Origin of the sequence: Bacillus stercoris (genome assembly GCF_029772985.1) — a bacterium.
Classification (GTDB): Bacteria; Bacillota; Bacilli; order Bacillales; family Bacillaceae; genus Bacillus; species Bacillus stercoris.
This window is the reverse complement of record NZ_CP121861.1, coordinates 2,409,109-2,464,772: the sequence shown is the minus strand read 5'-3', so window position 1 is coordinate 2,464,772 and position 55,664 is coordinate 2,409,109. Positions and strand designations below refer to the sequence as shown.

At 39.3% G+C, this 55,664-nt stretch carries 64 protein-coding genes and 6 pseudogenes (2 of these 70 only partly in view); 45 read left to right on the top strand and 25 right to left on the bottom strand.

All coding sequences use genetic code 11. The features are described from left to right. The 3 genes and pseudogenes from glnA to QA442_RS13125 form a co-directional block, all read left to right on the top strand. On the top strand, positions 1-1,221 hold the 3' portion of the coding sequence (gene glnA, locus QA442_RS13135; RefSeq protein ID WP_014664076.1) for a type I glutamate--ammonia ligase. It extends 114 nt beyond the left edge of the window; only the last 1,221 of its 1,335 coding nucleotides appear in the window; the start codon falls outside the window, past its left edge; the stop codon is at positions 1,219-1,221. Positions 1,222-1,351: 130 nt separating this feature from the next. Then, positions 1,352-1,554, top strand: a pseudogene (locus tag QA442_RS13130) (phage holin family protein); the annotation flags it as partial. Positions 1,555-1,597: 43 nt separating this feature from the next. Then, positions 1,598-2,313: pseudogene (locus QA442_RS13125) on the top strand (LysM peptidoglycan-binding domain-containing protein). Positions 2,314-3,034: 721 nt separating this feature from the next. Here the strand turns inward: QA442_RS13125 and QA442_RS13120 are convergent. Both QA442_RS13120 and QA442_RS13115 read right to left on the bottom strand, forming a co-directional pair. Beyond that, positions 3,035-3,492 (bottom strand): annotated as a pseudogene (locus tag QA442_RS13120) (SMI1/KNR4 family protein). A 14-nt stretch (positions 3,493-3,506) separates the two neighbouring features. Beyond that, positions 3,507-3,698 (bottom strand): annotated as a pseudogene (locus QA442_RS13115) (HNH/ENDO VII family nuclease); the annotation flags it as partial. Here QA442_RS13115 and QA442_RS13110 point away from each other — a divergent pair. Beyond that, a pseudogene (locus tag QA442_RS13110) lies at positions 3,697-3,939 on the top strand (UV damage repair protein UvrX); the annotation flags it as partial. The pseudogenes QA442_RS13115 and QA442_RS13110 sit on opposite strands and share 2 nt — an antisense overlap. A gap of 41 nt (positions 3,940-3,980) precedes the next feature. On the opposite strand, the gene QA442_RS13105 reads toward QA442_RS13110, so the two are convergent. Both QA442_RS13105 and QA442_RS13100 read right to left on the bottom strand, forming a co-directional pair. Further along, positions 3,981-4,157 carry a hypothetical protein gene (locus QA442_RS13105; RefSeq protein ID WP_040083082.1) on the bottom strand — a complete coding sequence of 59 codons (177 nt, stop codon included), beginning with the start codon at positions 4,155-4,157 and terminating at the stop codon, positions 3,981-3,983. Then, positions 4,147-5,283: a response regulator aspartate phosphatase gene (locus tag QA442_RS13100; protein WP_095432826.1), complete on the bottom strand. Its 1,137-nt coding sequence runs from the start codon at positions 5,281-5,283 to the stop codon at positions 4,147-4,149. Before QA442_RS13100 ends, QA442_RS13105 begins: the two co-directional genes overlap by 11 nt. Before the next feature lie 280 nt (positions 5,284-5,563). Between QA442_RS13100 and QA442_RS13095 the strand changes: the two genes are divergently transcribed. The 6 genes from QA442_RS13095 (at position 5,564) to xynB (ending at position 11,883) form a co-directional block, all read left to right on the top strand. After that, a complete protein-coding gene (locus QA442_RS13095; protein WP_095432827.1) occupies positions 5,564-6,076 on the top strand; it encodes a GNAT family N-acetyltransferase in 513 nt (170 codons plus the stop codon). A gap of 279 nt (positions 6,077-6,355) precedes the next feature. Further along, on the top strand, positions 6,356-6,997 hold the full coding sequence (locus tag QA442_RS13090) for a DUF3885 domain-containing protein (protein WP_071581929.1): 642 nt from the start codon (positions 6,356-6,358) through the stop codon (positions 6,995-6,997). A 273-nt stretch (positions 6,998-7,270) separates the two neighbouring features. Then, complete coding sequence (locus QA442_RS13085; RefSeq protein WP_003231681.1) at positions 7,271-7,435, top strand: hypothetical protein; 165 nt, start codon at positions 7,271-7,273, stop codon at positions 7,433-7,435. A 129-nt stretch (positions 7,436-7,564) separates the two neighbouring features. Beyond that, positions 7,565-8,035 (top strand): hypothetical protein, encoded by a 471-nt coding sequence (locus QA442_RS13080; protein ID WP_069149639.1) that lies wholly within the window; start codon positions 7,565-7,567, stop codon positions 8,033-8,035. A gap of 824 nt (positions 8,036-8,859) precedes the next feature. After that, positions 8,860-10,251 (top strand): MFS transporter, encoded by a 1,392-nt coding sequence (locus QA442_RS13075; protein WP_071581669.1) that lies wholly within the window; start codon positions 8,860-8,862, stop codon positions 10,249-10,251. A gap of 30 nt (positions 10,252-10,281) precedes the next feature. Further along, positions 10,282-11,883, top strand: a complete 1,602-nt coding sequence (gene xynB / locus QA442_RS13070; RefSeq protein WP_095432828.1) for a xylan 1,4-beta-xylosidase — start codon at positions 10,282-10,284, stop codon at positions 11,881-11,883. 108 nt (positions 11,884-11,991) lie between these two features. Here the strand turns inward: xynB and xylR are convergent, their stop codons facing one another. Next, positions 11,992-13,146, bottom strand: a complete 1,155-nt coding sequence (xylR, locus tag QA442_RS13065; protein WP_069149640.1) for a transcriptional repressor XylR — start codon at positions 13,144-13,146, stop codon at positions 11,992-11,994. Between the two features lie 240 nt (positions 13,147-13,386). Here xylR and xylA point away from each other — a divergent pair, with 240 nt between their 5' ends. The 3 genes from xylA (at position 13,387) to QA442_RS13050 (ending at position 17,264) form a co-directional block, all read left to right on the top strand. Beyond that, positions 13,387-14,724 carry a xylose isomerase gene (xylA, locus tag QA442_RS13060; RefSeq protein ID WP_095432829.1) on the top strand — a complete coding sequence of 446 codons (1,338 nt, stop codon included), beginning with the start codon at positions 13,387-13,389 and terminating at the stop codon, positions 14,722-14,724. A gap of 146 nt (positions 14,725-14,870) precedes the next feature. Next, on the top strand, positions 14,871-16,373 hold the full coding sequence (xylB, locus tag QA442_RS13055; RefSeq protein ID WP_095432830.1) for a xylulokinase: 1,503 nt from the start codon (positions 14,871-14,873) through the stop codon (positions 16,371-16,373). A gap of 192 nt (positions 16,374-16,565) precedes the next feature. Beyond that, positions 16,566-17,264: a glycoside hydrolase family 11 protein gene (locus QA442_RS13050; protein ID WP_095432831.1), complete on the top strand. Its 699-nt coding sequence runs from the start codon at positions 16,566-16,568 to the stop codon at positions 17,262-17,264. 212 nt (positions 17,265-17,476) lie between these two features. Here the strand turns inward: QA442_RS13050 and QA442_RS13045 are convergent, their stop codons facing one another. Beyond that, a complete protein-coding gene (locus tag QA442_RS13045; protein ID WP_095432832.1) occupies positions 17,477-18,088 on the bottom strand; it encodes a thermonuclease family protein in 612 nt (203 codons plus the stop codon). Between the two features lie 410 nt (positions 18,089-18,498). On the opposite strand from QA442_RS13045, the gene QA442_RS13040 reads away from it, so the two are divergent. After that, positions 18,499-19,914 (top strand): sugar porter family MFS transporter, encoded by a 1,416-nt coding sequence (locus tag QA442_RS13040; RefSeq protein ID WP_095432833.1) that lies wholly within the window; start codon positions 18,499-18,501, stop codon positions 19,912-19,914. A gap of 103 nt (positions 19,915-20,017) precedes the next feature. On the opposite strand, the gene alr is transcribed toward QA442_RS13040, so the two are convergent. Then, positions 20,018-21,202: an alanine racemase gene (alr, locus tag QA442_RS13035; RefSeq protein ID WP_095432834.1), complete on the bottom strand. Its 1,185-nt coding sequence runs from the start codon at positions 21,200-21,202 to the stop codon at positions 20,018-20,020. A 646-nt stretch (positions 21,203-21,848) separates the two neighbouring features. Between alr and QA442_RS13030 the strand changes: the two genes are divergently transcribed. Both QA442_RS13030 and dutA read left to right on the top strand, forming a co-directional pair. Further along, entirely contained in the window at positions 21,849-22,310 is a 462-nt protein-coding gene (locus QA442_RS13030) for a DUF2691 family protein (RefSeq protein WP_095432835.1), read from the top strand. A 34-nt stretch (positions 22,311-22,344) separates the two neighbouring features. After that, on the top strand, positions 22,345-22,773 hold the full coding sequence (gene dutA / locus QA442_RS13025; protein ID WP_095432836.1) for a dUTP diphosphatase DutA: 429 nt from the start codon (positions 22,345-22,347) through the stop codon (positions 22,771-22,773). 92 nt (positions 22,774-22,865) lie between these two features. On the opposite strand, the gene QA442_RS13020 is transcribed toward dutA, so the two are convergent. Then, positions 22,866-23,450 carry a VanZ family protein gene (locus QA442_RS13020; RefSeq protein WP_250628932.1) on the bottom strand — a complete coding sequence of 195 codons (585 nt, stop codon included), beginning with the start codon at positions 23,448-23,450 and terminating at the stop codon, positions 22,866-22,868. Between the two features lie 379 nt (positions 23,451-23,829). On the opposite strand from QA442_RS13020, the gene QA442_RS13015 reads away from it, so the two are divergent. Beyond that, the gene (locus QA442_RS13015; RefSeq protein WP_071581677.1) at positions 23,830-24,669 is read left to right on the top strand and encodes a thymidylate synthase; all 840 of its coding nucleotides are present in this window, start codon (positions 23,830-23,832) and stop codon (positions 24,667-24,669) included. Between the two features lie 86 nt (positions 24,670-24,755). On the opposite strand, the gene QA442_RS13010 is transcribed toward QA442_RS13015, so the two are convergent. The 5 genes from QA442_RS13010 to QA442_RS12990 form a co-directional block, all read right to left on the bottom strand. Next, entirely contained in the window at positions 24,756-25,043 is a 288-nt protein-coding gene (locus tag QA442_RS13010; protein WP_139236127.1) for a hypothetical protein, read from the bottom strand. Between the two features lie 41 nt (positions 25,044-25,084). Beyond that, positions 25,085-25,801, bottom strand: coding sequence for a YrpD family protein (locus QA442_RS13005; protein WP_071581678.1), 717 nt, complete (start codon positions 25,799-25,801; stop codon positions 25,085-25,087). A 163-nt stretch (positions 25,802-25,964) separates the two neighbouring features. Continuing rightward, the gene (locus tag QA442_RS13000) at positions 25,965-26,321 is read right to left on the bottom strand and encodes a YoqO family protein (protein WP_095432838.1); all 357 of its coding nucleotides are present in this window, start codon (positions 26,319-26,321) and stop codon (positions 25,965-25,967) included. A 250-nt stretch (positions 26,322-26,571) separates the two neighbouring features. After that, positions 26,572-26,817, bottom strand: coding sequence for a spore coat protein C (locus QA442_RS12995; RefSeq protein WP_095432839.1), 246 nt, complete (start codon positions 26,815-26,817; stop codon positions 26,572-26,574). 175 nt (positions 26,818-26,992) lie between these two features. Next, positions 26,993-27,181, bottom strand: coding sequence for a twin-arginine translocase TatA/TatE family subunit (locus QA442_RS12990; RefSeq protein ID WP_014664108.1), 189 nt, complete (start codon positions 27,179-27,181; stop codon positions 26,993-26,995). Positions 27,182-27,252: 71 nt separating this feature from the next. Here QA442_RS12990 and QA442_RS22235 point away from each other — a divergent pair. Together QA442_RS22235 and QA442_RS12985 are read left to right on the top strand one after the other, a co-directional pair. Continuing rightward, positions 27,253-27,327 (top strand): annotated as a pseudogene (locus QA442_RS22235) (hypothetical protein); the annotation flags it as partial. Positions 27,328-27,366: 39 nt separating this feature from the next. Then, positions 27,367-27,765 (top strand): hypothetical protein, encoded by a 399-nt coding sequence (locus tag QA442_RS12985; protein WP_095432840.1) that lies wholly within the window; start codon positions 27,367-27,369, stop codon positions 27,763-27,765. 67 nt (positions 27,766-27,832) lie between these two features. Here QA442_RS12985 and QA442_RS12980 read toward each other — a convergent pair whose 3' ends face one another. After that, positions 27,833-28,267 carry an SRPBCC family protein gene (locus QA442_RS12980; RefSeq protein ID WP_095432841.1) on the bottom strand — a complete coding sequence of 145 codons (435 nt, stop codon included), beginning with the start codon at positions 28,265-28,267 and terminating at the stop codon, positions 27,833-27,835. Between the two features lie 258 nt (positions 28,268-28,525). Here QA442_RS12980 and QA442_RS12975 point away from each other — a divergent pair, with 258 nt between their 5' ends. The 6 genes from QA442_RS12975 (at position 28,526) to pghL (ending at position 33,492) form a co-directional block, all read left to right on the top strand. Then, a complete protein-coding gene (locus tag QA442_RS12975; protein ID WP_095432842.1) occupies positions 28,526-28,714 on the top strand; it encodes a hypothetical protein in 189 nt (62 codons plus the stop codon). A gap of 336 nt (positions 28,715-29,050) precedes the next feature. Next, positions 29,051-29,857: a hypothetical protein gene (locus QA442_RS12970; RefSeq protein WP_071581683.1), complete on the top strand. Its 807-nt coding sequence runs from the start codon at positions 29,051-29,053 to the stop codon at positions 29,855-29,857. A 4-nt stretch (positions 29,858-29,861) separates the two neighbouring features. Then, positions 29,862-30,479, top strand: a complete 618-nt coding sequence (locus QA442_RS12965; RefSeq protein WP_071581684.1) for a DUF4166 domain-containing protein — start codon at positions 29,862-29,864, stop codon at positions 30,477-30,479. Further along, complete coding sequence (locus QA442_RS12960; RefSeq protein ID WP_095432843.1) at positions 30,476-32,116, top strand: YndJ family protein; 1,641 nt, start codon at positions 30,476-30,478, stop codon at positions 32,114-32,116. Before QA442_RS12965 ends, QA442_RS12960 begins: the two co-directional genes overlap by 4 nt. 77 nt (positions 32,117-32,193) lie before the next feature. Continuing rightward, on the top strand, positions 32,194-32,508 hold the full coding sequence (locus QA442_RS12955) for a hypothetical protein (RefSeq protein WP_040083045.1): 315 nt from the start codon (positions 32,194-32,196) through the stop codon (positions 32,506-32,508). Positions 32,509-32,733: 225 nt separating this feature from the next. After that, entirely contained in the window at positions 32,734-33,492 is a 759-nt protein-coding gene (gene pghL, locus QA442_RS12950; protein WP_095432844.1) for a gamma-polyglutamate hydrolase PghL, read from the top strand. 26 nt (positions 33,493-33,518) lie between these two features. Here pghL and QA442_RS12945 read toward each other — a convergent pair whose 3' ends face one another. After that, positions 33,519-33,968 carry a YndM family protein gene (locus QA442_RS12945; protein ID WP_014664120.1) on the bottom strand — a complete coding sequence of 150 codons (450 nt, stop codon included), beginning with the start codon at positions 33,966-33,968 and terminating at the stop codon, positions 33,519-33,521. A 215-nt stretch (positions 33,969-34,183) separates the two neighbouring features. On the opposite strand from QA442_RS12945, the gene fosM reads away from it, so the two are divergent. After that, entirely contained in the window at positions 34,184-34,618 is a 435-nt protein-coding gene (gene fosM / locus QA442_RS12940) for a FosM family fosfomycin resistance protein (RefSeq protein WP_095432846.1), read from the top strand. A 538-nt stretch (positions 34,619-35,156) separates the two neighbouring features. Here fosM and lexA read toward each other — a convergent pair. Further along, the gene (gene lexA / locus QA442_RS12935; protein ID WP_003238209.1) at positions 35,157-35,774 is read right to left on the bottom strand and encodes a transcriptional repressor LexA; all 618 of its coding nucleotides are present in this window, start codon (positions 35,772-35,774) and stop codon (positions 35,157-35,159) included. Between the two features lie 149 nt (positions 35,775-35,923). On the opposite strand from lexA, the gene yneA reads away from it, so the two are divergent. From yneA to QA442_RS12905, 6 genes are all read left to right on the top strand, one after another. Continuing rightward, the gene (gene yneA, locus QA442_RS12930; protein WP_080478226.1) at positions 35,924-36,241 is read left to right on the top strand and encodes a cell division suppressor protein YneA; all 318 of its coding nucleotides are present in this window, start codon (positions 35,924-35,926) and stop codon (positions 36,239-36,241) included. Positions 36,242-36,259: 18 nt separating this feature from the next. Continuing rightward, entirely contained in the window at positions 36,260-36,913 is a 654-nt protein-coding gene (locus tag QA442_RS12925; protein ID WP_095432847.1) for a YneB family resolvase-like protein, read from the top strand. Positions 36,914-36,980: 67 nt separating this feature from the next. Continuing rightward, complete coding sequence (locus QA442_RS12920; protein ID WP_014664125.1) at positions 36,981-37,214, top strand: DUF896 domain-containing protein; 234 nt, start codon at positions 36,981-36,983, stop codon at positions 37,212-37,214. Positions 37,215-37,382: 168 nt separating this feature from the next. Continuing rightward, on the top strand, positions 37,383-39,386 hold the full coding sequence (gene tkt / locus QA442_RS12915) for a transketolase (protein WP_168780959.1): 2,004 nt from the start codon (positions 37,383-37,385) through the stop codon (positions 39,384-39,386). 152 nt (positions 39,387-39,538) lie between these two features. Beyond that, entirely contained in the window at positions 39,539-39,985 is a 447-nt protein-coding gene (gene sirA / locus QA442_RS12910) for a sporulation inhibitor of replication protein SirA (RefSeq protein ID WP_003231591.1), read from the top strand. An 85-nt stretch (positions 39,986-40,070) separates the two neighbouring features. Beyond that, entirely contained in the window at positions 40,071-40,289 is a 219-nt protein-coding gene (locus tag QA442_RS12905) for a YneF family protein (protein WP_003221221.1), read from the top strand. A gap of 73 nt (positions 40,290-40,362) precedes the next feature. On the opposite strand, the gene ynzD is transcribed toward QA442_RS12905, so the two are convergent. Further along, positions 40,363-40,536 carry an aspartyl-phosphate phosphatase YnzD gene (gene ynzD, locus QA442_RS12900; RefSeq protein ID WP_024121579.1) on the bottom strand — a complete coding sequence of 58 codons (174 nt, stop codon included), beginning with the start codon at positions 40,534-40,536 and terminating at the stop codon, positions 40,363-40,365. Between the two features lie 219 nt (positions 40,537-40,755). Here ynzD and ccdA point away from each other — a divergent pair, with 219 nt between their 5' ends. From ccdA to QA442_RS12885, 3 genes are all read left to right on the top strand, one after another. Then, positions 40,756-41,463 carry a cytochrome c-type biogenesis protein CcdA gene (ccdA, locus tag QA442_RS12895; protein WP_040083037.1) on the top strand — a complete coding sequence of 236 codons (708 nt, stop codon included), beginning with the start codon at positions 40,756-40,758 and terminating at the stop codon, positions 41,461-41,463. Between the two features lie 88 nt (positions 41,464-41,551). Next, entirely contained in the window at positions 41,552-41,914 is a 363-nt protein-coding gene (locus tag QA442_RS12890; protein ID WP_014113939.1) for a response regulator, read from the top strand. Positions 41,915-41,992: 78 nt separating this feature from the next. Continuing rightward, positions 41,993-42,484, top strand: coding sequence for a CcdC family protein (locus QA442_RS12885; RefSeq protein WP_080478227.1), 492 nt, complete (start codon positions 41,993-41,995; stop codon positions 42,482-42,484). Positions 42,485-42,514: 30 nt separating this feature from the next. Here the strand turns inward: QA442_RS12885 and yneK are convergent, their stop codons facing one another. From yneK to sspO, 4 genes are all read right to left on the bottom strand, one after another. After that, entirely contained in the window at positions 42,515-42,943 is a 429-nt protein-coding gene (gene yneK, locus QA442_RS12880) for a DynA interaction protein YneK (RefSeq protein WP_147771948.1), read from the bottom strand. A gap of 233 nt (positions 42,944-43,176) precedes the next feature. After that, the gene (gene cotM, locus QA442_RS12875; RefSeq protein WP_014664130.1) at positions 43,177-43,569 is read right to left on the bottom strand and encodes an outer spore coat protein CotM; all 393 of its coding nucleotides are present in this window, start codon (positions 43,567-43,569) and stop codon (positions 43,177-43,179) included. Between the two features lie 80 nt (positions 43,570-43,649). Then, entirely contained in the window at positions 43,650-43,796 is a 147-nt protein-coding gene (locus tag QA442_RS12870) for a small acid-soluble spore protein P (RefSeq protein ID WP_003221237.1), read from the bottom strand. Positions 43,797-43,827: 31 nt separating this feature from the next. Beyond that, positions 43,828-43,974, bottom strand: coding sequence for a small acid-soluble spore protein SspO (sspO, locus tag QA442_RS12865; protein ID WP_003244839.1), 147 nt, complete (start codon positions 43,972-43,974; stop codon positions 43,828-43,830). A 226-nt stretch (positions 43,975-44,200) separates the two neighbouring features. Here sspO and acnA point away from each other — a divergent pair, with 226 nt between their 5' ends. The 7 genes from acnA to QA442_RS12830 all read left to right on the top strand — a co-directional run bounded on the left by acnA (position 44,201) and on the right by QA442_RS12830 (position 49,032). After that, positions 44,201-46,930, top strand: coding sequence for an aconitate hydratase AcnA (gene acnA / locus QA442_RS12860; RefSeq protein WP_071581689.1), 2,730 nt, complete (start codon positions 44,201-44,203; stop codon positions 46,928-46,930). Between the two features lie 71 nt (positions 46,931-47,001). Further along, positions 47,002-47,514 carry a redoxin domain-containing protein gene (locus QA442_RS12855; protein ID WP_071581690.1) on the top strand — a complete coding sequence of 171 codons (513 nt, stop codon included), beginning with the start codon at positions 47,002-47,004 and terminating at the stop codon, positions 47,512-47,514. 79 nt (positions 47,515-47,593) lie between these two features. Next, a complete protein-coding gene (locus QA442_RS12850) occupies positions 47,594-47,719 on the top strand; it encodes an FbpB family small basic protein (RefSeq protein WP_003244964.1) in 126 nt (41 codons plus the stop codon). A 64-nt stretch (positions 47,720-47,783) separates the two neighbouring features. Further along, positions 47,784-47,930 (top strand): acid-soluble spore protein SspN, encoded by a 147-nt coding sequence (gene sspN / locus QA442_RS12845; protein ID WP_003221249.1) that lies wholly within the window; start codon positions 47,784-47,786, stop codon positions 47,928-47,930. Positions 47,931-47,965: 35 nt separating this feature from the next. Then, complete coding sequence (gene tlp, locus QA442_RS12840) at positions 47,966-48,217, top strand: small acid-soluble spore protein Tlp (protein ID WP_014664135.1); 252 nt, start codon at positions 47,966-47,968, stop codon at positions 48,215-48,217. 83 nt (positions 48,218-48,300) lie between these two features. Further along, positions 48,301-48,717: a YbgC/FadM family acyl-CoA thioesterase gene (locus QA442_RS12835; protein ID WP_071579104.1), complete on the top strand. Its 417-nt coding sequence runs from the start codon at positions 48,301-48,303 to the stop codon at positions 48,715-48,717. A gap of 15 nt (positions 48,718-48,732) precedes the next feature. Beyond that, entirely contained in the window at positions 48,733-49,032 is a 300-nt protein-coding gene (locus QA442_RS12830; RefSeq protein WP_014664137.1) for a hypothetical protein, read from the top strand. Positions 49,033-49,062: 30 nt separating this feature from the next. On the opposite strand, the gene QA442_RS12825 is transcribed toward QA442_RS12830, so the two are convergent. Both QA442_RS12825 and plsY read right to left on the bottom strand, forming a co-directional pair. Next, entirely contained in the window at positions 49,063-49,350 is a 288-nt protein-coding gene (locus tag QA442_RS12825; RefSeq protein ID WP_014664138.1) for a HesB/YadR/YfhF family protein, read from the bottom strand. 87 nt (positions 49,351-49,437) lie between these two features. Beyond that, the gene (gene plsY, locus QA442_RS12820; RefSeq protein ID WP_279473105.1) at positions 49,438-50,019 is read right to left on the bottom strand and encodes a glycerol-3-phosphate 1-O-acyltransferase PlsY; all 582 of its coding nucleotides are present in this window, start codon (positions 50,017-50,019) and stop codon (positions 49,438-49,440) included. Between the two features lie 169 nt (positions 50,020-50,188). Between plsY and QA442_RS12815 the strand changes: the two genes are divergently transcribed. From QA442_RS12815 to parC, 3 genes are all read left to right on the top strand, one after another. Then, positions 50,189-50,596 carry a CoA-binding protein gene (locus tag QA442_RS12815; protein ID WP_003245606.1) on the top strand — a complete coding sequence of 136 codons (408 nt, stop codon included), beginning with the start codon at positions 50,189-50,191 and terminating at the stop codon, positions 50,594-50,596. 396 nt (positions 50,597-50,992) lie between these two features. Further along, positions 50,993-52,960: a DNA topoisomerase IV subunit B gene (gene parE, locus QA442_RS12810; RefSeq protein WP_014664141.1), complete on the top strand. Its 1,968-nt coding sequence runs from the start codon at positions 50,993-50,995 to the stop codon at positions 52,958-52,960. A gap of 3 nt (positions 52,961-52,963) precedes the next feature. Then, positions 52,964-55,384 carry a DNA topoisomerase IV subunit A gene (gene parC, locus QA442_RS12805; protein WP_071581691.1) on the top strand — a complete coding sequence of 807 codons (2,421 nt, stop codon included), beginning with the start codon at positions 52,964-52,966 and terminating at the stop codon, positions 55,382-55,384. Positions 55,385-55,424: 40 nt separating this feature from the next. On the opposite strand, the gene QA442_RS12800 is transcribed toward parC, so the two are convergent. Together QA442_RS12800 and QA442_RS12795 are read right to left on the bottom strand one after the other, a co-directional pair. Further along, positions 55,425-55,550: a hypothetical protein gene (locus tag QA442_RS12800; protein ID WP_003231548.1), complete on the bottom strand. Its 126-nt coding sequence runs from the start codon at positions 55,548-55,550 to the stop codon at positions 55,425-55,427. A 25-nt stretch (positions 55,551-55,575) separates the two neighbouring features. Next, positions 55,576-55,664, bottom strand: the final stretch of a protein-coding gene (locus QA442_RS12795) for a hypothetical protein (RefSeq protein ID WP_014664143.1). Its footprint extends 265 nt past the window's final position; only the last 89 of its 354 coding nucleotides appear in the window; its start codon lies beyond the right edge, outside the window — the gene reads right to left on this strand; it ends in the stop codon at positions 55,576-55,578.

The following is a 55,664-nucleotide window of genomic DNA, read 5'->3' as shown; positions in this document are numbered from 1 at the left end:
GTAAGCCAGCTTGGAAAAGCGCTTGATAATAAAGTCATGTTTGACGGTTCTTCTATTGAGGGATTCGTTCGTATCGAAGAGTCAGACATGTACCTGTATCCAGATCTAAATACATTTGTTATCTTCCCATGGACAGCTGAAAAAGGTAAAGTAGCACGTTTCATCTGTGATATTTATAATCCGGATGGCACACCTTTCGAAGGTGACCCGCGAAACAACTTAAAACGGATTCTGAAAGAAATGGAAGACCTCGGCTTCAGCGATTTTAACCTTGGACCTGAGCCTGAATTCTTCTTATTCAAATTAGACGAAAAAGGCGAGCCAACGCTTGAACTAAACGACAAAGGCGGATATTTCGACTTAGCTCCAACTGACTTAGGAGAAAACTGCCGCCGCGATATCGTGCTTGAGCTTGAAGAGATGGGCTTTGAAATCGAAGCGTCTCACCACGAAGTAGCACCTGGTCAGCACGAAATCGACTTTAAATATGCTGGAGCAGTCCGCTCTTGTGATGACATCCAAACATTTAAACTAGTTGTCAAAACAATTGCCCGCAAACACGGCCTGCATGCGACATTTATGCCAAAACCATTGTTCGGTGTGAACGGTTCAGGTATGCACTGCAATCTATCACTCTTCAAAAATGGTGTTAACGCATTCTTTGACGAAAACGCAGATCTTCAGTTAAGTGAAACAGCGAAACACTTCATTGCAGGTATCGTGAAGCACGCAACAAGCTTTACAGCAGTAACAAACCCGACAGTAAACTCTTACAAACGTCTTGTTCCTGGCTATGAAGCACCTTGTTATGTAGCATGGAGCGCGCAAAACAGAAGCCCGCTTATCCGTATCCCGGCTTCTCGCGGCATCAGCACACGTGTTGAAGTACGCAGCGTAGACCCAGCTGCTAACCCGTACCTTGCACTTAGCGTATTGCTTGCTGCAGGATTAGACGGAATCAAAAACAAACTTGAAGCGCCAGCTCCAATCGACCGCAACATCTATGTAATGAGCAAAGAAGAGCGCATGGAAAACGGAATCGTTGACCTTCCAGCAACACTTGCAGAAGCACTAGAAGAATTCAAATCAAACGAAGTCATGGTCAAAGCGCTGGGCGAGCACCTATTCGAACACTTCATCGAAGCAAAAGAAATCGAATGGGATATGTTCCGCACACAAGTTCATCCTTGGGAGCGCGAACAGTATATGTCTCAGTATTAATCTCTCAATCCCTTGGCACTATTGGTGTCAGGGGATTTTTAAATTTTGGTCATAAGATTAAAAGATCGATATTTTTTGGTCCTTGACCAAAATAAGACCAAAAAAATTTGAAGTTATGAATCTAACTCCAATTGTGGCAAATATCGTAGATACAATCCTCAATCTGAACGGTGTCCTGACATTTGGAACCGTTCTTTTAATGAGGGACTTTCCATTACGGAGAACCTTGCACAGATTGGCGTTAAGATTCCGCCTGCCATTACTGATCGTCTTCACGTAATCGAAAGTGACAACGAACAAACAAACGAAAAAGATGAACAGGCTGCTGGGTAACCCGGCGGCTTTTTCTATATCAAAAATAAAGGAGAGAACACTTATGACAATCAAAGTGAAAAAGAATCTTGTATCAGAAGCTAAATACGGTTTGGATGCCCGAATTACATGGACGCTGAATGCATCACCATTCACAACACGGCAAACGACGCGTCAGAAAAGCTGGCTATTAAATTTGTGGCGCAGCTGCTTAAAGAACGGATCGTGTCCGCAAATATCAAGACTGGAACGGCAAGTATTGTCCGCACCGTATTTTGTCAGAGGGAAGAGGGGACGAGGTTAAGGCTGCCATCGAAGCAGAATTGAAGGCTTTGGGAGGGAATACAACTTCTAAACCGTCATCATCTGCATCTAAAGCTTCCGGGGGCACTTACACAGTTAAAAAAGGCGATACTCTTTCCACAATTGCAAAAGAGCATGGGGTAGGTGTGGCAAACCTTCAGAGCTGGAATAACATTAAAGACCCGAATAAAATCACAGTTGGACAAAAGTTAAAGCTCGCAGGCTCAACCACTTTAAGCACTAAACCAAGCAACAAAAAAAACGACATATGTGCTGCCTTCGGGCATCTATAAAGTCACAAGCCCTATGCGAAAAGGGGATGACGTAAGGCAGATTCAAAAAGCGCTGGCTGCTCTTTGTTTCTACCCGGATAAAGGGGCGAAGAATAACGGCATTGATGGCGTTTATGGTCCGAAAACAGCAAATGCAGTCAAGCGGTTTTGGTTAGTGAATGGTCTGACTGCTGATGGCATTTAGGGGCCGAAAACAAAAGCGGAAATTGAAAAGCTTTTAAAATAAGTTTGTAAATTGACGAGTTTAAAAAATCTCGTATTTTTGTACCAATAAGAATAAAAAGGACGATTTAAGCATAAAAATCAACCCTCGATGAATAAACCGGGGGTTTTTTTATGCAAAAAAAGAAAGCCTATTAGATCAGGCTTTTGCAGTTTTCTAGTTAACATCTATAAGAAATTCTTAAAAAATGTTATCTAAAAAAGTTTTTTATAGCCTCTAAACGTATGTTATGACTACATTCTTCACAAGTATATTTTCCTTTCATGTTTTCTTTAACTTGCTTATATTTCAATGTGCCTTCATATACTCTAAATCTTTTCCTGCAACTTATACAAATTACTTCATAATAAAAAATCACAAATCCCTCCTTTTCTCAAAATTAATATATACACAAAGGACTTTATTCGAGAATTTTCATTTGAACTTTGATCGAACTATTCAAGATGAACGTAATGCTTCTCCAAAGTAAAAAGACATTAAGTTGCACATACAGCTAGCAATAACTACTATATGTGTTCCATACTTCATTTTAAAACAAAATGAGTGCAGTTTTCTATTCTATACAGGGGCTTAGGCAGGACAATATTTACGGACCTAAGACTAAAGCGAAAATTGAAGCGAAATTAAAGTAATAAAAGAGCCTCTCATATAATGAGGGGCTCTAAATTGCAATCCTTTGACCTTAATCGTCCCATTCTTCATCATCAATCCAGTCGTCTTTCGCTTCTTCAAGCTTTCTATTAAAAACTCTAGGAATGTGCTACCAACTTGTTTACCATATCCCTCTTGGTTATCCCAAAGGATGACAGGGCATTCTCCTTCTTTCATCTTGTTAGTGTCAAGACAATAAGAAAATTCATCAACATATTCGATCACTACAAGACCATCGAAAAGGTTATAATATTTTTTATATTCATTGGTCTGTTCAACAACTTCAGCACCGTGAGAGTCATATCCGAGTATCATTGTCCCGTATGCTCCCCCTGAACCATACTCAGTTAAAAACCATTTATAGCTGTCTGGAAGGGGGACATTAAGATCCTCTTCTATTTCTCTAACCTGATCTTCAGTGACTCCCCCGGTGAGAATTGAATTTTCTTTATTTTCATCAAAGAAAGTTTTCACTTTTGAATAATCCATTAAACTTTCACCTCTTATTCTTGGTTCTCAAATTGCTGAGCTCTCCATCTCCAATACCTTCTCCTAAAGCTTTTATATTGTTTATCAAGTACTGGATCGTTTCTAAAATTTTGTCCATTCTCTTTTAATCCATGCAAAACATCACTGTACTTATTGTGCCAGCTTTCAGGTATCTCGAGCATATTGCCAGGCTCTTCTTGAATCAATAAATTTCACTCGGGTAAAACAGTGAGAAGTATCTCAGTTACGTTATCAAATATTGAGGAAGATGTTAACCAGCAGTTGAGTTTATTTGAAGCGGATAATGAAAAGAGAAGGAAACTCGGTTTTGTCATGGATGGGATTAGAAGCAAATACGGATCGAAAGCAATTCTGAGAGCAGTTTCTTATACACCTGCAGGAACTGCACCCCACAGAGCTGGACTTACTGGGGGACATAAATCATAAAAATAACCCCCTCAATTTGGAGGGGGTATAAGAAAAAAATATTAAGAAGTATGTCCTCTACTTGCAATTTCATACGAATGACCATCAGTAAAACCAATACTGGACGTATGTCCTCTGCGTGCTTCTTGGACATCTTTTTGAGTGTTAGTTAAATAAATGCTTACAAATCCAATTAAAACAATGGCTAAAATTAAGACAGATGCATGCTTAAGTTTCATAAAGACAATCCCCTCTCTGAATTTGTTTACGGGCATAAAGCACTTTCTCATAATAAACAACAGCCACTTTATGGTCTTCTTTTTCATTGTAATACTTCGCTGCATCTGCTGCTAAATCCTCCACGTCTGAAAACATTGACTTTAATTCTAAATAATTTAGAATCGAATTTAATTTTCCTTTGTCGTTATCTACATATAGGGCATGAATGAATTCAAACATTTTGGCCATTATCTCATCGTTTAAATCTTCGGATAAAGACAGACCATGTGCACACCAAGAAGTTCCCTCGGAGTGATTTCTCATTTTAAATGTGGTTTTTGTCAACATAAGTAAGATGTCTAATAAACGATTTGAGTGCTCATACCCATTATCCTGGTATACTCTAATACCCTCCTTAAAGTACTCAGCTGCCTTTTCATAAGCTTCCTCAGCAAATAAACATAAGCCAAGATTGTACAGAGATGATCCGATTAATCGTGACATATCGATTTCTCTTGCTTTATCTAGAGCATCTTTAAAATGAGGGATCGCTTTTTCAGGGAAGTCCATATCCAAATAGTTTAGACCGATGACAAATGAGCATTGAATAACTCTTACAGTGTAGTTTTCATGTGCTTTATAACTATCAATTGCTTGAACAATGTGATGCATCGACATATGAGTTTGCTTCATATGATAATAAATTTCTGCAACTTTGTAGTGGAATTCTGCTCGTTCAATCTCATCTGCAACAAGTGATAATTTTCTCTCGGCTTGCTTATAGAAGCTTATGGCATTAAGATATTCGTATTGTTCAAATTCATACATTCCACGGAAAAAGTTAAAATAATATTCAAGAATCCCTTTCAAATCAGTTTGGTTACTTTCAATCTTTTCTAATAAGTCTGAAATTTTAGGCCGTTCTTCGTTCATTGTTTTTGGTTCAAGGTAATCCAGCATTAATTGATGGCGAAAACACATGAGAGAATAGTACAGCAATAAATCTTGGTCTTCCTTCATATGTTTTATTTCTTCTTCAACCTCTGCTTTTAATATCTCTGTATCTGGAACGGCGAACATCCGTATGTATTTATACCACTCATTGGTTTTAACTCCAACTGCGGATGACGGAATTAATTGCTCCATTGAAAACCCTCCCTCTATGTATCCAATAGGCTAAATATGTAATATTTTATCATATTTAAAGGAATAAGGAAGTTTAATGTTTTCTTAAAAAGCGAAAAAAACAATCAAGAGAAGGGTTTGGGGTTTATCTCGGTGAATCATAATCCATTGCTTGTTCACTGTCAGAATCAGTTGATTCAAGTAAGCGGAAATATTGTTGAATAAAGATAGTCATTTAAAGAGGTTATTGTTATCTTAATATCGAAATAAAGGTCAAGTAAGAATGAGGGGAGTTACATTAATGCATATCACAACAAAAAGGTTATTGATACGTGAATTCGAATTCAAAGATTGGCAAGCTGTATATGAGTATACATCAGATATTAATGTGATGAAGTATATACCAGAAGGGGTTTTTACTGAAGAAGACGCAAAAGCATTTGTAAATAAAAACAAAGGTAATAACGCTGAAAAATTCCCTGTCATATTAATAGATGAAGATTTACTTATCGGCCATATTGTTTTTCATAAGTATTTTGGTGAACATACATATGAGATTGGGTGGGTGTTTAATCCGAATTATCAAAATAAAGGGTATGCTTCTGAAGCTGCGCAGGCTATCTTGGAATACGGATTTAAAGAAATGAAATTACATAGGATTATAGCTACTTGTCAACCTGAGAATATTCCATCATACCGAGTTATGGAGAAGATTGGAATGAGAAGAGAAGGCTTTTTTAAAAAGTGTATTCCAAAAGGCAATGAGTGGTGGGATGAATATTATTACGCTATTTTAGAGGAAGAGTGGAATTGAACTATACTGATCTAGCGTTAATCATTTTATAACCGATCTTCTCACTTTTGCCTTAGTAAGAATCGATCTATGTTGAATTGCTTAATATGTCATTGAACTCAGAGAATAAGTGAACCTGCCACAGATGTTCATTATCTTTTAAGGGGTTCCAAAAAGACCATATTCCTATCGATCGCCCAGAGTGAAAATGGTATACTAAAGTTAGAATCTTAGGAAGGAATTACAATTTTTCTAGGTCTGCATAAAATCATCCGATTAACCGAAAGTGAGAATGTGTGAATGAATGTAATAGGGTATATGGAGGAAAGATTTCAAAACCTAGAATTAATTCCTAGCATCTACAATCAATGGGGCACAGGAATCCATTTTTGTCTGGGTGAAAATATCTATCAACTCAAAGCAAATGAAGAATTGAATTTAAAGATGTTTCGGATTGTATATGAACAAATCTCAATCATTTTTAATGAATTATTCGAACAAAATGATGACATATTCCTTGTGGCGAATATGTATAAGCACAAAAAGAAAGAGAAATGTATAAGAAAATTAAAGGTATATCAACCGTTTCTAAAGTGTAAAAATCTTTTGAATCAAATGATGGTGAAGACATATCCCTACCCTTTCGAAATCAATAAAGCTGAAGAATATGAGATGCAGCAATTTTCCTTGTTATGCAAACCTCGAGACTTACGTGTAACTGAATTACTTAAAGCAGCCAGTAACGAGGATTTTCCATTAAAACCGAAATTCGGAGGTTACTCTATTGATTACCCTGATGTTTTCTTTGTGAACATTACAAAAGACATTATTTTCTTTATCTATGATGATCGTGGATGTGAAGTCATAGCTCTTGATTTCAAACGAATACGTCACCTTTATGAAAAATATCATGACTGGGTAGAAGAGTATAAGTACATGTAATACTCTTTTTTAATAGAAACTGAAAAAATCAAATCTAAGTTTTATATGGCTCTAGTTCAGTTCGACAAGCCATGGGACAACAGCTAAAATGGTTTTACGTAATTAGGGAAGGATTCTAAAGGTCGGGCTGAGAAATAAATGATTCAATTAGTTGTCCATTTCAAAAAACCATATGCTGATGATGAGGATTGGATTAAATTAAGTGTCAACAGAAAGGGATGGGAAATTTCAGAATTGCTTGACTTTGCTTTATGATGAAAGGGGTCGAGTAAGATGGATAAAAAAAAGGATGAAATACAAAGAAAGTATAGGGAGCAAATGAGGGAGAAGAAAGAACGAGAAAAAGAAGATGGCAGTTCACATACTTTTGAAATTGTTGTTGTGCTGGCCATTATCATATTGATGTTTTTCTTTAATTCAGTATTTAAGGCTTTTTAGATATTATACAGATGACTTTCAGGATTATTGAAAAAATAACCCTTTGAGGTATTAGTATTGAAGGGCTTATGAAAATTCAAGAGGCAGTTGAATCTTAAATAATTAATTACCAAATATCGGGGATGGAAAATGAAATTGTATAATGAATTTATCAATATAGCTAAAATTTTTAATAAAGAGCTAGACATCATTCCATTATTATATGGCTCTTTAGGTCTTGAAAAGGTAACTGGGTTGGGCTTTTCCCCAGAAGATATTGATATCCTTATTCCTTTAATTTTTTTAGAGGAAAAGTGGGGAAAACTAAAAAAAGTGATGGAACTGCATGGATACAAAATGGTTGATTTACATGAGCATGAATTTAAGAAAACTAATACCAAAATAGGCATTGCTTACATTGAGGATTTAAAACCATTTGCAGATGTAGACTATAATAACCTAGAGGTTTTTGAAGATGACGGAGCGAAATATCATTTGCTAACGATTGATGATTACCTCAAGGTTTATAAAAAGTCTTTATTAGATGGCTATAGAAGAAGGAAGAAGAATCATAAAGACCAAAGTAAAATTAACATATTGAATAAATTAATACAGAATTAATTTCTGTATTCTCTTTGTTTTCACCCTCAATTAAATTTTTAAGATTAAAATAAGTTTGGATAAATCATAGTGTTTAACACAGTCTTTAATCCTCAGACAGTCAAATAGCCATTTCTACTCCTGTTGAAAGCTTCTCTATTTTTGCTTTTATTTATTCCTGTATTGATATAAGTATGTAGGGTTGGACTTATAACATAAACTACTCTGGCCATTTCTTTTCTTTCTACTCGTGACCAAGCTTGCCATCAGTATAAATCTACGATAACAGTCTCCATACATCCTGTTATCACCTTTATCAAACTGTTAAATGCAGCTTACCACTAACCAATTCCTTATTTCGATTAGATCATCTTTGTCATGTGGTTACACAAGAATCTGTTTTCGGACTGATCGTTGTTAAATGATACATGACATTCGCAAATATTTGAGACACTGAATATAACGGAAGAGTCAAAAATCAATCCTGTTTAAACTTTCTGAAAAAGATGTTGAAAAAGTCAAAGGGATTTTATAATATTAAGTCAAGTTAGTTTGTTCGGTCAACAAACTAATGAGGTGAACTTTAATTGTCTATCGATAAAGCTCTTGTTAAATATGGATGGAAGGGGGAATTATAACAAACAAAAGAAAGAAGCTTTTATCCTTTTTCAGCATATAAAGTATGACGAAAAAAGATGAGTTTACTGCTTGCTGATCACCATTTAGATGATGAAAATGCTCTGTTTTGAAAGCGCTTTTATAAACGCGTCCAGTCCATAAGTTTGAGGGGATTTTTAAACCGTTTCACACTGTTCCATATTAAAGGATCGAAAAGGGGAGAAATCATGCTCGGTGAAAATGTAAAGAAGATTAGCATGGTTGAAAAAGTTGGATATGCGTCTGGAGATTTTGCGTGTAATTTAATTTATGCAACAGTGTCTACTTATCTTTTGTTTTTCTATACAGATGTATTTGGTTTATCGGCAGCCGCCGCCGGTACTATGTTCTTAGTGGTTAGAATAATCGACGCACTCGCTGATCCTTTTATTGGAACAATAGTTGACAGAACGAATAGCAAATTTGGACGCTTTAGACCGTATCTTTTATTCGGAGCTTTTCCATTTGTCATACTGGCCATACTCTGTTTTACAACCCCGGATTTTTCGGATATAGGGAAATTAATATATGCCTATATCACCTATGTTGGCTTGTCGCTTACATACACAACGATTAACGTGCCATATGGCGCATTAACTTCTGCAATGACCAGAAATAATCAAGAAGTGGTTAGCATAACATCAGTTCGTATGTTATTTGCGAATCTTGGGGGACTTGTCGTTGCATTTTTTGTTCCTTTACTGGCTGCTTATTTAAGCGATACTTCCGGCAAAGAATCTCTTGGCTGGCAACTAACCATGGGTATTTTGGGAATGATAGGCGGGTGCCTTTTAATCTTTTGTTTTAAAAGCACAAAAGAGCGTGTCACTCTTCAAAAATCCGAAGAAAAAATTAAATTTACGGATATATTTGAGCAGTTTCGTGTTAATCGTCCACTTGTTGTATTAAGTATTTTCTTTATCATTATTTTTGGAGTGAATTCCATCAGTAATTCGGTTGGCATTTATTACGTAACGTATAACCTAGAAAGAGAGGATTTGGTGAAGTGGTACGGTTTGATCGGAAGTTTGCCCGCTTTGGTCATTTTACCGTTTATTCCAAGGCTACATCAATTATTGGGGAAGAAGAAATTACTAAACTATGCATTATTACTGAATATAATCGGCCTCTTAGCTTTACTGTTTGTTCCGCCAAGTAATGTATACCTCATACTTGTCTGTCGCTTAATCGCTGCTGCTGGAAGTCTCACTGCCGGGGGATATATGTGGGCGCTTATTCCTGAAACAATAGAATATGGAGAGTACAGGACTGGGAAAAGAATGGGCGGTCTCATATACGCTATTATCGGATTTTTCTTTAAATTCGGCATGGCCTTAGGAGGAGTTGTTCCGGGTCTGGTTCTTGATAAGTTTGGATATGTGGCAAATCAGGCACAAACTCCGGCGGCATTAACGGGGATTTTAATTACAACCACCATTATTCCCGTGTTCTTGCTGGCTCTGGCTTTAATTGATATTAATTTCTATAACTTAGATGAGAAAAAATATAAAAACATGGTTCGAGAATTAGAGAATAGAGACAAAGTTTATTTGGATCATATTGATGATTTCAAAGCTTAAAAAAGAAAATAAACTGAGGAGGAGTCCCAAATGAAGATTACCAATCCAGTCCTTAAAGGATTCAATCCCGATCCAAGTATTTGCAGGGTAGGAGAGGATTATTATATCGCTGTATCTACATTTGAGTGGTTTCCGGGAGTCCAGATACATCATTCAAAAGATTTAGTCAATTGGCGCTTAGTTGCACACCCATTACAGAGAGTTTCACAATTAGACATGAAAGGAAACCCTAATTCAGGTGGGGTTTGGGCACCATGTTTAAGCTATAGTGATGGAAGGTTCTGGCTGATCTATACGGACGTTAAGGTAGTAGATGGCGCTTGGAAAGATTGTCACAATTATTTAGTGACTTGTGAAACGATTAATGGTGATTGGGGAGAGCCGATATCATTAAACAGCTCGGGGTTTGATGCTTCTTTGTTCCATGATACGGATGGGAAAAAATATTTATTAAATATGCTATGGGATCACCGTATTGACAGGCACTCCTTTGGAGGAATTGTCATCCAGGAATATTCTGATAAGGAGCAAAAATTAATCGGTAAACCGAAAGTGATATTTAAAGGAACTGACAGAAAGCTAACAGAAGCTCCGCACCTTTATCATATCGGGAACTATTATTATTTACTAACTGCAGAAGGCGGAACACGGTTCGAACATGCTGCAACAATTGCCCGATCTGCAAATATTGAGGGACCATATGAAGTTCATCCCGATAATCCAATCTTAACGTCATGGCATGATCCAGGAAATCAATTGCAAAAATGCGGACATGCATCCATTGTTCAAACACATACAGGTGAGTGGTATTTAGCTCATTTAACGGGACGCCCCATCCATCCAGACGATGAGTCAATTTTTCAGCAGAGAGGATATTGTCCTTTGGGCAGAGAAACAGCTATTCAAAAACTCTACTGGAAAGATGAATGGCCCTATGTAGCAGGCGGAAAAGAAGGAAGCTTGGAGGTGGAAGCGCCTTCTATACCCGAAACCGTGTTTGAAGCCACGTACCCCGAAGTTGATGAATTTGAGGATTCAACATTAAATATCAATTTTCAAACTTTAAGAATTCCGTTCACGAAAGAATTAGGTTCATTGACTCAGGTGCCAAATCATTTACGATTATACGGTCATGAATCATTAACCTCGACATTTACTCAGGCATTTGTAGCCAGGCGTTGGCAAAGCCTCCATTTTGAAGCGGAAACAGCTGTAGCGTTTTTCCCGGAAAATTTTCAACAAGCCGCTGGTTTGGTGAACTACTACAATACAGAGAACTGGACGGCTCTTCAAATCACGCATGATGAAGAACTCGGCCGTATTCTTGAATTAACAATATGTGATAACTTTTCTTTTTCACAGCCATTACACAATAAAATTGTTATTTCTCGTGAAGTAAAGTATGTATATTTAAAAGTAAATATCGACAAGGAAAAATATTATTATTTCTATTCTTTTAACAAAGAAGATTGGCACAAAATTGATATTGCATTGGAATCGAAAAAATTATCAGATGATTACATCCGTGGGGGAGGATTCTTTACAGGAGCCTTTGTAGGGATGCAATGTCAAGATACCAGCGGTCATCATATTCCGGCCGACTTTAGATATTTTCGTTATACAGAAAAATAAAGTGTATGTGAAAAAGGAGGCTCTATTTTAGAACTCCTTTTTCATCTAAGAATGTGCCTATATATAACAAACAAAAAGCTCATCAATAAAGATGAGCGGAGAGCGACATTACATTGTAACCATATCTAGAAAATGATCAATCACAATGGAGGACATTCCTAATGCCGGTGCATTTTTTCCTAAGGAAGAAGGTAATAATTCATAGCTATTGCCTAATTGGGAATAAACCCTTGACGATACTTCGCTTCTAATTGAATTTAAAACCATAGGATGGGATTCAATTATGCTGTTTCTTAAAATGATGGCTTGTGGATTGAATGTATTTAGAATATTGGTAAGGCCTATTCCTAAATAGAATCCAAAATTCTGTAATGCATGTAAGGTGCTGATATCATTTGCATGGGCGAGCTCTATGATATCTTGATAGGACACTTTTTTCTCTTTCGTCTGAAGAGATGTTAATAAAGCCTTTTCTGAAGCATACAATTCCCAGCAACCGCGGTTTCCGCAACTGCATTTAGGACCATTAAAGTCAATTGTCATATGTCCCATTTCTCCAGAGAATCCGCTTACCCCTCTATATAAATGGTTGTTGATAATAATACCGATCCCTATCCCTGTACTGATACTTGCATAAATAATGTTATCGTGATTTTTTGCAGCACCAAATACTTTTTCTCCATATGCGCCAGCATTTGCCTCATTTTCAATAAAAACAGGCACATTGAACTTCTCATGTATAGAAGATTTTAAGTCGATATCTTTCCAGTTCGAGTTCGGAGTGAAAACAACTTTTTGATTTTTATCAATGAGTCCTGGCACACAGATGCCTATACCAATAAGACCGTAAGGAGATTGGGGCATATGCGTGATAAAGTGATGAATCATATCAATTAAAATGTCTTTCGTTATTTCTGGAGAATTTGATTCTAAATGGTGGTGTTGATCAAGAACGATCGTCCCTTCAAGGTCTGTTAAAATACCATTGATATAATCCACACCCACATCTATTCCTACGGAGTATCCTGCCTTTTTATTAAAAACAAGCATGACAGGCCTTCTTCCGCCACTTGATTGACCTTGACCTATTTCAAATACAAGATTTTCTTTCATTAATGTGTTTACCTGTGATGAAACAGTTGATTTATTTAATCCAGTCATTTCAGATAATTTTGCTCTTGAAATAGGTGAATTTTTGAGTATTTCTTTTAATAATAACTTTTGATTTACTTTTTTAACAAAGGCTTGATCTGCGATATCCACTTCATCCACTCCATTTGTATAACCTTTAAATTAAGTATGAACATAGTACATAGCGAATCTTCCCTTTATTATATCTAATGTGTTCATAAAAAACTAAAAAAATATTGAAAATACTGATGAGGTTATATAAGATGAAAATAAGTTAGTTCGTTTAGGCAACAAACTAACAAGCAGCTATGAAATAAATGCAGCTGTATTTGAATGATCATGTTTTGAATTTATTTTTAAGGGGGAAATCACATGGCTCAATCTCATTCTAGTTCAGTCAACTATTTTGGAAGCGCAAACAAAGTGGTTTACGAAGGGAAAGATTCGACTAATCCTTTAGCATTTAAATATTATAATCCTCAAGAAGTAATCGGCGGAAAAACGATGAAAGAGCATTTGCGATTTTCTATTGCCTATTGGCATACATTTACTGCTGATGGCACAGACGTTTTTGGAGCGGCTACGATGCAAAGACCGTGGGATCACTATAAAGGCATGGATCTAGCGAAGGTGAGAGTAGAAGCAGCATTTGAGATGTTTGAAAAACTAGATGCACCATATTTTGCTTTTCATGACCGGGATATTGCACCAGAAGGAAGTACGCTAAAAGAGACTAACCAAAATTTAGATATGATCGTGAGCATGATTAAAGATTACATGAGAAATAGCAACGTTAAGCTATTATGGAATACTGCAAACATGTTTACAAATCCCCGTTTCGTCCATGGCGCTGCGACTTCTTGCAATGCAGATGTGTTTGCGTATGCTGCAGCACAAGTGAAAAAAGGGTTAGAAACAGCAAAAGAGCTTGGCGCCGAGAACTATGTATTTTGGGGCGGCCGTGAAGGATATGAAACATTGTTAAATACCGATTTAAAATTCGAGCTTGATAATTTGGCAAGATTTTTGCATATGGCAGTGGATTACGCGAAGGAAATCGGGTACACAGGGCAGTTTTTGATTGAGCCAAAACCAAAAGAGCCGACCACCCATCAATACGATACAGATGCAGCAACAACCATTGCCTTTTTGAAGCAATATGGCTTAGACAATCATTTTAAATTAAATCTCGAAGCCAATCATGCCACATTAGCCGGGCATACATTCGAACATGAATTACGCATGGCAAGAGTGCATGGTCTGCTTGGCTCTGTTGACGCGAACCAGGGACACCCTCTGTTAGGTTGGGACACAGATGAATTTCCGACAGATTTATATTCTGCGACATTAGCAATGTACGAAATTCTGCAAAATGGCGGCCTTGGAAGCGGCGGATTAAACTTTGACGCGAAGGTCAGAAGATCTTCTTTTGAGCCTGATGATCTAATATATGCCCATATTGCAGGGATGGATGCATTTGCAAGAGGATTGAAAGTCGCCCATAAATTAATCGAAGATCGTGTGTTTGAAGATGTGATTCAACACCGCTACCGCAGCTTTACTGAAGGGATTGGTCTTGACATTATAGAAGGAAGAGCTACTTTCAATACACTTGAGCAATATGCGCTAAATAATCAATCAATTAAAAACGAATCTGGAAGACAGGAGCGATTAAAAGCGATATTGAACCAATACATTTTAGAAGTATAACGGGATAAGCTCCAGATCCTGTGATACAAAGTCACCGAACTACCCGTCATAATTCCTTTACTCTTTCTGATTGTTATGACGGGTAATTTTTATAATTGGGATTTATTTAGAGTGAATGATTTTTTAAAAGGGTAAGGAGTGGAAAAATGAAGTACGTCATTGGGATTGATCTTGGGACGAGTGCTGTTAAAACCATTTTAGTCAATCAAAACGGCAAGGTTTGTGCAGAAACGTCCAAACGTTATCCACTCATCCAAGAGAAGGCGGGATATAGTGAGCAAAATCCTGAAGACTGGGTGCAGCAAACAATTGAAGCATTGGCTGAATTGGTTTCTATATCCGATGTTCAAGCCAAGGATATTGACGGGATAAGCTATTCGGGACAAATGCATGGGTTGGTGCTGCTTGACCAAAATCGTCAGGTGTTGCGTCATGCAATTCTTTGGAATGATACCAGAACGACGCCTCAATGCATCAGGATTACCGAGACATTTGGCGATCATCTGCTTGACATCACAAAAAACCGTGTACTAGAAGGATTTACATTACCTAAAATGTTATGGGTGAAGGAAAATGAACCCGAACTTTTCAAAAAAACGGCTGTTTTTTTGCTTCCAAAAGACTATGTGAGATTTCGTATGACTGGTGCCATTCACACTGAATACTCCGATGCAGCAGGGACTTTACTTTTACATATTGCCCGCAAGAAGTGGAGTGATGATATTTGCGAACAATTTGGTATACCTGTAGATATTTGCCCTCCGCTTGTTGAATCTCATGATTGTGTAGGATCGCTGCTTCCGAACGTCGCGGCGGAGACAGGACTATTGGAAAAAACAAAAGTGTACGCTGGGGGAGCGGATAATGCTTGCGGTGCTATTGGAGCGGATATTCTTTCTTCCGGCAAAACATTATGCAGTATTGGGACCTCAGGGGTCATACTTTCCTATGAAGAAGACAATGAAAGAGACTTTAAAGGGAAAGTGCACTTTTTTAATCATGGAAAAAAGGATTCTTTTTATACGATGGGAGTCACGCTCGCTGCAGGATACAGCTTGGATTGGTTTAAAAATACGTTTGCGCCAAACGAATCGTTTGAGCAATTATTGCAGGGGGTGGAATCTATTCTGATAGGAGCCAATGGACTGCTATACACTCCTTATTTGGTGGGTGAAAGAACGCCGCATGCTGATTCTTCTATTCGGGGAAGCTTGATCGGAATGGATGGAGCCCACAAAAGAGAGCACTTTTTGAGGGCGATAATGGAAGGTATCACATTCTCTTTGCATGAATCAATTGAGCTATTCCGCGAAGCGGGAAAATCAGCTAATACTGTCGTTTCTATTGGTGGGGGTGCTAAAAATGAAACGTGGCTGCAAATGCAAGCTGATATTTTCAATGCGAGGGTGATTAAGTTAGAAAATGAACAAGGCCCAGCCATGGGAGCGGCTATGCTGGCTGCTTTTGGAAGTGGGTGGTTTGAATCCCTTGAAGATTGTGCAAAGCAGTTCATTCGTAAGGCTGCTACATTTTATCCAATGGAACAAAATGTCCAAAAATATAAAACACTATTTGATTTGTATAAGAACATCTACACTCACACAAAGGATCTCAATACAGCTTTGCAGAGCTTTCGAAAAAACGAATGACAATGGAACAATTAGCGACGAATCACCATCAAAGGCATTATCTGTTAACAAAATTGAAAACGTTATCAAAAAATCATTTCATGCAATTCTATTTTCAAAAAACAAAAGTCTATTACATTGCAGCCTCTTTTGAAAGGTGGTGAGCACAACGGTAAGACCAAATACACCCTCATCAAACAGGAGGAATACCAAATGAAGCAAAAAAGAATGAAGTTTTTGTTAGCAGTTTTATTTAGTCTAGCACTGACATTACCTGCATGGTCCGCACAGGCGGCAACTACAATCACCTCAAATCAAACTGGCTTCCAAGATGGCTATGATTATGAATTGTGGAAGGATTATGGGAACACTAGTATGACGCTAAATAGCGGTGGCGCGTTTAGCGCCCAGTGGAGTAACATTGGGAATGCTTTATTCCGAAAAGGCAAGAAATTCGATACAACCAAGACTCACTCACAACTTGGAAATATATCAATTCGTTACAACGCAACCTTCAATCCGGGAGGAAATTCATATCTGTGTGTTTATGGATGGACAAAAGATCCGCTCGTAGAATATTACATCGTCGATAATTGGGGCACCTATAGACCGACTGGAACGCCTAAAGGTACATTTACTGTTGATGGAGGGACATATGACATTTATGAGACCACTAGAATCAACCAACCTTCCATTATAGGTACCGCAACCTTTAAACAGTATTGGAGTGTCCGGCAGACAAAACGAACAAGCGGAACCGTATCTGTCAGCGAACACTTCAAAAAGTGGGAAAGCTTAGGAATGCCAATGGGTAAGATGTATGAAACCGCACTTACTGTAGAGGGATATCAAAGTAATGGCAGTGCTAATGTAACTACCAATGTATTGACTGTTGGGGGGAAAAGTCAATAATCCTTCCTCTTGGTTTACGATGAATATGGGCAGTATGTTCATGCACAAATAACCCCTCACATTAACGTGAAAGGGGTTTTTTATTATCTACACTTTTTATATTATTCAAAAAGATTCATGTTACAAAAGCTAGATCAACTCTAACTATTAGGAGTTGCGAAATCAGCTATCTCGTGTGCTATACAGCAGAAAATTTCACAGGCAGTGTTTTTCTATTTCACACAGCCATGAAAACCTCTATTGGTCACGTATCCATTCTTGCTCCAGATGGAAAGTTTTTCTGATTTTGCTTCTTGCTCATCTAGTCTGAATTGGTCTATGTATTTGGTGTTTGGCTCATATACATATGCTACTCTGGCCAATCCTTCTTTCAACAATGTTTCCTGAACAGATTTGCCGTCAGCATAAACGTAAGCTAACAGTCTTCCATACTTATCTCTGCGATCGCCTTTATCAAATTCCAGCTGCAGCTTACCGCTGTTGACCAATTCTTTATTTCGTTTTGACGCATCCTCACCGTATGGCTGAACACAAGAATGCGGTTTCTTCGTCTCAGGTGTATCAACGAGCAAGTAGCGAACTGTGTCTTTTTTTCCGTTGTAAATCACCTTAATCGTATCTCCATCAACTGTTCTATCTAATGTAACATCTACCAATTTCTTATGAGGCGTGCCAGCCTCTTGTTCTGGCTGTTTATATTCATTAGAGTGAGTATGCTCAGTCTCACTAGAACCTGACTGGTTTGTTGCTGTGCGATTTGATCCGCAAGCTCCCAAAGTCATACTTAAAACGATGGCGATCATACTGACCAAAATCTTCTTCATATTCATTCCCTCTTTATCATTTTCTCTTTTCGCGCTTAAACATCAACATTATAACGATATGGACATTTTTTGTGAATGGAAAATACCTATAACTTCAGGGGAACTTCTTACACTGAAATTACCAATGGTTAACTTTGTAATAAGGTGACCAAAACATTACCATTACAGAAGGAAGATAAACAATTCTGAAAATGATATTGACTGAAAATGCTTTTAGAATTATGATAATATCAGAAATGACAATAATATGACAAAAACATCACTACAACATAACAATTAATGGCTTATGTTATTGATTTAAAAATGCAAACGATTACAAACGCAGAAATCTAAGATCGAGATGACATTAGTTTTGTATCAATATCCACACTGAAAGAGCTTATTAAGTATTCTTAATAAAGGCAGGGGAGATGGATATGAATGAACATCGAAATCGAAGGTTGAAATTAATAATGATCTCAGCAACTTTTGGAGGACTTCTTTTTGGGTATGACACCGGAGTTATAAATGGAGCTTTGCCTTTTATGGCAAGACCAGATCAGCTTCATTTAACAGCGGTTACAGAAGGGCTTGTTACGAGTATTCTTTTATTAGGTGCGGCGTTTGGAGCGTTGTTATGCGGAAGATTAGCTGATCGATATGGCCGCCGTAAAATGATCCTTAATCTCTCTTTTTTATTTTTCTTGGCCTCACTTGGGACAGCGTTTGCACCTAGTGTTTTCATCATGGCGGTCTTTCGTTTTTTATTGGGACTGGCTGTTGGGGGAGCATCAGCGATGGTACCGGCTTTTTTAGCGGAAATGGCACCGCATGAGAAGAGAGGACGTATGGTAACCCAAAATGAGCTAATGATTGTTGGCGGGCAATTTTTAGCATATGTTTTTAATGCCATCCTTGGTGTAACAATGGCAAATACGGGACATGTTTGGAGATACATGCTAGTCATTTGTGCCGTTCCGGCTATCTTGTTATTTGCCAGTATGCTTAAGGTGCCAGAAAGCCCGAGATGGCTAATCTCAAAAGGCAAAAAAAATGAGGCGCTGCGTGTTCTTAAACAAATTTGTGAAGATAAACGTGCAGAAGCTGAATATCGGGAAATTCAAAAAGCGGTAGAAAAAGATACAGAGCTTGAGAAGGCATCGCTCAAGGACTTTTCTACCCCATGGCTGCGCCGTCTTTTGCTGATTGGAATCGGTGTAGCCATCGTAAATCAAATTACAGGTGTGAACTCGATTATGTATTATGGCACACAAATCCTTAAAGAATCCGGTTTTGGCACAAAAGCGGCTTTAATCGCTAATATTGGGAATGGGCTGATATCCGTTATTGCAGTTATATTTGGGATTTGGCTGGTCGGAAAAGTAAGGCGGCGTCCAATATTGTTGATTGGTTTGGCGGGGACGACTACAGCGCTCCTATTGATTGCAATTTTCTCAATTGTGCTTGATGGATCTATGGCACTTCCTTATGTGGTGCTTTCTTTGACCGTTTTATTTCTTGCCTTTATGCAAGGGTGTGTTGGACCTGTGACTTGGCTGGTCATAGCGGAAATATTTCCTCAAAGATTGAGAGGACTTGGTTCTGGGATAAGTGTTTTTTTTCTCTGGTTATTAAACTTTGTGATTGGTTTTGCTTTCCCGATCTTGCTTAGTTCTGTAGGGTTGTCTTTTACATTCTTTATATTCGTGGCTTTAGGTGTATTGGCAATTGGTTTTGTGTACAAATTCATGCCGGAAACAAAGGGGCGTACACTTGAAGAACTAGAAGAGCATTTCCGTTTTCGACATGATCATAATACTCACGAACAATCAGTTATTAAGGTATAAATATGTTGAACATCTCTCTTCTTAGAGGAGGGATTTTTGTTTAGCTTCAGAAAAAACAAAATCCCTCTGCCAGAGGGATTTTGATTCAGCATGTTAAGATGTTCTACACGTATAATACAGGAGTTGATACTTTGAAAATCTCGCCATCTCTTATATAAAAACGAGGGATGCGGCGGCTTAATGTAGACACCACTTCATAGTTAATCGTATTGAGCATTTCAGCCACTTCATCAACGGAAATCTCAGCTCCTTTTTGCTTACCGTAAATTACGACTTCTTCTCCTTGTTCACCTTCACCGTTTTCTCCTAAACTGACCATGATCATATCCATTGTTACTCTTCCCGCTACAGGCACTCGTTTTCCGCGGTGAAGAACAAACCCGCGATTGGAAAGGGCACGAGAATAGCCGTCAGCATAGCCGATCGGGATTGTAGCAATTACTTCATTAGGTTCTGCAACGTATGTAGCACCATAGCTAACGGTTCGGGGCTCTGTCCGCATGGTTTTGACATAAGCGATGCGCGCTTTTAAACTTAGCGCAGGTTCAAGCTTAACGAGATGTAGTTGTTTAATATAGGCAGAAGGATATAAACCATATAAGCCGATACCTAAACGGATCATATCAGCGCTAAATTCCGGAAATGCGATAGCTGCGGCTGTGTTGCACATATGCACGGTGGGCAGCTCAATTCCTTGTTCTTTTAAAAAGCTGAGAAAATTGATGAATTTTTCGTGCTGCAGCTTTGTGAGTGTTGTGTCTGGTTCATCAGCTGTTGAAAAATGTGTAAAAATCCCTGTCCACCTGAGAAATTCGCTTACCTTTAGGGCTTTCACTACTGCTAAAAGCTCTTCCTTTGTGCGTACACCTAATCGTCCCATGCCGGTATCCACGTTAATATGAATAGCCAGCCGATCAGTACTTGCTTCTTTCTCCAATATCTCGTTTGCTTCTTTTATCCAATCAACCTGAAATGCTGATAATGTTATATCCCAAGCCGCTGACTTCTTCACACAACTAAGGGACGTAAAACCAAGCACAAGGATAGGTGCTGTAATCCCCGCTTTTCGTAAAACGATTCCTTCCTCCACGCTGGCAACTGCGAGCTCACTCGCCCCGTGTTCAAGTGCATGACGCGCCACTTCTATAGACCCGTGACCATAACCGTTCGCTTTTACGACAGCCATAATTTTGCTCTTATGTGGAATATGACGGCGGATCGCTCGCAAATTCTTTTTAACGGCATCAAGATTGACTTCGATCCAAACTTCTCGGCAAAGCTTTATCATCAACGCTTCCTTCCTTCTTATGGATTGTAACTACCACCTATTGCCGTAAGAATAAATGTTAATTGTTGGATGATTCGATCTTATTTTATTCAGCTTCATTTGAAATCATTCAACAGCAAATCCATGTGATACGAAAAGGTGCTAATCAATGTTCGAATAGCAAATATGGATAAACGAGGCTTGTAAGGGGATGAGAATGGATATTGAGGCTGAGGATATGAGAAGTACAACTAATCAAAAATAACCTGCAGTGATTATTTGTTTTGGTACACTCTCATAGGAGGAATGATAACCAGAAATCAAACAGGGAGGTTTCACCGTTCTCAATAACAAGGGATACCGATTAGAGTGTTGAACACTATGACGGAGCAAACTGGCCAGAACATGAAGATGATTCAAGCGAAAAAGCACGGTCTGCAGAGAATAGAACAAGAAAGACACTTTATATAAAGATACTGACTGAGCCTAGAGGAAAGGGGGGCGCCTAAGGTATGAACATTAGAAGAACCTTTTAAATGAGAAGGACTGAGAAAATTCTGTAAAAGATAATCCGTTCAAAAAGCAGTCGATTCCTTGTTCCATAAACCTGACATCAGAGTATATAATTAAATTCGTATTCAAAAAATCGTTTAAGTAAGGGGTATACATGAAAAGGGGAGTTAGTTTTCAAATACCGAATGAATATGGAAATTTTCTATGGAAAATACTGCAGCCAGTAGACATAGCTCATTATAAGTGGCAAACGAGTGGTGAATCTTATTTTGTAGTAGATGGAGAGCTCGATAATGAGGAGCTCTTTCATGACTTTGCTATTGTTGAAGGGGCGGATTTTGCGCAACTATTAAAAACGAATCAGTACTATACCATTTTCGTTGAATTGAAAGCATTTCCACATGGAAAAACAGTTAATCAAGTCAATACATATGAAGAGTTTGCTGACAGTGATTGCGAATTTGTCCTTTTGATAGCAGATAATAGCTACGTTTCGATTTACTGTAAAAACAAAAATACCATTGAAAAACTTTATTTTAATGCTTTACACAATGATTTTGAAGACGTTCAGTTTATAACTGATGAAAATGACACAAGAACAGGCCTTACTGTATGATAGCCAATAAAATAAAAGGAGCTAATACATAACAATGCAAATTAAAATCAAATATCTAGATGAAACACAAACAAAAATCAGCAAAATTGAGAAGGGAGACTGGATCGATCTTCGAGCAGCTGAGGATGTAACAATCAAAAAAGATGAATTTAAGCTTGTCCCATTAGGTGTAGCAATGGAGCTGCCAGAAGGTTACGAAGCACATGTCGTTCCTCGGTCAAGCACATATAAGAACTTTGGCGTTATTCAAACAAATTCAATGGGTGTTATCGATGAGTCATACAAGGGAGACAACGATTTTTGGTTCTTTCCTGCTTATGCATTGCGCGATACTGAAATTAAGAAGGGTGATCGTATCTGTCAGTTTAGAATCATGAAGAAAATGCCGGCGGTTGAATTGGTTGAAGTTGAGCATTTGGGAAACGAGGATAGAGGAGGACTCGGTTCAACAGGTACTAAGTAAACAAAATAAATCCTTGGCTGTCTTTATGATGTGTGATTGATCAATGCAGATTACAGCCAAGGTACATATTATCTAATTTGATCAGCAAATGATTAAATGTTTATTGAGGTCCTATTTTTATTTTTATAGCGATTAGCTAGTCTTTTATAATACATGCTTAACATGTAAAAGAACCAATAGCCTAACAAAGTCCCTAAGGTGTTAAGCATTAAATCATCCACGTCAAAACTTCTGTAAACAGATTTTATATACACTGAATACGAAAGCTGTGTTAGTTCAATAAACAAAGAAATGAAAAATCCAATTAGTAATATTTTTTTAAGGTTATTAAGCTTTTCAAATAACAGTGGAAATAAAAAGCCAACTGGGAGCAATAATATCAGGTTTCCTCCGATTGATCTGATTACATAAAATTGTAGGCCTTCGTGATAAACATCTACAAAGAAATAAAATGGGATGAAGTTATTCCCAGATACAAATGGGAGATAAGAGTCGTACCTCATATCTTTTATCAAACCAGCATCTACGGGCAGAGGAAATAATGTAACACTTATCAAATTGAAAAAGTAAACCAATAAACAAAAGATAACGATATGCTTATGTATGGGTAATCCATCTTTTTTAAAAAGGGCTCGTTTAATGAGTCGATAAACTAGAAAGCAAAAATAGAGGACCATTAAAAATGGCAAGAGAAAAGACGAGTCGAGCATAAGTACACCACAATTTCCTTTTTGATTCATTTTAACACAAATAGGAAAATGAAGGAATTTCTAAAATAAAAGAATGTTTGATCAGAGGGCAAATAAAAACTAGGATATCATCAACTTAACCAAGTTAAATGGTGTGTCTGGGTCAAAACTTGCGGTAACTAAAAGCAATGTGACAGACTATGTTATGGAGAAATACCGATGTAAAAGAGGGGGTAACTCCTCTTTACACACAAAGGGATGGAATAAGAATCTCATTTTATCGGTGCGTGCTTACTATTTGCGATAATATTGTATTCGTAATATATTATGCCAAGCAACTGAAAATGAAGGAAGGAAATGAATTGCCATGACTCAATTCGATAAACAATACAACTCAATCATAAATGACATTATAAATAATGGAATCTCAGACGAAGAATTTCAAGTAAGAACAAAGTGGGACTCAGATGGAACACCGGCTCATACACTAAGCGTGATTAGTAAGCAAATGAGATTCGACAACTCAGAGGTTCCGATTTTAACGACAAAAAAAGTTGCCTGGAAAACAGCCATTAAAGAATTGCTCTGGATTTGGCAGCTGAAATCGAACGATGTTAATGATTTAAACAAGATGGGCGTACATATTTGGGATCAGTGGAAACAAGAAGACGCCACCATCGGACATGCATATGGATTTCAGCTGGGGAAGAAAAACAGAAATTTAAATGGAGAAAAAGTGGATCAGGTTGATTATCTTCTTCATCAATTGAAGAACAATCCATCTTCACGCAGGCACATTACAATGCTGTGGAATCCTGATGAATTAGACGCAATGGCCTTAACACCATGTGTATACGAGACACAGTGGTATGTAAAACAAGGGAAACTCCACCTTGAGGTAAGAGCGCGGAGCAATGACATGGCCTTAGGGAATCCGTTCAATGTATTTCAGTATAATGTGTTGCAGCGCATGATTGCTCAAGTGACTGGCTATGAGCTTGGTGAATATATCTTTAACATTGGGGATTGCCATGTGTACACCCGTCATATAGACAATTTGAAAATCCAGATGGAAAGAGAACAGTTTGAAGCACCGGAACTATGGATCAATCCTGAAGTGAAAGATTTTTATGATTTTACAATCGATGATTTTAAGTTAATCAAGTATAAGCATGGGGACAAGCTTTCATTTGAGGTAGCGGTTTAATGTTGTAATTTCATTAAGAAATCTGGAAGATGAATAAAAATCGAAGGACAAATACGTATAATACATAAAAAAGATTAACTATACAGTTAATCTTTTTTATTCAGAAGAAAATATCCTAATTTTGAAACTAAATATAAAGTAAAAGCAATCATTAAAGTTCTAGATATCACAATTCCATGAATAGCGAGATCATATCCAGCAGGTACCAATGCATTTGTATTACACATAAAATATATCGATATTAGAAGTGCTACTATAACTAAAATCATTCCAAAAAGACTTGTTTTTTCATATTTCATACCAATATTCACCCTTTTTAAAGTTTGTTTTGAACAAAAGAGCTGAAGATACGAGCTATGAGCAGTATGCTCCATAAAAAACCGCCAGCAATGCTGGCGGCCTTTTGCTGCTTCGTTTATTTATTAACAGAGATTGTAACGTTATTTCCTGAAACAGAAACCTTTGCGAAATCCTGTGTATCTACCACAGGAGTGATAGCTTTATTGTCGATTGTGATGCTGTTAAAAGATGTCGAAAAGGCTGTTTTGATGGCATCACGCTGGCTTTCATAAGAAACTGCTGCAGTAGCAAGTGTTTTCCATTTTGAAATCGTGCCGATGTTGGTCCCTTGAATTTCTGTGATAATTCGTCCGGTAAAGCCGTCATTATTCGTTCCCCAAAGGGTCATGCGCGTATTGCCGTTTAAATTTTTATAGATTGTCATTTGGACTGTGCTTCCAGGGCGGAAGCCTTTATTGTAGGTGAACTTGTCTTTTCCTTCGATGTACGTTTCTTCATTTTTGGACCCTACCTTCATGAGGGGCTTCCAGACGTTGTATTGCTTGCTGTACTGAAGCCCGATATCTGCCTCAGTTCCGCTTGTTGCCCTAAATCCTGAATAAATATAAGGAGTAGAGACCGTATCATATTTTACAGTGTCAGGAAGATTGATTTTAGCTGTGAAAACGGCGCCTGTACTATTCAGATAGGCGCGGCCGCCGATTCCCTTAGGCAGCTGGGAGGCTGCTTTTGCGACTTGAGCATCTGCCGCGGGCAAGCCTGGTATACCTGATGGAAGTGTTCCGAAAAGAATGGCTGTTCCTACTGCACCTGCAATCAATACTTTTTTCACTCAAATTCCCCCTTTTGATAGTGATTTCGTGATTTATTATACCTTATTTTGGAACTGGATTTATGTATATAAATCGACAAAATATTTCATTTTGAGTGATGTAAGGGACGAAACGTTTCTGAAATCTGAAAGCTATATACCTTTAACAAAGGAAATAATAAGATCATAATCGTGTTAACCGATTTGAAATTTTCCTCATAATAAAAGCACAAATGCTTAAAGAAACGATAATCAAAAGAATGCGCGCTATCGTTTCCCAGCCTGTAAAAAAGGGGTGCTGTTTCATCAATGTCTGTCCTTGTAACATGATAAAAGCACAGATACCGACTAAGAAAAGAAAACAAATGCTTAGGATTGCTAACGCTTTACGTGAGTATGTTTTCATTTCATCTTTAAAATACAGCAATACGAAAACAAAGCAGCTAACATTGGCGATTGTTCTTATCACCTCAAAGCTTGTCATGACAACTGATATAAATAGACAAAGTAAAATGATATAAAATACGATGTTTCTAGACAAACAACCTCTCCTTTTATGTGTGATACTCTAAGAGTTTATAAACATTTCTTTGTAACTGCAATACTTGGAAATCGAATTGAATCTGCCTATATAAGAACTAAATAAACTATGTACTAAATATTCATCATTCTTTTTTTAATTCAGTCACCAAGGTTTTTATAGAAAGTGAAGGGAAGCTTCAAGATGATAGTGCTCAAAAAAGCCCGGCATTAGCCGGGGAAAAGTGAAAACGAGGAGATGTGAATGGAGTTTAGTAATGTTTCTTATGCTTTTTATACTCTACAACATAATCATAATCTTTTTTGTCGTGATCATAATATTTTTTATGGTAATCACAGTCATCATCTTTCTTATGATAGTCATCATATTTTTTGTCATAATCACAGTCGTCTTCTTTTTTATCATGGTGGTATTTTTTATCATATTCGTAATACTTTTTATAATACGTTTTTTTGACCGTATAATACTCTTCTTTATATTTTTTGTAATAACCCATATATACTCCTCCTTTATTTATAATACGTTTTATTATATGGCGAGTTGATTTTGCGGCTTGGACAGTTAAAATCATAGAAGGAAAAAAGGGCTGTCCAAATGGAAGAAAAAAGACAGGTGACATAGAAACAAATCAAAATAAAGAGCCGATTTTTCATCGGCCCAAACGATTTATCTTATATTTGTTTGTCTTCTTTGTTGTCTGCATCACTTTTTCTTAAATCCTGAGTCAGTCCGCTGGTTGCTTGTTTAAATTCTGATAAGGCTTTTCCTGCTGCACGGCCAAGCGCCGGCAGTTTATCAGGTCCAAACACTAAAAAACCTACAAACAAAATAACGAGTATTTTTGTAAAGCTTAATTCCATATCCCTTTCCTCCTGATTGAAGTACAACCTTTTACACAAATTATAAGAGATGGCAGTTCAAATGGGAATGCATTTATTTTGACAAATTAAAACCAGCACAAAAGCGGATTCTTAAAACGGCTGCTGCTGAATATAATGTCCAATGCCCTGCTTAAGATGATTGAAATAAAGGAGAGGTGTGGCTGATGAGATTTACTAAGGTATTTGGATTTTTGTCTGTTTTAGGGCTGGCGGCGGTTTTTCCATTAACGGCACAAGCAGAAAAAGCGGGAACTGCGGGAGCTGGAGAGTGGGATAAATTGGGGACTTACACATATACCTACTCAAGTCCCGCGGTATACTCGAGCGGAGGAGATTTTAGAGTGTGCCTTTCAGGAAGCACTCCTTTTTCTGTCTCACTGCACTTATATGAGGATGATGCCGGTGACAATCCTGATGATTATGTAGGGTCAAACTATTTTTCACCCGGAGAATGCTACACCTTTGGCAGTATTGGAAAATTTGTAGACGGAAGCAATAACAAGGCTGAGTTTTTTGTCACCGATTACTCTGGAAAATCTAAAGCGGTTACGTTTTATGATTGATGTGCTCAAATTGTGAAGTACAACCCTTTGTTAAAAACAAAAAAGAGAGAGGTATCTCTCTCTTTTTTTATTCTTCGACAGCCTTACGAAGCCGTTCATTTACGATGCCAGTCCAGCCGCCATCCATCTTATCGCGAATGACGGAGCTTTTCTCGTTTGCTTTGCCGATCAATTCATTCGGCTCTTTCCAGCCGCTGTGAATAAGGGTAAACTTCGTTTTTTCCCCCAAGTCTTTTAATTGAAAGGTAACGAGCCATCCATCTGTATCCCATTCAAAAGAAAGTTCAGTTGGAGCGTGAACATCCAAAACTTTACAAGGGGACGGTCCGAACGGTGATTGCAAGTGGAATTCTTGTCCTTCTTTGAGCTGCAAGTCATTGGGCATAAACCACTTGGCAATGCCTTCTGAAGTGGAGACTGTCTCCCAGACTTTCTGAATGGGAGCCTCCAGGGTAATGCTTTTCGTAATATCTGGTAATGTATTTTCATGATTTTGAACCATTTTGTTTACCTCTTGACATAAGATGTTTTTTCAATTTAATCATATAATAACTAATAAGATCATGTCCATAGCTTGCATTGTTTATGCTGCAGCTGCTGATGAATAGTGTATCAGCCGAAAATGTATAGTTGTGATTGCATTCTTGCTTATGTTTGGGTCAGGTTCCTGTTCAGCCCATTTATTTTGAGCGATTTTGCTGCGCTTATCAGTTTTGTTTTAATAGTAAATCTGCCATTTTTCTAAAACAGGAGGTTTTTTATGCTTGGAAAAATCAAAGCAGCCATTGATAAAAGTCCAGGGAAGCCAGCCAGAATCGTAGTTAGTGAAAAAGCGTTTCAGCAATTAAAGGAAGAAATGCGCTTTGTTTATGTTTCCAAACCGAAAACGATAATGGGGATTCCTGTGGAAGTTTCAGATCAGGCAGAAAGCTTCAAACTGGAATTTTAGTTGATCCAAGACTGTCTAAAAAAGGTCAATTATGTTATGCTAAAATGTTCAATTTGATTTCTTGAAAGCATGATGAAATGTTCATCATGATATGTGCGCAGTAATCTTCACTCATGACTACAACTTTTAAATGCAGGCTAAACACTTCTTGGTCCCGCCTTAACACAAAGGGACGGTTAAAACTCAGTAATGAATCACAAGGAAGAGAAGGAAATCTCTCTTCTCTTTTTTTTTGCATTTTTAGGATTAAGATGCTTTTTTTGGAGAGGTATACACTTATCAAATCGACCAATATGCTAATATAGGAATTGCTTGAAATAGAAGGGAGGAGGGGCTATGAGACAGAAACCGATTTATGTAGAAATCGAAATGAATTCTGATTTGGATACACTCTGGGAATATACACAAAATCCATCACTGCATAAGGAGTGGGATCTCCGGTTTTCAAATATCACGTATTTGGATAGACAGCCATGCGAAAAACAGAAGTTTCTTTACGAAACAAGAATAGGTTTTGGGTTAAAGGTGTCAGGTACAGGAGAAACAGTCGGCGTTTTCGACAAATGTTCAGCTGAAAGATCTTCCTCACTGGCTTTCGGCTCAAATCATCCGTTATCTCTGATTCGGCATGGAAGCGGGTACTGGAGGTATATACAGAGAGAAAATGGGAAAATGACGTTTTTAACACAGTACCAATATAAAACAGCCTACGGACTGCCGGGCATGTGGATCGATCGTTTATTATTTCGGCCGCTGCTTGGATGGGCGACTGCCTGGAGCTTTGATGCATTAAGGCTTTGGATTGAGCAAAATAAACATCCGAAACATTTCATTCGATCTGCTGTCGTCTATGTGTTCATGTGCCTGTTTTTCAGCCTGTTTTGGTTTAATCAAGGCTTTACAGATGTTGAAACAAGCATTTTGGCAGGGACAGCGGAGATAGGTTTAGCTATTTTGTGGCTGATTCCTTTAAAAAGAAAATGGATCATTCATGGTGTCCAGGCTTGTATCTTTGCTTTGTTCGCTTGTCTAGGTTCCGATATGCTCATATGGGTTCTGTTGAGTGTGTTTTCTGCGGCAAGCGGTGCTCTTAGCCTGCAGCTCCCTAGTGCCATGCGCACAAATCGAAAGAGAAAGAAGTGACATTGTGAGTTCGATTTATGAAAAATCAATTATTAACTACCATTTGCTCCATCCCAAGCTGCGGAAACGGTATCAATTAGACGGGTCTCATACCTTTAGCGGGACGGGAACGATGTCAGAAATCAGCGGAGGCTCTTTTCTGGTTAGAATGCTGTTAAAGCTGGGCGTTTTGTTCAGATGTTTCTTTTCAGAAAGAGGCAAAGACATCCCATTTACGATACAAAATAGATCTTGCCTTATGAACTCGGAACATATCGGGATAGAATGGAACCGTACATTTTTCTTTAAAGGCAAAAAACGTTTCTTTGACGCGATTATGATATACGACGAGAAAGAAAATAGAATCCTTGATTTCTTTGGTAAACCTCATCTGCTGCTGTCTGTTTTGTCGTTCGAGGCATCTCATGACGGCTCTCTTACGATCACATCGGGAAAGCAATGGCTACTGATATGCGGAAAACGAATCCCGCTGCCAAAATGGCTGACCGGTACATCCGTAGTTTGCGAAACATTTGATGAAAGAAAGAATTGTTTCACCATTGAAGTGCATGTGCGAAATACAATTCTCGGCACTCTTTTCTTTTATAAAGGAACGTTTCAGGAGGAAGAGAGGGAATCATGAAACGAAATGGCATTGTCAGTGCACTTTGTTTTATAGGATTTATTGCAGCAGAAGCACCGGATATTTCAGTGGCAGAGGCACTCGTTTTGTTATCCATTCTTTTTTTCGTGCCGGGAATTTTCCCTTTTGTTTTTCGTCAATCGCAGCTTCGTGCTGCTCAATTCATTGAATACGGGCTAATCCAGTGCTATCCGGCAGCCGCATTCTTTGCAGTGCTGGCTCTTGTGACAGAGATTGGTGGTTTCGCGCTAATCTGGTGGATGTACACGGCTTTTATTGCATTGTATGCGATCCTCCGCCTTTGGGAAACGAAGATACATAGAATTGAAGAGACATCGGTTTTGTTCGGTCTTATTTATTTGGCGGGAGGAGGATTTTGGTTTTTTGCTTATGCTGCCCATTTGCAGATCATGCAATTTGGCCCTCTCATCATTTTGTTGACCGCTGTCCACTTTCACTATTCTGCTTTTCTGATCCCGATCTTCAACGGTTTACTCGGCAGAACAATTAGAAAGCATCGAATGTTGTACAATTGGATAACATGGGTGATTTTGCTTTCGCCCCTTCTGATCGCACTGGGCATAACCTATTCAAAAACACTTGATGTCATTGCGGTTAGCATTTATATGGCGGCGATTTATCTTCATGCATTTTTGGTGTTCACGGCAGCTTTTCGCACCAAGACGGGGGCATATCTTATTCGGCTTTCTTCCGCTGTTTTAATGATTACGATTGCTTTCTCTATGATTTATTCATTTGGTGTATTTCGGCAAGAAGTTACATTGACCATTAATCAGATGATTTGGATTCACGGTTTTGTCAATGCGTTTGGTGTTATCTTGCCCGCTCTCATAGGATGGAGCATAGAGGATCCGAAGCCTTTTGATGCAGGCCGTATAAAGACCTTCAGCCATATCTTCGGAAAAAGAAAGATAGGAAAAGACTTTTTAGCTAACATTCAAGCTGAGAGTAACGTCCAGTACAGCGGACTTGTGGACGATATGGGCAGCCTTCGTTCAAAGGATTTTTCACCTGAAAAACTGGCACCGCTCATTCTTTCGTTTTATGAACAAACCATCGAATACAATATCAAAGCAAAAGTAACATGGAACACGTGGTTTCGTCCGCTTGCAATTGTTTACGAATGGTTCAGCAGAAGAACCGGCCAAATACATCTTTCGACGAACCCTGACTGGTATAGAATGTTCAGCGAAATAAAAGGTGTTCATTCAAAAAAAGACGGAAGAGAAAAAGTACGTGCCTGGATTAGAACAAATGAAAAAAAGGAAACCATTTTTACCGCGCTATATTCAATGTACCGTTCAAATGGAGAGGGGTATATGAATATTTCTTTGCCGCTTCCATTTAGCAGCATGACAGGTATTTTAAAACCATATCATCATCAGGAGAAGCTGATTTTAACAAGCAGGCGGAGAAAAAGCAGAGCGGGGGATGAGGGAATTTATCTGCAAACAAGAGCGGGAACTTATCCGCTTCCTTTATCTGAAACCTTTCTGATAGAAGCTGCACATGACAACAAATTAACCGCTGTTCATCATATGTGGCTCTTTGGAATAGAATTTCTAACTGTTCATTACAGCATGACACATATTAACCGGCCTATTGAAAGAACCTAACATAAAGAAGAAGCTTCGTCTGCCAGTTGCTGCATTTCAAAATTCTGCGCCGCATCTAGACAGGAAAGGAAGAATTTATGATGTTTTATATCAGTTTATTTCTGATTCTTTGGCTGGCTGCGGGGTTTGCAGTGGGAATGAAACAAGTGTATGTCGATCAACTGTTTGATAAAGCTGTGATCGAAAGACTGGAAAAAGAAGCGAATGATCATGGACACGCTGACCGGATGATCAAACAGCGTGTCCTTTATATCGCAGCAGTGACATTAAGCGGATTTATTTCTGTTTATCATGAACTTAAAACAATTCCGCAAAGGCGAAACATAAGAAAAATTGAAAAAAACATCATGAAATTAAATCAAGCAAAAAAACGAAGAATGAAGAGAAAATAAAAAATGCACAGGCCAAATGGCAGGTGCGTTTTTGTTTTGTATGGAAATGTGTGGAAGTGGTTCCAGATTCCTTTTCATAAATTCAAAAATGAGAAGAACAGCGCCCGGGCTAATGGTATATAATATAGTGAATTTAACAAAAATTTAACAAGGAGGACAAGAGAAATCGTGCTAAAGCCTCAAAGAAACCGACATCCTGTTGATTTGGACTTAGAGGCGGAGTAGATGAAACCGGCCAAAGTATCCCTGCTCCGCCGTTTGCTCCATTCCTTGAAGCAAGTTGATTGTAACATAGCCAAACGTTTTCCATCAACTATTAAAATTGTAAAATTATTGTTAATTTTTATGGTGTTTACTCCGATTTCTTCAATTTATGCTGAAGATGTATATCAGAATTTTGAGGAATTAAAAAACAATGAAGACCCTTCTGATTACGACATTGTTACGAAAGAAACCGAAAGCCCTGTACTTGTTTTAGCCATTCACGGAGGAGGTATTGAAGGCGGGACAAGTGAGGTAGCGAGAGAGCTCAGCAAAGAGTACTCGCTGTATTTATTTGAAGGCTTAAAATCGTCGGGAAACTCAGTCCTGCACATTACAAGCACACATTTTGATGAACCTCGGGCCCTGAAAATGACGGAAAATCATGAATATGTCATTTCATTGCACGGATACGCAGAAGAAGATCAGCAGATCGAAGTTGGCGGTACAGATCGCGTAAGAGCGGCAGATTTAGTTGAGAAGCTGCAACATGCCGGTTTTCCTGCTGTATTGCTCAATACAGACCATCCGCATGCGGGCGTTAGTCCGAATAATATTGCAAATAAGTCAAAAACAGGTTTAAGTATCCAGATAGAAATGAGCACAGGCTTTAGAAAGTCTTTGTTCGGCATCTTTTCTTTAAAAAGCAGAGCTGTTACTCAAAATGAGAGGTTTTACGATTTTACAGAAGAGATGTCCCGTTTTCTCAAAAATAGCTACTGAAAAATAGGAGGCAATTAGACAGCCTCCTATTCCTTATGCTTCTCATTCGTTTCGGGAAACAGCTCGTCCGCGGTTTCCGTTTGATACTGCAACGTGTTATCTCTGGCTGACAGTTCATTTCGGAAATTTTCATCAAGCACATTTTTCAGTAAATACCGATGAAAAAAGTATTCAAATACAGTAAGACAGGCAGCGGACAGAAGAGCAGCTCCAAATGGTGAAAAATCGTTTCTTGTTTGGGTTAAAACAAAGACCCAAAGAATCACGAAAGAAAGACCAAAGTCAGCAAGTGAAGCTGTAATATTGTTTGTTCTCGGTAAGACGAGCATGTCGCCAGATAGATAGGAAACAAAACCCAAGAAAAGTGCAATAAACATCACGCTCAAAAAGGATGCGTGATAGACTCTGTCCAAAATCACATATAAAAGGGCGAGAGTGAAAGCAATCTTTGAAGCAAGCGCAATGATATGTTTCATTTGACCACCTAAATTGTTATTTTTTGAAGAAAATTCTTGGGAGAAACAAGTGATAAACACGGCAATTCGATCTCAGTCATAATGGTCATGACGATTACAGTGATTATTTTAAACAATCCGTTTTTGTTTACACTGGTATTTTTTTCAGCTGTATGAAACTTTCTTATGAAAAAGGTCGTATATGTAGATGATCAGCTTTCAAGGGAGAATGGTTTATGGAGATAAAAGGAATCAATCACTTGCTATTTTCAGTTTCGCATTTGGATACATCGATTGATTTTTATCAAAAAGTGTTTGGCGCAAAGCTTCTGGTAAAAGGGAGAACAACTGCATATTTTGATATGAACGGCATCTGGCTTGCGCTTAATGAAGAAGCAGACATCCCCAGAAATGAAATTAAGTCTTCTTATACTCATATTGCTTTTACGATTGAGGATCATGAATTCGAGGAAGTATCAGCGAAATTAAAAAGACTTCATGTCAATATTCTGCCTGGCAGAGAACGAGATGAACGCGATCGAAAATCAATTTATTTTACCGATCCTGACGGCCACAAATTTGAATTTCATACCGGAACCCTTCAAGACAGGCTTCGATATTACAAACAAGAAAAAACACATATGTCCTTTTATGGTGATACGGCCTTTTGATATCACACACCATATATGGTTAAAAGAAGGGGGATTGGTGAGGCTAAATGTTCCGGGGAAGTTTCTATTGATTCATTCATCTGAACATTCAGAACTGCATAAGTGTCTGGGTGAAGGGAGTATTGGTATGCATATTTACTTATTGTATATAGCTCACTACGATTTAGAGAAGTGAGCGGTTTTTAACAGAAAAATGAACTAAATAAACTATGTGCTAAATTTTCATTATATTCAATCGCCTCGCCCCTTAATAAATATGAAACCATATCCTTTCACGATCCAAAGAATGAAACATTTTTAAGAAGGTAGCGTCTAATATTATAAACATGCATGTGTTGATTAAAAGTTTCCTGAAGGAAAGAAAATTTCTTGACTTCAACAATCTTTTAGTGGATAATTTTGGTGTAAACATGATGTTCTTTTTCCTCCTATTCAGGCTCGCACCCAAAAGTCAGGGCGAGCCTGCTTTTTTTGAACAACAAACCCCCTCTCCGTAAAGGAAGAGGGGGTTATTTCATGCGTCTGATAGATCAATAGATTAATGGACCGTTCTGAACACGCCAATTACTTTCCCTAGAATGCTGACATTCTGCAAAATGATGGGTTCCATCGTTGGGTTCTCAGGCTGCAAGCGAATGTGAGTATCCTCTTTATAGAAACGTTTTACCGTAGCTTCATCATCTTCTGTCATCGCAACTACAATTTCCCCATTGTTCGCTGTGTTTTGCTGTTTAACGATGACATAGTCCTTATCGAGAATACCAGCGTCTATCATGCTGTCTCCCATAATCTCCAGCATAAATACGTGTTCGTCTGGAGGAACCATGCGGTCAGGAAGCGGAAAATATTCTTCAATATTTTCAACTGCTGTAATGGGAGATCCCGCTGTGACTTTCCCAATGACAGGTACATTAACAACCTGGCTTTGCGGAATGTCTACTTCTTCATCAAGAATTTCTATTGCTCTTGGTTTTGTCGGATCCCGTCTGATCAGCCCTTTTGTTTCCAATCGGGCCAAATGGCCGTGGACAGTAGAGCTGGACGCAAGCCCGACAGCCTCTCCGATCTCTCTCACGGAAGGCGGATATCCTTTTGATTTAACCTCTGCTTTAATAAAACGGAGGATATCAAGTTGCCTTTTTGATAGCTTCGTCATTTTTCGCACCTCAAAACGTCGATTTTAAGAAGATTATAGCATGATTTTCCTTACAGTACAAACATAGGTTCGAAAAAAACAATTGACAGAAACGTTTGTTCGTATATACTGAAATTATAAAAATGCGAACAAACATTCCTGTCGGGGGTATGATCATGAGTAAAGAATCTATTATTTTTGTCGGTCTGTTCACAGTGATTTTGAGCGCGGTTATCCTGATGCTGTCATATACAAGCAGCGGCCAGGAGCTTAATCAGTATGTTAAAATAGAAGTCCAGCAAGGGGACACACTCTGGTCAATTGCTGATCAGGTAGCTGATACAAAAAAGATAAATAAAAATGATTTTATTGAATGGGTAGCTGATAAAAATCATCTTCAGACGTCTGATATCCAGCCGGGTGATGAATTAGTGATCCCATTGAAAAAGAAGCATCAAGATGCATATGAATTGGCAACTGTAAGATAGAGAGGACAGATAGAAAAAATGAAAGCACTCATTTATGCCCGCGTAAGCACAAATAAAGAACAACAGGAAACGTCATTAAAGCGGCAGGAGGAAGAGCTTGCGGCCATTGCAGCTGAGAACGGCATGGAAGTTGTCAAAGTGATTTCTGAAAAAGCCAGCGGATATGAAATGGATCGGGATGGTGTATTTGAGCTGCTTGATGAGATTAAGAACGCTGAAATCGATGTCATTTTGGTTCAGGATGAGACAAGGCTCGGAAGGGGAAACGCAAAAATCGCACTGCTTCATTGCATTTACAGAGAAGGTGTGAAAGTCTATACAACTGCACACAGAGGTGAATTGGAGTTATCGGAGGCTGACTCAATGGTGCTGGAAATCGTCAGCATTGTCGAAGAGTATCAACGTAAAATTCACAACATGAAAATCAAACGGGGAATGAAGCGTGCGGTAAAAAACGGTTTTAAACCGCAAAAAAACTTAAAAAACCAACACGAGAACAGCGGAAAAGATAGAATAGAGGTGCCAATCTCTGAGATCGTCCGCCTGAGAGCGAATAAACTGACGTTTGCTGAAATCGCGGCTACCTTAAGAGGGTTTGGTTATGATGTCTCTAAAGCAACCGTTCACCGGCGTTTTCAGGAATACATAGAGAATGAAGAGACAGCGGAGTGAATCAGTTGTAAAACTTTTTTTGATCTAGTACTATATAGACAAAATGCAATAAATAAAGGAGTTTAACATGATTTCAAACGCGAAAATTGCCAGAATTAATGAGCTTGCTGCTAAAGCAAAAGCTGGCGTTATTACAGAAGATGAAAAAGCCGAACAGCAAAAGCTCCGTCAAGAGTACTTGAAAGGTTTTCGTTCTTCTATGAAGAACACCTTGAAAAGTGTCAAAATCATTGATCCAGAAGGCAATGATGTAACACCAGAAAAGCTAAAAAGAGAACAAAGAAATAACAAACTTCACTAATATAAGAGGAATACGGCAATATCGTATTCCTCTTTTGCATATACTATAATCAAAACTCTTATGTGACAAAATTCAACAAGTTTCTCTCAAATTTAAGCTGAAACAGTTGAGAAAAAGTCGTCAGACATTTATGATGTAAGGGTACAACACATAAGGAAGGGGATTTTTATGGATACAATTGAAAAGAAATCAGTTGCTACCATTCGCACACTGTCAATAGACGCTATTGAAAAAGCAAATTCTGGTCACCCAGGGATGCCGATGGGGGCTGCTCCGATGGCATACACGCTGTGGACAAAATTTATGAACGTAAGTCCGGCAAACCCTGGCTGGTTTAACCGTGACCGTTTTGTTTTATCTGCTGGACATGGGTCAGCACTTTTATACAGCATGCTTCATTTAAGCGGGTTTGATCTTAGTATTGAAGATCTTAAGGGATTCCGCCAGTGGGGCAGCAAAACACCTGGACATCCGGAATTCGGACATACTGCCGGTGTGGATGCGACAACAGGTCCGCTTGGCCAAGGAATTGCCATGGCAGTCGGTATGGCAATCGCTGAACGCCATTTAGCGGAAACTTACAACCGTGATTCATTTAACGTAGTCGATCATTATACATACAGTATTTGCGGTGATGGTGATTTAATGGAGGGGATTTCTTCTGAAGCCGCTTCACTCGCAGGACATCTTCAGCTTGGCCGTCTAATCGTACTATACGATTCTAATGATATCTCTCTCGATGGAGATCTGAACCGTTCATTCTCTGAAAACGTAAAACAGCGTTTTGAAGCAATGAATTGGGAAGTTCTTTATGTTGAGGATGGAAACAATATTGAAGAATTAACAGCGGCTATCGAAAAAGCACGCCAAAATGATAAGAAACCTACATTAATTGAAGTGAAAACGACAATCGGATTCGGATCGCCTAACCGCGCAGGTACATCCGGTGTTCACGGCGCGCCGCTTGGTAAAGAGGAAAGCAAATTAACAAAAGAAGCTTACGCGTGGACATATGAAGAAGATTTCTACGTTCCGTCAGAAGTATATGAGCATTTCGCTGCAGCTGTTAAAGAATCAGGCGAGAAAAAAGAACAGGAATGGAACGCTCAATTCGCTAAATATAAAGAAGTTTATCCTGAACTTGCTGAACAGCTTGAACTGGCAATCAAAGGAGAGCTTCCGAAGGACTGGGATCAAGAGGTTCCTGTTTATGAAAAAGGAAGCAGCCTAGCATCCCGTGCATCTTCCGGTGAAGTTCTCAACGGACTCGCGAAAAAAATTCCTTTCTTTGTCGGAGGTTCTGCCGACCTAGCGGGATCGAACAAAACGACAATTAAAAATGCCGGTGATTTTACAGCGGTTGATTACTCAGGCAAAAACTTCTGGTTTGGTGTACGTGAATTTGCGATGGGTGCAGCATTAAACGGTATGGCGCTTCATGGCGGACTGCGTGTATTCGGCGGAACTTTCTTTGTCTTCTCTGATTACCTGCGTCCTTCTATTCGCCTTGCAGCGTTAATGGGCCTTCCTGTCACATATGTCTTCACACATGACAGTATTGCTGTAGGTGAAGACGGCCCGACGCACGAGCCTGTTGAACAGCTTGCTTCACTCCGTGCGATGCCTAAGCTTTCTTTGATCCGTCCTGCAGACGGCAATGAGACAGCAGCAGCGTGGAAGCTTGCAGTACAAAGCACTGATCAGCCAACAGCGCTAGTGCTAACACGCCAAAACCTTCCTACCATCGATCAAACGCCTGAAGAAGCATTGGCAGGAGTAGAAAAAGGTGCATATGTTGTTTCTAAATCTAAAAACGAAACACCTGACGCTCTTCTCATCGCTTCAGGATCTGAGGTAGGTCTTGCGATTGAAGCGCAAGCAGAATTGGCAAAAGAAAATATCGATGTTTCTGTTGTCAGCATGCCTTCAATGGACCGTTTTGAGAAACAATCTGATGAATACAAAAACGAAGTCCTTCCTGCAGATGTGAAAAAACGCCTAGCAATTGAAATGGGCTCATCATTTGGATGGGGCAAATACACGGGGCTTGAAGGAGACGTACTTGGCATAGACCGATTCGGTGCATCTGCCCCTGGTGAAACCATCATTAACGAATACGGCTTCTCAGTACCGAACGTAGTGAATCGAGTAAAGGCATTAATTAACAAGTAAGTCTTTGAAAGAGGATGAGTCAAATCATCCTCTTTTTCTTGTTTATCCGACAAAAATAGTATTGGCTGTTTAACAGTAATAGACAATTCTTTCTTTTCTTCTTTTGTATAATAGAGAGCAAATGAAATGCTGCTGGAAAAGGGGATGAAAAGATGGAACGTCACTACTATACGTACCTGATAAAAGAGGAGTTTGCCAATCACTATTTCGGGCGGGAATCGGTTATGTTTGAGCTGTTTCAAGACTATCATTGGACAAGCCTTGAAAAGCAGCAGTATGAAATGACAGAGAAACAGATTCAATATATTACACAACCAATCCCGATTTTACATATGCATCAGCGATTAAAAATGAATTTAAACAAAACGGATTACAGGCAGCTGGATTATATTTATAGAATAGCTTTGCCAAAAGCAAAAGGCCATGCGACATTTATGATGAAGGAGCACATGATAGAAATAGTGGCTTCGGGAGATTATGAGGCAGAAACGATATTCTTTGAAGTGTTAAGAAAAGTAAGCCCTTGCTTTTTAGCGATGGATTTCAATTCGAAGCGTTACGGGTGGCTAAATCCGGTGAAAGAAAGAAATTTTGTCTAAAACCGAAGAAAAAGAGATGTAAATGTTGTATAATAGCTTTTGGTTTAGTACACTTTAAACTAGACAACATGAAGGAGGAAATAAAATGACTTTATGGGTTGGCATCCTAGTGGGCGTTGTTGCATTGCTCATAGGTGTTGCACTCGGGTTTTTTATTGCTCGTAAATATATGATGAGCTACCTGAAAAAGAATCCGCCTATTAATGAACAAATGTTACGCATGATGATGATGCAAATGGGAATGAAACCTTCTCAAAAGAAAATCAATCAAATGATGAAAGCCATGAATAATCAAACGAAATAATACGTAAAGATTATGATATAGAGAAACATGGTTATAAAATAAAAAACCCTTATACGGGTTTTTTATTTTGCGATCATTCATCACCCGCTACTGCTCGAAGGCGCTGCTTTTGATATTGTATGAGAAGATGGTCAAGCTCCTGACTGAGCTCTATCGTAATATGAGATGTCATTCCGTTCGCCATGACAATTTGCAGCAGCTCTGCTCTTTTTTTTTCAATTTCATTTAATAGATGCTCTCTAATCACAGGGATGTATCCTTTCATACATTAAATCTTCAAGTTGAATGTTTATATTATATCCATATTTATACTAATTTTCAAATGAGAAGGAGTACAATATCTCAATGTCAAATTAAATTATATAAGTTTTTTCTGAAAATAGAAATCCTTCAGGTGAAAGTGTTAAAAAAATGAAATGATTTTGTCATAACTTGAAGGAATGTCAAATCATGAAGGGATGATGACATGGGAGACGTAAATTATTTTTTGACATTCGGAGCGGGGTTTTTATCTTTTATTTCGCCTTGCTGCCTGCCGCTTTACCCAGCTTTCTTGTCATATATTACAGGGGTCAGCATGGATGATGTAAAAACAGAAAAGCTGCTGCTGCAGAAAAGAAGCCTGTTTCATACTTTGTTTTTTTTGCTCGGCTTTTCAGTCATTTTTATTGCTTTAGGCTATGGAACATCTTTAATTGGCAGCCTGTTTAGGGATTACCATGATGCGATTCGGCAAATTGGCGCGTTGCTTATTATTTTGTTCGGTTTCTTTACACTCGGCGTGTTCCGGCCAGAGGCTATGATGAAAGAGCGGAGAATCCATTTTAAGCATAAACCGAGCGGGTTTTTAGGTTCAGTCTTAATCGGAATGGCATTTGCGGCGGGATGGACACCGTGTACCGGTCCAATATTAGGTGCTGTTATCTCACTTGCAGGCACCAATCCAGGCTCAGCCGTGCCATACATGATGTTATATGTACTCGGTTTTGCTGTACCGTTTGTTTTATTGTCTTTCTTTATCACAAAGCTGAAGTGGATAAGAAAGAACCAGCTTTTGATCATGAAAGCAGGCGGCGTTTTAATGATTGTGATTGGTGTGCTGTTATTCTTTGATTGGATGAGCCTGATCATTATTTTGCTGTCTGACCTTTTTGGGGGATTTACTGGTTTTTGATGGAGAATTACTTTCGCACTACTACTAAACCTGTTGTTTTTGGTACAATAAGACTATTATTTGTGGAAATCGTTTTTTGGAGGGGCATATGACAAGAGTTTTAGTTGTAGACGACGCCAAGTTCATGAGAGTGAAAATCAGAGAGATCTTGGAAGAGGCAAATTACATAATCGCAGGCGAAGCGGCGGACGGCGAGCAAGCAGCGGATCTGTATAAAAAACTGCGCCCGGACATTGTGACAATGGATATTACAATGCCAGTGAAAAACGGCATAAAGGCGCTTCGTGATATCCTAACCTTTGATCCTAAGGCGAAGGTCATCATGTGCACTGCCATGCGCCAGCAAAGAATTGTAACGGAAGCAATTGAGCTGGGGGCAAAGGATTTTATTGTGAAGCCGTTCGAGGAAACAAAAGTGCTGGAAGCTGTCAGCCGCGTTATGGGATATTAAAGTCATTTCTTTTCAAAATGGTTTTTTTTATTGTTTTGGAGTATAGTATATAGTATCAACACTCCGAGAAACAAAGGAATGATAAGTATGATGATTATAATTTCATCGATTATTGCTGTGTTCATGGCTGTAGCTGTCATGGTTGTCAGAATAAAGTCCTCTGACAAGCCTGTTTCACCAAAAAAAATCATTCTCCCGCCGATTTTTATGAGTACGGGAGCGTTAATGTTTTTATTTCCGGTATTTTGGGTAACTGGTGCAGAGTTTTTAGAAGCATTCACTTTAGGTGTGATTTTCTCTATTTTTCTAATCAAAACCTCTAAGTTCGAAGTTAAAAATAATGAGATTTACATGAAACGCTCTAAAGCATTTGTTTTTATATTAGTCGGTCTTTTGGTGATCAGAATCGTGATGAAATCGATTTTGAGCACATCAATTGATTATGGTGCATTGAGCGGAATGTTTTGGATTCTGGCTTTCGGTATGATTGTGCCTTGGAGAATCGCCATGTATTTATCATATCGAAAACTTCATAACGAGCTGCAGTCAGCTAATATTCAAATGAATTAAAAAACCTTTCCTCTTGCCAGGAAAGGTTTTTTATTTGAGAAGGGTTTGATAAGGCTCCAGATCGATTTTTTTGTCCCGCAGATGCCTTTTTAAGAAGGTATGGTCTCTTTTTGGAGTTGCGAGAATATAACCTTTGATCATAAGTTGCTGATCAATCTTTGCTACCTTTTCTTTTAATGCAAGCTCACCGATTTTGCCTGCGATTTTGGCTTTTGCTGCATCTCTGAACAGCTCTGGCACCGGCGCTGTCAATTCATCTAGAAACTGTTTATTTTCATCGTTCCATAAATGTCTGCTGTTTTCAATATAGTAATCCTGCCAATCAAGTTCTGACCTGCCGTCTTCTTTTGGTAAACGCTTTAAAAACTTTCGAAACATGAAAAAACCGCCGATTGATAATAAGACAATCATCATGATTACCCAAAACAGAATAAACCACAAAAACCATCCTTCCAGCATCGATCATTCCCCCTTATTCTAACCATATTGTATACGAAGAGAGATTAGAAGAACACAGTAAAAAAAGAATAGAAAAAAGTGATAGATGTCTAGTCAAAAGAGATAGTAGATCATATTCTATTGTATAGTGAATCTGCTATTTGGCCATGGGAGAGTCACTAGAGGGTATTTGACGATAAATGGACGGAAAAAAAGTCACTTTCATTATAGGGGATGAAAGTGACTTTTTATGTTTAGCTGAGAGGGAATTGAAGAGAAAAAGAAGAGCCATCTTCTGTTTCTTTATTGACGGCGACTGTGAGTATTTGATTTTCGCATTCGGCTTGAATGGTTTTGTCATTAAAATAAAAAGGAAGCATCATTTGTTTTTCAAAAGTCTGTCCAGATGATTTGACTGTTAAAATGAACTCGCAGCCAGACAGGGTAACCATTACTTGTGTCGGCTGTAAAAAAGTCAGGTCCGCTTCTATAATATACTGCTGACTTGTTTCATATAAATCAATAGGCAATGTTTCGTCGTACCAGGCGAAGGGGTCTTCAAAAAATTGCCGAAGCCATTCATCCATACTATCGAAATCATTTGCATCATTACGTTTTGAATGGGTCATGGAAGCATTCCTCCACATATCAACCTTGCCTTACAGCATATGCAGTGGATGATAAATGGGTGAACGCATAAAAAAACAGACACTAAGGTCTGCTTTTCTTACATATCATGGCTTGAGTTGTGCTTTTGTCTTGTGTGGTTTCGGTTCTTCACTTTTTTGCTTCCGCTTAAAGGCTCAGGCTGTCCCGGATTGTGTCCTTTTGGCGCATTTTTATGCATATCTTTACTTGTATTTTTATTGGTCATAAAATGAGGACCTCCTTAAAAGAGTTCGATGTTATTGATTGGTTTTTCTCTTTTTATTATTTTGGCGTTCAGCTTCAGTCAGTACAAGCTGATCGTTTTCGATATAGCCGGCGCCTTTGCCTTGGCTTTTGGCGTCATTCATTCCGTTAATAACGTGATTCGCTTTTCTTTTAACCATCATTATCACCTCAATCATAATATGGCTCCTTTTAGTGTGTTCTATGAGAGAGCATAAACAGTAAAAATTACCGGTGTATATTCTCATAAGTCGAACTTATTGTATTTAATAAAAACATTGATATTTACTTATGTATGATTTTGTTTTAATATGAAATTGTGAGAAAATTGTGATGGAATGTAATGTTCATCTGAGAATGATCTGATCTGAAGGGGGATTTTGGAGAATGGCAAACGAGCAAAAAACTGCAGCAAAAGACGTTTTCCAAGCGAGAAAAACGTTTACTACAAATGGGAAAACATATCATTACTACTCTTTAAAAGCGTTAGAAGATTCAGGTATCGGGAAGGTTTCGAAGCTTCCTTATTCCATCAAAGTTCTTTTAGAATCAGTTTTGCGTCAAGTGGACGGATTCGTCATCAAAAAAGAACATGTGGAAAATTTGGCAAAATGGGGAACTGCCGAATTAAAGGAAATCGATGTTCCGTTCAAACCGTCTCGTGTTATTTTACAAGACTTCACAGGGGTTCCGGCAGTAGTAGACCTTGCTTCACTGCGTAAAGCGATGGCAGCAGTCGGCGGAGATCCTGATAAAATCAACCCTGAAATTCCTGTTGATCTCGTTATCGACCACTCTGTACAGGTTGATAAAGCGGGTACGGAAGACGCGTTAGCAGTAAATATGGATTTGGAATTCGAAAGAAATGCAGAACGCTACAAATTTTTAAGCTGGGCAAAGAAAGCGTTTAACAATTATCAAGCAGTGCCGCCTGCAACAGGTATTGTGCATCAGGTCAACCTTGAGTTCCTGGCAAGTGTTGTCCATGCCATTGAAGAAGACGGTGAGCTTGTAACGTATCCAGATACGCTTGTGGGGACAGACTCACATACAACAATGATTAACGGTATCGGTGTTCTTGGCTGGGGTGTCGGCGGAATTGAAGCTGAAGCGGGAATGCTTGGACAGCCTTCTTACTTCCCAGTTCCAGAGGTAATCGGCGCGAAACTTGTCGGCAAGCTTCCAAACGGAACAACAGCTACTGACTTGGCGTTAAAAGTAACACAAGTGCTCCGTGAAAAAGGCGTTGTCGGCAAATTTGTTGAATTCTTCGGACCGGGAATTGCTGAACTGCCGCTTGCAGATCGCGCAACAATTGCGAACATGGCTCCGGAATATGGTGCTACATGCGGATTCTTCCCAGTAGATGAAGAAGCGCTCAACTACATGCGCCTGACAGGCCGTGATCCTGAACATATTGATGTTGTCGAAGCGTACTGCAGAAGCAATGGCTTGTTCTACACTCCTGATGCGGAAGACCCTCAATTTACTGATGTGGTTGAAATCGACCTCTCACAAATTGAAGCGAACTTATCAGGTCCAAAGCGTCCACAGGATTTGATCCCGCTTTCTGCTATGCAGGAAACGTTTAAAAAGCACTTAGTCAGCCCTGCGGGTAACCAAGGGTTCGGTTTAAACGCTGAAGAAGAGAATAAAGAAATTAAATTTAAACTTCTCAATGGCGAAGAAACAGTTATGAAAACGGGTGCGATCGCTATTGCCGCGATTACAAGCTGTACGAATACATCTAACCCATATGTTCTGATCGGCGCCGGACTAGTAGCGAAAAAAGCGGTTGAGTTAGGGCTTAAGGTGCCTAATTACGTGAAAACGTCACTTGCACCGGGTTCTAAAGTCGTTACAGGATATCTTGTGAATTCAGGCCTTCTTCCATACATGAAAGAGCTTGGCTTTAACCTCGTTGGGTACGGCTGTACAACATGTATCGGAAACTCAGGTCCGCTTTCACCAGAAATCGAAGAAGCGGTTGCGAAAAATGATCTTCTGATTACGTCTGTCCTTTCCGGAAACCGTAACTTTGAAGGACGTATTCACCCGCTTGTTAAAGGAAACTACCTTGCTTCTCCACCGCTTGTTGTGGCATATGCGCTGGCTGGAACGGTAAACATTAACCTGAAAACCGACCCGATCGGTGTGGGTAAAGATGGTCAAAACGTATACTTTAACGATATTTGGCCGTCAACAGACGAAATCAATTCACTTGTTAAGCAAACTGTTACGCCTGAGCTCTTCCGCAAAGAGTATGAAACGGTATTTGATGACAACGAGCGCTGGAACGAGATTGAAACAACAGATGAAGCGTTATATAAATGGGATAACGAGTCAACTTACATTCAAAATCCGCCATTCTTCGAAGAAATGTCTGTTGAACCGGGCAAGGTTGAACCATTAAAAGGTTTGCGTGTTGTCGGTAAATTCGGCGATTCAGTCACAACTGACCATATTTCTCCTGCTGGTGCAATCGGTAAAGATACACCTGCCGGAAAGTATTTGCAAGAAAAAGGGGTTTCTCCTCGTGACTTTAACTCCTACGGTTCGCGCCGAGGAAACCATGAAGTCATGATGAGAGGGACATTTGCAAACATTCGCATCAAAAACCAAATCGCACCGGGTACAGAAGGCGGATTTACGACGTACTGGCCAACTGGTGAAGTAACATCCATCTATGATGCGTGCATGAAATACAAAGAAGATAAAACCGGTCTTGTTGTATTAGCAGGAAAAGACTACGGTATGGGATCTTCACGTGACTGGGCTGCCAAAGGAACAAACCTACTCGGCATTAGAACGGTAATTGCAGAGAGCTTTGAAAGAATTCACAGAAGCAACCTTGTATTCATGGGTGTGCTGCCGCTTCAGTTTAAACAAGGTGAAAATGCGGATACACTCGGCTTAACGGGTAAAGAAGTCATCGAGGTAGATGTTGATGAAACAGTTCGCCCTCGTGACCTTGTGACGGTAAGAGCAATCAATGAAGACGGCAATGTAACAACTTTTGAAGCAGTCGTCCGCTTTGACAGTGAAGTTGAAATTGATTACTACCGCCATGGCGGTATCCTTCAAATGGTGCTTCGTGAAAAAATGAAGCAGTCCTGATGAATCAATAGGAAGAGAAGGCATTTCGCTTTCTCTTCTTTTTATGACAAAATGTGCTGCGGAGGTGGCATATGCTGAAAAAATGGCTTGCAGGGATCCTGCTTATTATGCTTGCCGGTTATATGGGTTGGAACCTGTATCAAACATACAGCAAAAAAGAAGTCGGAATTGAAGAGGGGCAACAAGCACCTGATTTTTCTTTGAAAACGCTGTCGGGAGAGAATAGCTCCTTAAAGGATTCACAAGGCAAAAAAGTATTGCTCAATTTTTGGGCAACTTGGTGTAAGCCCTGCCGTCAGGAAATGCCGGCGATGGAAGAGCTGCAAAAAGAGTATGCCGACAAACTTGCGGTTGTTGCGGTAAATTTCACTTCAGCTGAGAAAAGTGAAGAACAAGTCCGAGCGTTTGCTGATACGTATGATTTAACGTTCCCTATTCTGATTGATAAAAAAGGGATCAATGCTGACTATAACGTGATGTCATATCCAACGACATATATCTTGGATGAAAAAGGTGTTATTCAAGACATACACATTGGCACCATGACAAAAAAAGAAATGGAACAAAAACTGGATCTTGATTAGATTCAGTTTTTTTATGTTCAGATATGCTTACAAGTTTTCAGAATTGGAAAAAATAAAAGAATATGCGGAGGTGAGAAGCGTGAAGAAGATGAGAAAACGTTCTTTTCATGAGCTCGTCATGGAAAACAAAAAAGAGCTGATGACTAATACAGAGTATTTAAATCAGCTTGAGGAAAAGCTTGAACAGCGATTTAAGCAAAAATAACCTTTAATTTGTATTCATGTTTATCCCTCCTTTTGAGAAACCTATCTGTTGAGGAGGGATAAGCATGGGAAACAACAAGAAAAACGGTCAGCCTCAATATGCTCCAAGCCACTTGGGTACAAAGCCTGTGAAATATAAAGCCAATAAAGGGGAAAAAATGCATGATACTTCAGGACAGCAGCCGATCATCATGCAGACAAAAGGCGAGTAGCGAAAAATCAAGTTTATTTCTAGGAGGTACATCCGATGACAAAGAACCAAAATCAATATCAGCAGCCTAATCCAGATGATCGTTCTGATAATGTAGAAAAATTGCAGGATATGGTTCAAAATACAATTGAAAATATAGAAGAAGCAGAAGCAACAATGGAGTTTGCTTCAGGAGAAGATAAACAGCGTATCAAAGAAAAAAATGCAAGACGCGAACAGAGCATTGAAGCATTTCGCAATGAAATACAGGACGAATCCGCAGCGAGACAAAATGGATACCGCTCTTAAAAACCAGGGAAACCTGGTTTTTTTCTTTCTGATTTGGTTATGGTAAAATGGGGCTAAATTGACGTTAAGGGAGCAGAGTAATCTTGCATGTATCAAAAAAAGAAATAGAAGTGCGTTATGCAGAAACAGATCAAATGGGGATTGTCTATCACGCAAATTATCTTGTGTGGATGGAGGTCGGCAGAACAGCTTTAATCAAGGACTTAGGCTTTTTATATAGTGAAATGGAAAAGAGAGGAGTTCTGTCTCCGGTCGTTGATATCAACATTTCCTATAAAAAGCCGCTTCATTACGGAGAAACCGCGGTTGTCCATACATGGATAGAGGAATATAACGGCTTTAAAACCGTTTATGGTTATCACATTTATAATCCGGCCGGTGAGCTTTCCATCAAAGCCACCTCATCTCATATATGTGTGGATAAAGAAAGCTTTAAGCCTATTCAGTTTCGCAAAGCTTTTCCTGATTGGCACGCAGCATATGAAAAGGCCAAAAAATAGGGAAGTGAACGGGATATGGCGTTTGGTGTGAAACGGGAGGAACTGAACCGGTGGAAACAAGCAGTGAAAAAAGGAGAAATCGCATTTTTAACACATTACTGGCTTGATGACCGGTTTCCGGAAGCAAAGACTGTGACAAAAGCCGGCTGTGCAGATATTGATAAGCTGATTCGGTGGGGAGCAGCCTACGGGTTAAAGAAAGAATGGATACATAAGAAAAGTGAATTTCCTCACTTTGATCTGCTGGGGGAGACCCAAAAATATATTTTGGAACAAGAAAACCTAACCGATCATCTTATACGATTTCATTTGTAAAAAAAGAACGCACATCATGTGCGTTCTTTTTTATTGGTATTCAAAAACCGGTTCATTAGCGTCTTCTGAATAGCTGACGAGAAGGTCGTGATTATCAAAGTACCATAAATCACTTTCTTCAATAAAGAAGGTAATGCCGTCTGCTTCTGCAGTGACTCCAGCCTCTTGTGGGGCATCTTTCGCTACACCGAGAGAAAAACCCTTTTGAACGTTGCTGCAGCCTCCATAGCGGACGAAAAAGCGAACCTGGTCTCCGCTTTCCAAATCGAGCTCTTCTTTATACCAGTTCAATGCGTCTTCGTTAATTGTCATATTCATAACAGCACACCCCTTTGTTCTTCATTTGAATTTTCTCTATTATAAACGTATTAGGCTATTCTGTGTCAAAAGAGAAGGTTTTTAAGCTTATAGCCATTTTACTTTAGGTTCTGTTTTATTGATGATTCGTTTAATGTTTTCCCGGTGTCTGTATATCACAAAAATAGTGAGCAGGGTAACGACAATTAATAAATACGTATCATGAACAAAGAAACTATATATAACAGTATAGATCCCTGTTAACATCGATGATAGAGAAACAAATTTAGTCAAGTATAAAAAGATGAAAAATACCGCAACCATCGTGATAAATAACAGTGGTGCGTAAAATAGCAAAACGCCACCTGATGTTGCCACGGCTTTACCGCCTTTAAATTTAGCGAAGACGGGGAACACATGGCCTATAACCGCAAAGACCCCTGCAAGAAGCGGATGAATATCAACGTGCATGAGAAAAGGCAATGCAGTTGCCAGCGTCCCTTTCAAAATATCTCCGGCTATGACGACCGAACCTGCTTTTACGCCCAGTGTACGGAATGCATTGGTAGCGCCTAAGTTGCCACTTCCGTGCTCCCGAATATCAATTCCCTTGGCAAGCTTGCCCACAATTAAGCCAGATGGAATGCTGCCTATCAAGTAGGCCAAAATAATCAATAAAGCAATTAACATCTACATTTCTCCTTTTTCAAATTCCCTTCTTTCTATTTTAACATGAGATGTCATGATCTGATGATAAGTTTTTTTGTAAAGTTTGCTTACAAATCCAATCAAGCATGCATCATATTTTGATTTCTCCTGTTTTGATCGTGTAAAATAAGTGGAAAAGGAGTGACTCATGATGCAAAACCCTTCTAAAGCGGAAATTAAAGAGATTCTTCAAAGAAGCAAACGTATAGCAGTAGTGGGGCTTTCAGACCGTCCGGATAGAACGTCACATATGGTTTCAAAAGCAATGCAGGACGCGGGTTATGAAATTATCCCTGTGAACCCGACAATTGATGAGGCACTAGGTGTCAAAGCCGTTTCATCTTTAAAAGAGATTGACGGTCCAATTGACATCGTCAATGTATTCCGGCGCTCAGAACAGCTTCCTGGAGTGGCGGAAGAGTTTTTAGAGACAGATGCTCCGGTATTTTGGGCGCAGCAAGGGCTGGTAAACGAGGAAGCATACCAGATGCTAAAAGAAAAAGGCAGAACGGTTATCATGGATCTGTGCATAAAAGTGGCACACGCTGTAACAAAATAGGTGCAGAACTGCAAAAATCCTTGTGAATTCAAGGATTTTTGCTTTTTAATTTTAAGATATTGTTTGCGTATTACGGTGAAACAGATACAATAAAGCTTGAACAGCTTTTTTTGAATACCTTGTCCAGCTGGGTTTCGGCCGTTCGATTTGCGAAGGTCTGCTGCTTTATATATAATAAACAAACATACGTTCTTATGGTGCAAAAACAGCACTAGCCGATGTTTTGAGAACTGATTCGTTAGCTCTATGTTGCGATTGCAAACATATTGGTTATAATGAGGAGTCCAAGGCAGTACCGGCTTGAGGCGAGGTTTATAAAAAATATCTTATATACAAATGATGTGTAACACTGAAAAAGAGAAAGACAATGTTAGTTTTTGAAAGGGGTTTGTACGTTTGGCTAGAAAACAGCAATTTGATTACAACGAAGATGCCATACAGGTGCTCGAAGGCCTTGAGGCTGTCAGGAAAAGGCCGGGTATGTATATTGGCTCTACTGACGCGCGCGGCTTGCACCACTTGGTTTATGAAATTGTAGATAACTCTGTCGACGAGGTGCTTGCCGGCCATGGAGATCACATAATCGTCAAAATACATAAAGACAATAGCATTTCTGTACAGGATAGAGGACGCGGCATGCCGACCGGAATGCATAAGCTCGGCAAACCAACCCCTGAAGTGATTTTTACGGTGCTTCATGCCGGAGGAAAATTCGGCCAAGGCGGCTATAAGACAAGCGGCGGGCTCCATGGAGTGGGTGCATCAGTCGTGAATGCTTTATCTGAATGGCTGACAGTTACCATTGAACGGGACGGTTTTATCTATCAGCAGCGATTTGAAAATGGAGGAAAACCGGTTACATCTCTCGAAAAGATCGGCAAAACGAAAAAGACGGGAACACTCACACACTTTAAGCCAGATCCAACGATGTTCAGCGCAACAACCTATAATTTTGAAACGCTTTCCGAGCGCTTAAGAGAGTCTGCGTTTTTGTTAAAAGGGTTGAAAATTGAGCTGATTGATGAACGCAATGACCAGCATGAGGTCTTTTATTATGAAAACGGCATAGAGGCGTTTGTCGCTTACTTAAATGAAGAAAAAGACGTCTTATCTGAAGTGGTCTCGTTTGAGGGAGAGCATCATTCCATAGAAGTGGATTTTGCGTTCCAGTTTAACGATGGTTATTCTGAAAATATTTTGTCTTTTGTTAACAATGTCAGAACAAAAGACGGCGGGACGCATGAGTCGGGTGCAAAAACTGCGATGACCCGGGCTTTTAATGAATATGCGCGAAAAGTGGCTTTGCTGAAGGAAAAGGATAAGAACCTTGAAGGCACCGATATAAGGGAAGGGCTTTCAGCCATTATTTCTGTCCGCATTCCTGAGGAGCTTCTTCAATTTGAAGGACAAACAAAAGGAAAGCTCGGAACGAGTGAAGCAAGATCAGCGGTTGATGCAATTGTTTCCGAGCAGCTTGCTTACTTTTTAGAGGAAAATCGGGACACCGCAACGCTTCTTGTCAAAAAAGCAATCAAGGCGAGCCAGGCGCGCGAAGCGGCACGCAAAGCCCGTGAAGAAGCAAGAAGCGGCAAAAAACGAAAAAAATCAGAAGCGACTTTAAGCGGAAAGCTGACGCCTGCGGGTTCGAGAAACCCGGCAAAAAATGAATTGTATCTCGTTGAGGGTGATTCAGCAGGCGGATCAGCCAAGCAGGGAAGAGACCGCAGATTCCAAGCAGTTCTGCCTTTACGCGGTAAAGTCATTAATACAGAAAAAGCTAAGCTTGCGGATATCTTTAAAAATGAAGAGATCAATACGATCATTCATGCGATCGGCGGGGGTGTCGGAGCAGATTTCTCAATCGATGACATCAACTACGACAAAATCATCATTATGACCGATGCCGATACTGACGGCGCTCATATTCAAGTGCTGCTTCTTACCTTTTTCTATCGCTATATGAAGCCGCTCATTGAGCATGGCAAGGTGTTTATAGCGCTGCCACCTTTATATAAGGTCAGTAAAGGAAGCGGAAAGAAGGAAATCATTGAATATGCATGGTCTGATGAAGAGATGGGTGATGTCCTGAAAAAAGTCGGCAAGGGCTATACCATTCAGCGATATAAGGGTCTTGGAGAGATGAACGCAGACCAGCTGTGGGAAACGACAATGAATCCGGAGTCCCGCACCCTTGTTAGGGTCAAAATTGACGATGCGGCACGTGTAGAGAGACGTGTAACGACGTTAATGGGAGACAAAGTAGAGCCGCGCAGAAAGTGGATTGAGAAAAACGTCGCTTTCGGCTTAGATGAAGAAAGCAATATTTTAGAAAATGAAAACTTATCGGTCGCTGAGGAGGTTTAATGATTGTCACAGCCAGAATTATTTCATGATTTACCATTAGAAGAGGTGATCGGCGACCGTTTTGGACGCTACAGTAAATATATTATTCAAGACAGAGCGCTGCCTGATGCGAGAGACGGATTAAAGCCGGTACAGCGCAGAATTCTGTATGCGATGCATACAGATGGAAACACGTTTGATAAAAACTTCAGAAAAGCGGCCAAAACGGTTGGTAACGTCATCGGTAACTATCATCCGCACGGTGACAGTTCGGTATATGAAGCAATGGTGCGGATGAGCCAGGATTGGAAAGTTCGTAATGTGTTGATCGAAATGCATGGAAACAACGGGAGCATCGACGGAGATCCTCCGGCAGCCATGCGTTATACAGAGGCACGATTATCTCCGATAGCATCTGAGCTTCTTCGGGATATTGACAAAAACACGGTTGAATTTGTGCCTAACTTCGATGACACAAGCAAGGAGCCTGTCGTACTCCCGGCGATGTTTCCTAACTTATTGGTCAACGGATCAACCGGGATATCAGCGGGATACGCGACCGACATTCCCCCTCATCATTTGGGAGAAGTCATTGATGCTGTCATTAAGCGTATTCAAATGCCATCTTGCTCTGTTGATGAACTCATGGAAGTCATTAAAGGGCCTGATTTTCCGACAGGCGGTATTATTCAAGGCGTTGACGGCATAAGAAAAGCTTACGAAACTGGAAAAGGAAAAATCATTATCCGCGGAAAAGCTGAAATTGAAACAATCAGAGGCGGACGAGAACAAATAGTCATTACTGAAATTCCATTTGAAGTAAATAAAGCAAACCTTGTGAAAAAAATGGACGAGTTCCGTATTGATAAAAAGGTTGAAGGCATCTCAGAGGTTCGTGATGAAACGGATCGAACAGGGCTGAGAGTGGTCATTGAGCTGAAAAAAGAAGCGGATGCCAAAGGCATTTTGAATTTCTTATATAAAAACACTGATTTGCAGATCACATATAACTTTAATATGGTGGCTATTCATAACCGCCGTCCGATGCTGATGAGCCTGCCGTCTATTTTGGATGCGTATATTGGACACCAAAAGGAAGTCGTCACAAACCGGTCCGTTTACGAGCTTCAAAAAGCAAAAGACAGACATCACATCGTAGAAGGGCTCATGAAAGCTTTGTCCATTTTAGATGAAGTCATTGCAACGATCCGTTCTTCAAGCGATAAACGTGACGCTAAAAATAATTTGATTGCGAAATACGAATTTACAGAGCCTCAGGCTGAAGCCATCGTGTCATTGCAGTTATATCGTTTAACCAATACAGATATCACAGCGCTTAAGGAAGAGGCAGAAGAGCTCGGTAAAAAAATTGAAGAGCTCGAATCTATTTTAAGCAATGATAAAAAGCTGTTAAAAGTGATCACAAACAGCTTAAAAGCACTGAAAAAGAAATATGCAGACACGAGACGCTCCGTGATTGAAGAAAAAATTGAGGAAATTAAAATCAACCTCGAAGTTATGGTTGCGTCTGAGGATGTATATGTAACCGTTACGAAGGATGGCTATCTAAAACGGACAAGCCAGCGCTCATATGCCGCTTCCAACGGCCAGGATTTCGGAATGAAAGATACGGACAGGATGCTGCATCAATTTGAAATGAATACGACGGACGTACTGCTGCTCTTTACGAACAAAGGAAGCTACATTTATTGTCCTGTTCACCAGCTGCCTGATATCAGATGGAAGGACATGGGTCAGCATTTTTCTAATATCATCACCATTGACCGTGATGAAACGATTGTAAAGGCCATACCGATAAAAGAATTTGATCCGTCGGCATATCTATTGTTCTTTACGAAAAACGGCATGGTGAAAAAGACAGAGCTCACCCATTACAAAGCACAGCGTTATTCTAAGGCGCTTGTGGCCTTAAATCTGAAGGGTGAAGATGAATTGATTGATGTTCATGTAACAAATGGGGAAAGCCAGATCTTTATGGCCACTCACTTAGGGTACGGCCTGTGGTTTGGAGAAGACGAAGTGAATGTAGTTGGCGCGCGTGCGGCAGGTGTCAAAGGGATTAACTTAAAAGAGGATGACTTTGTTGTCTCAGGAGAGATCCTTCAAGAATCTGATTCAATTGTCTTGTTCACACAGCGGGGAGCGGTAAAACGCATGAGTCTTTCTGAGTTCGAGAAAACATCCCGCGCAAAACGCGGTGTCGTGATGCTAAGGGAACTGAAAAAGAATCCTCACCGTGTTGCAGCACTGTTCGCTTGCGGTCTTGAACAGCGGCTTATGGCAGAAACAGAAAAAGGCGACAGAAAAGAACTGCAGGCAAAAGAGCTGCGGACAAACGACAGATACAGCAATGGCTCTTTCTTTTTTGATGAAGAGGAATCAGGCAAGGTTACAGCTGTCTGGCGCCTTCATACAGACCAATAATAAAAAACCCGCTCATACTATACGAGCGGGTTTCGTTTATTTAGCTTTCATGGTTGGTGAATAGATCTGTTACGGCATGAATGACTTCAATTCCCTGCCATACAAATAAATTCAGCGCTGTGAAAGAAAATAAGCCTAATATCACCATTCTTAAGATAAACAACATGTTAAACAGCCTCCTCATATTATCGTTATATAATCGGGTGATGTTGAACATGAAGTTTGCCGAAATAAGACGACTGATAAAATTTGGCCAGTATAAAGCTTTTTTTCCGCTGGC

Bases quoted from the DNA above. Each gene is read 5' to 3' on its own strand.
- QA442_RS13105 (WP_040083082.1), bottom strand. From the start codon at position 4,157: ATGAAACTTAAGCATGCATCTGTCTTAATTTTAGCCATTGTTTTAATT.
- QA442_RS13100 (WP_095432826.1), bottom strand. From the start codon at position 5,283: ATGGAGCAATTAATTCCGTCATCCGCAGTTGGAGTTAAAACCAATGAG.
- QA442_RS13095 (WP_095432827.1), top strand. From the start codon at position 5,564: ATGCATATCACAACAAAAAGGTTATTGATACGTGAATTCGAATTCAAA.
- QA442_RS13090 (WP_071581929.1), top strand. From the start codon at position 6,356: ATGAATGTAATAGGGTATATGGAGGAAAGATTTCAAAACCTAGAATTA.
- QA442_RS13085 (WP_003231681.1), top strand. From the start codon at position 7,271: ATGGATAAAAAAAAGGATGAAATACAAAGAAAGTATAGGGAGCAAATG.
- QA442_RS13080 (WP_069149639.1), top strand. From the start codon at position 7,565: ATGAAATTGTATAATGAATTTATCAATATAGCTAAAATTTTTAATAAA.
- QA442_RS13075 (WP_071581669.1), top strand. From the start codon at position 8,860: ATGCTCGGTGAAAATGTAAAGAAGATTAGCATGGTTGAAAAAGTTGGA.
- xynB (WP_095432828.1), top strand. From the start codon at position 10,282: ATGAAGATTACCAATCCAGTCCTTAAAGGATTCAATCCCGATCCAAGT.
- xylA (WP_095432829.1), top strand. From the start codon at position 13,387: ATGGCTCAATCTCATTCTAGTTCAGTCAACTATTTTGGAAGCGCAAAC.
- xylB (WP_095432830.1), top strand. From the start codon at position 14,871: ATGAAGTACGTCATTGGGATTGATCTTGGGACGAGTGCTGTTAAAACC.
- QA442_RS13050 (WP_095432831.1), top strand. From the start codon at position 16,566: ATGAAGCAAAAAAGAATGAAGTTTTTGTTAGCAGTTTTATTTAGTCTA.
- QA442_RS13045 (WP_095432832.1), bottom strand. From the start codon at position 18,088: ATGAAGAAGATTTTGGTCAGTATGATCGCCATCGTTTTAAGTATGACT.
- QA442_RS13040 (WP_095432833.1), top strand. From the start codon at position 18,499: ATGGATATGAATGAACATCGAAATCGAAGGTTGAAATTAATAATGATC.
- alr (WP_095432834.1), bottom strand. From the start codon at position 21,202: ATGATAAAGCTTTGCCGAGAAGTTTGGATCGAAGTCAATCTTGATGCC.
- QA442_RS13030 (WP_095432835.1), top strand. From the start codon at position 21,849: ATGAAAAGGGGAGTTAGTTTTCAAATACCGAATGAATATGGAAATTTT.
- dutA (WP_095432836.1), top strand. From the start codon at position 22,345: ATGCAAATTAAAATCAAATATCTAGATGAAACACAAACAAAAATCAGC.
- QA442_RS13020 (WP_250628932.1), bottom strand. From the start codon at position 23,450: ATGGTCCTCTATTTTTGCTTTCTAGTTTATCGACTCATTAAACGAGCC.
- QA442_RS13015 (WP_071581677.1), top strand. From the start codon at position 23,830: ATGACTCAATTCGATAAACAATACAACTCAATCATAAATGACATTATA.
- QA442_RS13010 (WP_139236127.1), bottom strand. From the start codon at position 25,043: ATGGAGCATACTGCTCATAGCTCGTATCTTCAGCTCTTTTGTTCAAAA.
- QA442_RS12995 (WP_095432839.1), bottom strand. From the start codon at position 26,817: ATGGGTTATTACAAAAAATATAAAGAAGAGTATTATACGGTCAAAAAA.
- QA442_RS12990 (WP_014664108.1), bottom strand. From the start codon at position 27,181: ATGGAATTAAGCTTTACAAAAATACTCGTTATTTTGTTTGTAGGTTTT.
- QA442_RS12985 (WP_095432840.1), top strand. From the start codon at position 27,367: ATGAGATTTACTAAGGTATTTGGATTTTTGTCTGTTTTAGGGCTGGCG.
- QA442_RS12980 (WP_095432841.1), bottom strand. From the start codon at position 28,267: ATGGTTCAAAATCATGAAAATACATTACCAGATATTACGAAAAGCATT.
- QA442_RS12975 (WP_095432842.1), top strand. From the start codon at position 28,526: ATGCTTGGAAAAATCAAAGCAGCCATTGATAAAAGTCCAGGGAAGCCA.
- QA442_RS12970 (WP_071581683.1), top strand. From the start codon at position 29,051: ATGAGACAGAAACCGATTTATGTAGAAATCGAAATGAATTCTGATTTG.
- QA442_RS12960 (WP_095432843.1), top strand. From the start codon at position 30,476: ATGAAACGAAATGGCATTGTCAGTGCACTTTGTTTTATAGGATTTATT.
- QA442_RS12955 (WP_040083045.1), top strand. From the start codon at position 32,194: ATGATGTTTTATATCAGTTTATTTCTGATTCTTTGGCTGGCTGCGGGG.
- pghL (WP_095432844.1), top strand. From the start codon at position 32,734: ATGAAACCGGCCAAAGTATCCCTGCTCCGCCGTTTGCTCCATTCCTTG.
- QA442_RS12945 (WP_014664120.1), bottom strand. From the start codon at position 33,968: ATGAAACATATCATTGCGCTTGCTTCAAAGATTGCTTTCACTCTCGCC.
- fosM (WP_095432846.1), top strand. From the start codon at position 34,184: ATGGAGATAAAAGGAATCAATCACTTGCTATTTTCAGTTTCGCATTTG.
- lexA (WP_003238209.1), bottom strand. From the start codon at position 35,774: ATGACGAAGCTATCAAAAAGGCAACTTGATATCCTCCGTTTTATTAAA.
- yneA (WP_080478226.1), top strand. From the start codon at position 35,924: ATGATCATGAGTAAAGAATCTATTATTTTTGTCGGTCTGTTCACAGTG.
- QA442_RS12925 (WP_095432847.1), top strand. From the start codon at position 36,260: ATGAAAGCACTCATTTATGCCCGCGTAAGCACAAATAAAGAACAACAG.
- QA442_RS12920 (WP_014664125.1), top strand. From the start codon at position 36,981: ATGATTTCAAACGCGAAAATTGCCAGAATTAATGAGCTTGCTGCTAAA.
- tkt (WP_168780959.1), top strand. From the start codon at position 37,383: ATGGATACAATTGAAAAGAAATCAGTTGCTACCATTCGCACACTGTCA.
- sirA (WP_003231591.1), top strand. From the start codon at position 39,539: ATGGAACGTCACTACTATACGTACCTGATAAAAGAGGAGTTTGCCAAT.
- QA442_RS12905 (WP_003221221.1), top strand. From the start codon at position 40,071: ATGACTTTATGGGTTGGCATCCTAGTGGGCGTTGTTGCATTGCTCATA.
- ccdA (WP_040083037.1), top strand. From the start codon at position 40,756: ATGGGAGACGTAAATTATTTTTTGACATTCGGAGCGGGGTTTTTATCT.
- QA442_RS12890 (WP_014113939.1), top strand. From the start codon at position 41,552: ATGACAAGAGTTTTAGTTGTAGACGACGCCAAGTTCATGAGAGTGAAA.
- QA442_RS12885 (WP_080478227.1), top strand. From the start codon at position 41,993: ATGATAAGTATGATGATTATAATTTCATCGATTATTGCTGTGTTCATG.
- yneK (WP_147771948.1), bottom strand. From the start codon at position 42,943: ATGCTGGAAGGATGGTTTTTGTGGTTTATTCTGTTTTGGGTAATCATG.
- cotM (WP_014664130.1), bottom strand. From the start codon at position 43,569: ATGTGGAGGAATGCTTCCATGACCCATTCAAAACGTAATGATGCAAAT.
- QA442_RS12870 (WP_003221237.1), bottom strand. From the start codon at position 43,796: ATGACCAATAAAAATACAAGTAAAGATATGCATAAAAATGCGCCAAAA.
- sspO (WP_003244839.1), bottom strand. From the start codon at position 43,974: ATGGTTAAAAGAAAAGCGAATCACGTTATTAACGGAATGAATGACGCC.
- acnA (WP_071581689.1), top strand. From the start codon at position 44,201: ATGGCAAACGAGCAAAAAACTGCAGCAAAAGACGTTTTCCAAGCGAGA.
- QA442_RS12855 (WP_071581690.1), top strand. From the start codon at position 47,002: ATGCTGAAAAAATGGCTTGCAGGGATCCTGCTTATTATGCTTGCCGGT.
- sspN (WP_003221249.1), top strand. From the start codon at position 47,784: ATGGGAAACAACAAGAAAAACGGTCAGCCTCAATATGCTCCAAGCCAC.
- tlp (WP_014664135.1), top strand. From the start codon at position 47,966: ATGACAAAGAACCAAAATCAATATCAGCAGCCTAATCCAGATGATCGT.
- QA442_RS12830 (WP_014664137.1), top strand. From the start codon at position 48,733: ATGGCGTTTGGTGTGAAACGGGAGGAACTGAACCGGTGGAAACAAGCA.
- QA442_RS12825 (WP_014664138.1), bottom strand. From the start codon at position 49,350: ATGAATATGACAATTAACGAAGACGCATTGAACTGGTATAAAGAAGAG.
- plsY (WP_279473105.1), bottom strand. From the start codon at position 50,019: ATGTTAATTGCTTTATTGATTATTTTGGCCTACTTGATAGGCAGCATT.
- QA442_RS12815 (WP_003245606.1), top strand. From the start codon at position 50,189: ATGCAAAACCCTTCTAAAGCGGAAATTAAAGAGATTCTTCAAAGAAGC.
- QA442_RS12800 (WP_003231548.1), bottom strand. From the start codon at position 55,550: ATGTTGTTTATCTTAAGAATGGTGATATTAGGCTTATTTTCTTTCACA.